The sequence below is a fragment of the Pseudomonas sp. S06B 330 genome (assembly GCF_002845275.2).
Classification (GTDB): domain Bacteria; phylum Pseudomonadota; class Gammaproteobacteria; order Pseudomonadales; family Pseudomonadaceae; genus Aquipseudomonas.
This window is the reverse complement of sequence record NZ_CP088149.1, coordinates 1,939,149-1,995,549: the sequence shown is the minus strand read 5'-3', so window position 1 is coordinate 1,995,549 and position 56,401 is coordinate 1,939,149. Positions and strand designations below refer to the sequence as shown.

Genomic DNA, 56,401 nt, shown 5'->3' with positions numbered 1-56,401 from the left:
ACCCTGGTGTTGTACCGCTATGCCTTCGACCTGAGCTGGAGCCCGCATCCGTGGTTACTGCTGCTGCCCGTGATCGGCGCCTTGCTGGTCGGTGGCGCTGGCGTCTACGGTACCCGCAGGGCACTCAATGCAAGCCCCCTGACCGTGCTGCGTGAGGGCTAAAACATCTTTTGTCGGCTGCGTTCGATGCGATATCGTTGCAACCTTGAGCATTTTTGCCCTACCTACTCTTTCCAAAGGACGACGCTTGGCCACAAACATCATCAGCAGAGAGGGTTATCTGGCACTCAAGAGCGAGCTGGATCACCTCTGGCGCACCTACCGCCCGGAGATTACCGCCAAGGTTGCCTGGGCGGCGTCACTGGGTGACCGCAGTGAGAATGCCGACTATCAGTACAACAAGAAGCTGCTTCGTGAGATCGACAGACGCGTACGTTACCTGCGCAAGCGCTTGGAAGATGTAAAAGTCGTCGACTATTCGCCTGAGCAGGAAGGCAAGGTGTTCTTTGGTGCCTGGGTGGAAATCGAGAACGACGACGGCGAGCTGAAGACATTCAGGATCGTCGGTTACGATGAGATCTATGGGCGAAATGACTACATCTCGATCGATTCGCCCATGGCCCGGGCGCTGCTGAAAAAAGCTGAAGGCGATGAGGTGGTGGTACAGACGCCTGGCGGCGAAGCCACCTGGTACATCAACCGCATCAGCTACTGCCCGCCGGGGTCAACCGAAGGCGCGTAACGCCTTTATCCGCGGGTGATCAAACCTTGCCGGGCAACGCGGGTGAGATGGCCGATGACTTCAGCGGCGTCTGCGGCGCTCGGCGACTGGATTACCGCCAGGTCGAAGCGATCGCTGGCGAACTGGCCAAGCGAGGCTCGGGTGTCGGCGAACTGGATCAGGAAAGCGGTGGCGCTGCCTTTGCGGCGCGGCCAGCCATCGAGATAGCGCAGGAGTGTGGGTTGGTGGCTTCCGCCCAGCAGAATGCGCGGCACGCGGGTGGCCTGGCTGGCTGGCAGGGGGGTCAAGCAGACACTGGTACGTGGACAACTCATGGAGTATTTCTCCGCCTCGCAGATCCCGCTGGGCTGCGGTGGGAGGCGTCACCGAACCAGCGTTTTAGCGGTATTCGGTGAACCCCTGGGAGTTCTCCTGCGCCCCGCAAGTAGCTGTTTAAATCGGCGCAAGTCAGCATCCTAGATAAGCTGCGGGCAGAATGTCAACCCGCTGCGAAGCGCTTGTGCTGACAAAAAATGGAAAATCGTACGGCGACCGCTACGCGGCCGATTGCAGCCAGGCCAGCGCCCATATCATTTGCGCCCCGCCACCTTACGCCCCTGCGGCTCCAGCGACTCACGCTCACGATCAAAGGCCAGAAAGTACTTGTTGACGCTGTTGACGTAGCTGACCGGCCCCATCCCCACCTGCTCCATGGCAATACGTTCGGTCTGAAAGAACCACTGATTGCCATTCAGGCCCCGGCGCCGGGCCTCGGCGCGCATGGCTTGAACGCGCTCGGGCCCGAGGTTGTAGGCCGCCAGGGTAAACGCCATACGCTCACGCTCGTTCAGCTGGTTGCTGGAGAAAAACTTGCGCCGGATCAGCGCCATGTATCGCGCACTGGCCCGCACATTGCCATCAACATTGCTGATATTGCTCACCCCCACCCGTTGCGCCGCGCTGGAGGTGATCTGCATCAACCCGTGGGTGCCTCCAGCGCCGCGCGCGGAAGGATTGAGCGAGGACTCCTTGAAGGCCACTGCGGCCAGGTTCAACCAATCGATATTCTGCTCGCTGGCATGACGCTGCAACACTGGACGCAAGGCCTCCAGGCGTTGGCGATCCTTGCGCGCCAACGGGTTGTGAACCCGGTACAGGCGTCGGTAAATGCGCTCGAAGGCAGCGTCCTGATTCACCGGTGGTCGATAACCCTGGAGAAAACGGTCGAGGCTGGCATGCAACATGACCGCATCACGGCGCACATACCAGCGCATGGCTTCCGGCGCCGCGACTTGCACCTTACGGTCAATGCGCAGCTTGGGCATGACCCGAGCCCAGCGCACGGCAATGGGTTGCTCAACGACGGTAAGATGAAAGATCCCGGCATGGACCATTTCCAGGACATCTTCTACCGCCAGGGTCGGGTCAACCCACTCGACTTTGATCGGTGGCAATTTGCGCAAGGCCAGCTTCTGGTTGATTTCATGCAACGTGTCGCCAGCGGCACTGGCGCTGGTCAGCACCACAGTGCGCCCGGACAATTGCTCGACCCGTTGAAAACTGCGCTCGCCCTTGCGCCCGACCAGAACCATGGGCACGTTGTCGACCACCGGATCGCTGGCCACCAGGCCACGGGTGGAGGTTGGATCGAGCAATTCACCCGGCGCCACCAAGTCGGCTTCACCGCGCTGTAAGGCCGCCAACAGTTGCTCTTTGGCCCGCGGGATAATTTTCAGACGAATTTCCTGGCCGTCACGGGCGCGAGCATTGAGGTAGTGTTCGAACGCTCGCAGGCGATGGTATTCAACACCGACCGGCTCGCCTTTGACCTCACCGGAACTGTTGCGACTCTGGTTCACCAGCACATTGAGCACACGGCTGCTGCGAATCTGCGCAAGGTCACGGGCCTGGGTCTTGGCTGCGGCTTGTTGCGGGCCTGGCAGCCGCGCGCTGGCCGGCCCGGCCTGAAGCAGCCCTAAGCTCAGCACGATCAACAAAAACAGCGCTCGCGTCATCCGTTCGAAGGCTCGCGGGTGTGGGGTTGGCGCCATAGTTTGCAGTCGTTCCGTGACAATTGACCGCAAAAGACCACGACAACGCGTTGAAGTTCTTGGATTTATCGATTTTCCCCGAGCTTTGCTATGCTGGCCGGCTTCCGGCCTGAGGTAGCACCATGCAACTCATCGACATCGGCGTCAATCTGACCAACCCAAGTTTTGCCGACAAACACGCGGCAATTCTCGAGCGTGCCGAGGCTGCCGGTGTGGTGCAAATGATGGTCACCGGCACCAGCCTTGAGGGCAGCGAGCAGGCACTTGAACTGTGTTTGTCGTTGGATGAAAGCGGCCAGCGGTTGTTCAGCACTGCCGGTGTTCACCCTCACGATGCCAGTAGCTGGAGCACCGAGAGCAGCCGCCACGTGCGTGCCTTGCTCGAGCAACCACGGGTGCGCGCGGTGGGTGAATGCGGCCTGGATTTCAACCGTGACTTTTCCCCCCGCCCCCAACAGGAAAAGGCCCTGGAAGAACAGCTGGCCCTGGCCGTCGAGTTGCAGATGCCAGTGTTTCTCCACGAGCGCGATGCCAGCGAGCGCCTGCTGGCGATCCTAAAGGATTACCGCGACCGCCTGCCCGCTGCCGTGGTGCACTGTTTTACTGGCGAACGCGCGGCGCTGTTCGGCTATCTGGACCTGGACCTGCACATCGGCATCACCGGCTGGATCTGCGATGAACGACGCGGTACCCACCTGCACCCGCTGGTCAGTAGCATCCCCCAAGGCCGGCTGATGCTGGAAAGCGATGCGCCCTACTTGCTGCCCCGCAGCCTGCGCCCCAAGCCGAAGAACGGCCGCAATGAGCCGGCCTACCTCACCGAGGTGCTGCGAGAAGTGGCCTTGCACCGGGGCGAAACGGCTGAGCAACTGGCTGCCCATTCCACCGCGTGCGCCCGCGCTTTCTTTGGCCTGCCGGTGATTGTTTGACGCATATCAAGGCGCACCGCTGATCGCTTCGGCACAATGATGGCACCTTGCCAACAATGTTTCCGCTCAATCAGAGAAGACCTTCCATGGGTGCCTGGCTTAGCAATATCTCCCTGAAATACAAGTTCTGGGCCGTCAATGCGGTGGCCTTTGTCACAACTCTGTTTCTGGTGCTCTACGCCGTGCACCTGGAACAGCAGGCCCGCGCTCAGGAAGCCCAAGCCAAGGCTCAGTCTGAAGCGCAATTGCTGGCAGCCTGGCCCGCCGGCCAAGCGTTGCCGCACAACCCGTTGTGGTTGCAATACATCCCAGGGCAAGTGCCCTCGTTTGCTGACGAAAATCTGGATGCCCTGGCCAATGCCCAAGGCTGGGTCGAACTGCGTGGTCTGGCGCTGACCGGCAGCGACCCGCTCACCGGCGCTCAGGTGATCAACCGCGAAGGCCAACAGCTGGCGATCCTGGCGCCCTCCCCCAGCCTGCTGCAGGTGTTTACCGACCGTTTCACCAACTACGCGGTCTGTGTGCTGATCCTGATGCTGGCCATGCTCTGTGCTTCGCAGTTGCTGATTCGCTTTCTACTCAGCCAGCTCAACACCCTCAAAGACGTCATGTTGCACGTGGAGAAGACCGGTGATCTCTCGGCCCGGGTGCCGTTGTCCTGCGGCGATGAAGTCGGCCAGATGGCCAGCGCCTTCAACGCCATGCAGACCACCTACCACCGTGTGGTCAATACCGTGGCGCGCACCGCTGCGCAGCTTGATTCCGGCGCCGCCCGCCTGGCCGCGAGCATGAATGACGTGCGCCATGGCATGCTGGGCCAGCAGAGCGAGACCGACCAGGCCGCCACGGCCATCAATGAGATGACCGCCACGGTCTATCACATCGCCCAGCATGCTGGCGCCACCCGCGATCTGTCGCAGAGCGCCGATACCCTGGCCGGTAGCGGCCAGCAAGTGGTCAGCCGCGTGCAAACCTCAATTTCCGGGTTGTCCAGTGGCGTGCAGCAGACCGCCGAGATGATTCGCCAATTGGCCGAAGACAGCCAGAAGATCAACGGCGTGGTCGGGGTGATCCACAGCATTGCCGAACAAACCAACCTGCTGGCCCTGAACGCTGCGATCGAAGCCGCCCGCGCCGGCGACCTCGGTCGTGGCTTTGCCGTGGTCGCCGATGAGGTGCGCAACTTGGCCAAGCGCGTGCAAGCCTCCACCGACGAGATCACCACCATGGTCTCGGCGCTGCAGGCTGGCACCCGCGACGCAGTGGATTTCATGCAGGAGAGTTCGTTCAAAGCCGACGACTGTGTGCAACAGGCCCAGGAGGCCGGTGCAGCCTTGGCCGAGATCACCAGCGCGGTGGCCCAGATGCGTGAAAGCAATACCCAGATTGCCGTCGCCGCCGAGCAACAAAGTCAGGTCGCCGAAGAAATGAACCGTGCGGTGGTGAGCATTCGTGACGTCACTGAAGAGACCGTGCAGCAGACTGTCAACTCGGCCACCACCAGCAGCGAACTGGCGACCCTGGCCGGTGAACTGAACAAGGCCATCGGCCAACTCAAGCTATAAGGCCGATAGCCGCCGCTCATTGGCCCCCTGACGGGGGCCGCACTATTCTTCAAACAGAACCTTGAGGAATTGCCCATGAGCAAACGCTTACCTAACCTGCCCGCCTGGCAATGGCGAGGCTACCACCACAATCACCGCAACCCGACCAACCTGGTGTTGCACCTGATTGCCGTGCCGCTGTTCATTCTCGGCGTCCTGCTGGTGCTGTCTGGGTTGTTCGCGCTGGACCTGGGGCAGTTGGCCGTCGGCGTCATCGCCCTGATCGCCGGCCTTGGCCTGCAACGCCAAGGCCATCGCCTGGAGACCGAACAACCAGAACCGTTCAATGACCGCAAAGATGCCATTGGCCGCTTACTGGTCGAGCAATTCATCACCTTTCCGCGCTTTGTCCTCAGTGGCGCCTGGTGGCGTGCCTGGCGAGACCGCCATCGCCACTAGGCGAAAACGGTCACCGTCTGTCGGCTGATGGCCAACAACTCGCCCGAGGCTGTCCATAGTGCAGATGCCGCGTGGCCATAACCATCACGGGCATGCTCGGTCTGCGCACAGTACTTGAACGAGTCATGGGGGGTCAGGCTGGGCACCGGCTGAATGAACTCGATGGTCCAGGTCAAGGTGCTGCCGGCTGCAGGCCTGTTCAGGTGCGACAGTAAGGTGGGCGGCCAGGCATCGACCAGAGCCAGCAGGTGTGCCTCACTCAGGGTCTCATCACCGCCTTCGTCACGCAGCCTGACCCAGCCACCCATGTTACGCGATGGGTTGTTACTGAAAGGAATGCCGCCAATGGCCCAGCGCAGCGACACATGGCGCATGAACTCAGGGGTTACACCTTTGATATAGGGCAGCTCGACGCTTGAGTCTTGCAAGCCCTTCATTTCTACCGACGGCAGCGCCGGAACATCGACCACCGAGTCACGCCCGCCACCAAAGCTGCCCTGCATCAGAGTCACCACCTGGCCATTTTGCACGGCGCGACCCAACAGCGAACTGACCGCCTTGCCTTCGCGCAACAGCTCCACTTCAAAGCTGATCGGCACCTCGGGCTCGGCTGGGCCGACGAAGGTGATTGCCAGCGAACGCACTGGGCGACCGGGCGAGGTCTTGGCGCGCATCGCTTCGTATAGCAACGCTGCCATCAATCCACCGAAACAAGCGCGCCCTTGGGCCCAACTGGCATCAATGGTGACCGCCTGGGGATGCAGGCGGACTGCCTTGAGCAATTGCGAGAAATTCATGCCGACCTCATCCATGGGAAAAGTCTGATCTTAACCAGCACAGGCCCCTGCGACAGCCCGCATTTCGGACATATCAGCGGCTTAACGCTGCGCCAGGAGCGCTTGCAAGCGCTCAAGGGTGGCATCGGCACGCTGTTCGGCGGCGTGCAGTTGCGCTTGCCAGTGCTCGACACACGGCGCCAGGTCGGGCTGTTGCTCAGCCTGCAGCAACCACTGCACACGATCATGCCAGTCACCCAGGTCGCCTTGGGCACGCTTGAGCGCACGCTGCAAACGCCGCCCGGCATGTTCCAGTTGAGGGTAAGCCTCCGCGCCATAACGCACCCGCTTGATCAGCAGGCGCAAGCGGTGACGGTCATGCGCCGGGTCGACCAGCGCTTGGCGCAGTCTTTGCCACTGTTTCTCCAGGCGCTGGTCAATGCGCTTGTGCAAGCGCCGGATCAAGCCTTCCCGTTCAGCGGCACGCAAGAAAATCGGAAAGGCATCGACAATCGCCAACAAGCGCCCAAGCTCGGCGCTCTCTGCAACGCTAGCGAAGGTTTGCCGACGATGAGCCAAGCGCTGTTGCGCAGCGTCCCGTTGCTGGCGTTCAAGCAACTGCGCAGCCAACACCTCACGGTCACGTAGCGGGGTTGTCAACGCACCTAGTGCTTTGGCCGCCCCTTCCAGTTGCTCGACCCCAGGCAGCTCACGCAGGGGGCGCAGCAAACTGCGCAAACGCCGGGTGGTGGTACGCAGGTCGTGCAGCGCCTCGCTGTCGGTATCCGCCGCCAGTCGCGCCTGACACGCGAGCAAACGCACCTGCAGTGTCAGGACCTGGACAATCACATGGTCGAGCATGACCGACATGGTGTTCTCCTGTGTCAGCGACCGGCGCGCGATTCACGAATGTAGAAGCGCGCTTTTTCTGCTTTGTTGCTGCACCCCTCGAACGCCTCGAACTGTTGCTGGGTCTTGGCCCCGGTCAACAACGACAGGGCCTTGGAATAACTGACCGTACCGGCGAAGCCTTCAGCCTTGGCCAGATCCAGCTCTTTCCAGGCCGAGTCCAGCTGGTTGGCGCAACTGTCGCGGTAGGCTGTCTTGCCAGCACAACCGGCCAGGAGCAGAGCAATCAGCGGCAAGGAAATCCAGGCTTTCATCGGTGAATCCTCAAAAAAATGTTCAAAGTGGCGTGTTCGACGACTACAAAGAAGAAAAGTGCCCTGCAAAGCGTAGCGCAGCGCGCATGACGATTGAAGCACAGACACGAATGGGCGCATTGTTAGACCCTCGATGGAGAACAACCTGGAGCCATCATGAGTAAACGCGTGGCATTGGTATTGGGCTCTGGCGGGGCCCGAGGGTATGCGCATATTGGCGTAATCGAAGAACTGGAGCGCCGCGGTTATGACATTGCCTGCGTGGCAGGCTGCTCCATGGGCGCGGTGATTGGCGGCATCTATGCGGCCGGCAAACTTGAGGAGTATCGCAACTGGATCGAGAGTCTGGACTACCTGGACGTGTTGCGCCTGGTGGATGTGAGCTTTCGCCTGGGGGCCATTCGGGGTGAAAAAGTCTTCGGGCAGATTCGCAAGATTGTTGGCGAAGTGAATATCGAAGAATTGCGAATCCCCTACACGGCGGTGGCTGCCGACCTCACCAACCAGCAGGAAATCTGGTTCCAGGAAGGGTGTCTGCACCAGGCCATGCGCGCCTCGGCAGCCATTCCCAGCCTGTTCACACCCGTGGTGCAGGGTAACCGCATGCTGGTCGACGGTGGTATTCTTAACCCATTGCCGATCATTCCGGTGGTCTCCAGCCATTGCGACTTGATCATTGCCGTGAACCTTAACTCGACCAACCAGAAGCAGTACCAACTGCCAGTGATCGAACGCCCGGCCGCCTTCAAGCTGCGCTTTGACAACCTGATTAGCTCGCTGGGTTCGCACTTGCCGTTCCGGCGCAAGCAAGCCGAACAACTGATGCGTATCGAGGCAGAGCTCACACCGCAAGCGGCGCAAATCCCCAACCCCTGGCTCAGTGATGCAGCCGACCCCGAGGCGCAGCAGCCGGCAGCCGCGCCGGAAAGTGCCGGTGCACCGAAATCAGCGACGGGATCGTTCATCATCGATAACGTTGGGCCGGCGTCACTGCTGGACCTGATCAACCAGAGCTTTGAGGTCATGCAGACCTCCCTCGCGCAATACAAGATTGCCGGTTACCCGCCGGATGTATTGATCAACGTACCCAAGCGGGTGTGTCGCTTTTTCGAGTTCTACAAAGCACCGGAACTGATTGCGTTGGGCAGGGAAATTGCTCGCGATACGTTGGATAACTATGAGGCCGAGCGGCGGTAGCCGCTGCCGTGAGGCTGCGATCGGGCGTGAAACGGCCGCAAAACCTGACCACCGCGATTTGTCAGCCCCAACGAGGTGCCCGCCTCACGACTGCTCCGCAGCCGATCGCAGCCTCGTGCCTCGGCAGCGGCTACATCCTGGTACTGCTTAACCCTGTTCCGGCCCCACCAGGCGATACCCTACCCCAGGCTCGGTGATGATGAACCGCGGCGCTGTCGGATCATCCCCCAGTTTTTGCCGCACGTGGGCAACCACGATGCGCAAGTAGTGACTGTCATCGACATGGGTCGGCCCCCAGATGTCTTTGAGCAGTTGCTGCTGAGTGATCACCCGTCCCGGATGCGCCGCCAATTGCGCCAGTAACGCATACTCCTTGCGGGTCAACGCAACCTCGGCACCGTCCAGGGTCACCTTGCGAAAGGCCAGGTCGACCGTCAACGGGCCGAAGCTCGGCGCCACATCGGTTGCCGTCGCCTGTGGCGCCTGGCGCAATAACGCCCGAACCCGAGCGAGAAACTCCTGAATGCCGAACGGCTTGGTCACGTAGTCGTTGGCACCGTTGTCCAGCGCCTCGACCTTCTGGATTTCGCTGGCGCGCACCGACAACACCAAGACCGGCACCGGGCTCCATTCGCGTAATTCACGCAGCACCTGCTGGCCGTCCATGTCCGGCAGGCCCAGATCCAGCACCACCAGATCCGGGCGGGCCAGCGCGGCCTGGGTCAAGCCCTCGGCGCCCGTCGCCGCCTCCACCACCTTGTAGCCCTGAGAGCTCAGGCTGATGCGCAGGAACTTGCGGATCTGGGGTTCGTCATCGATGACCAGCAGTGTGGCGATCTGGCTCATAGGGCTTCGCTTTCAGGCTCAGGCTGAGTGGGCAGCGGCAAGCATAATGTGATGCAGGTGCCGTGACCATCGATACCCTCACCGACCAGGATGTGCCCGCCGTGGGCACCGATCATACCCTGACAGATTGCCAGGCCCAGGCCTGTGCCCTGCCCGCCCCGATCGCCCCGGGCGGCGGTGTAGAACATGTCGAAGATCTTCTCGCGATCGGCTACGGGAATACCCGGCCCTTCGTCGCTGACCGCGAAACGCAATTGCTCGCCCTCAGCCACTACTTGCAGTTGCAGGCGCCCGTTGGCCGGGGAAAAGCGCGCAGCGTTCTCCACTACATTGACCAGCGCCTGCTCGATCAAGGCAGCATGCACGAACAGCAGCGGCAGGCCGTCCGGCACCTCGGTGCTCACCTGCAACGGCGCCAGCACCACGCGCAGGCGATTGAGCGCACTGCCAACGATGTCGGTTGGCGCCACCCAGTCTCGGGCCAGCTTCAGGCCCCCATGGCCCAGGCGGGTCATGTCCAGCAGATTCTGGATGTAACGGTCCAGACGTTCAGCCTCATTGCGCGTGCCTTCAAGCAATTCCTGGCGGTCAGCTTGCGCAATGGCCTCACCGAGGGCCAGCAGGCTGTCGATACTGCCGCGCATGGCGGTCAACGGGGTGCGCAGGTCATGGGACACCGAAGCCAGCAAGGCACTGCGCAGCTGCTCGGTTTCGCCGTGCAGACGCGCAGCTTCCAGCTGTTCAGCCAGGCGCGCTCGCGCCAGGGCCTGGGCCAACGGCTGGCTCAAGGCCTTAAGCAAACGTCGATGCTGCGGTGTGAGGCTCTGGCCCTGGCGCGGACGTACGCCAAGCAACGCCAGCGGTTGCTCTTCCACCGACAACGGCCACCACCACCAACGGCCATTGGGCAAGGTATCGCTGCCTAAACCTGCCGCCTGATCGTGCTGCCACGCCCAATCGGCGGCAGCCCGTTCGTTATCGCTGAACTGCACGCTGCCAGCGCTGACGACCTGCAGACGACCTTCGACATCACGCTCAAGCAGGCACACCTGCACATCGTTCCAGCCATCGAGGTGTTGCCCGGCAGCATTGAACACCGCCTGGCGATCGGTGGCGGCCGTCAGTTTGCGCGACAGATCCAGCAACTGGTTGGTCTGTTCCTGGGTTTCCCGCAGCGCCTGCAACTGGCGGCGCTGGCGTGCGGCCAAGTTGCCGGTAAGCGCCGCCATCAACAGAAAGAACAGCGAAGTCAGTACATCTTCTTCTCGCTGGATGCTGAAGGAGAAGTTTGGCGGGATAAACAGAAAATCATACGTCAGGAAGGACATTAGCGCGCAGGCCAGCGCTGGTCCCAGACTACTGCGTACGGCCACCAGCAACACGGCGGCAAGAAACACCAGCGAGATGTTGGGCAAGGCCAGGACCGCAGAAACGCCCCAGGCAATGCCGGTGGCCAGCAAGGTGGCGACCAGCGCCAGCAGGTAGTGGCGCCAGACCCAGACCTTTTTCGCCGCTGCGCTCGGTGGTTCAGGCCGGTCGTCACGGTCGAGCACGTTGATTTCCAGGCCATGGGCCTCACGCAACAAGCGCGCGGCCACTCCGGCCCCGAACAACCGCCGGCGCAGGCGATCACGTGACTGGCCAACCAACACCAGGTTGGCGCGACGCTCCAAGGCATGCTGAATCAGGGTCTTGGCCACTTCACCGGCACGCAGCAGCACCACTTCGCCGCCCAGTCGCTCTGCCAGCTGCTGGGCGGCCTGCAAGCGTTGGCGTGCGGTTTCGTCGCGCAGCCTGCCGTTGTCGACATGCACCAGGCTCCATGGCAGGTGCCGACGCTGAGCCACCCGGCAGGCATGGCGCACCAGGCGTTCGGCCTGGGCATCGCCATCCACACCGACCAACAGACGGCCACGCAAGGACGGTGCGTCCTGACCGAGCTGACGATAACCGTGCGCCAGGTCAGCATCGACCTGGGCCGCTGCCGTCTGCATGGCCAGTTCGCGCAACGCCGTGAGATTGGTCTGGCTGAAAAAAGCATCGATCGCCGCGCGGGCCTGCTCGGGCACATACACCTTGCCTTCGCGCAGACGCTCGAGTAGTTCGCGCGGTGGCAGGTCAATCAGCACCAGCTCGAAGGCTTCCTGCAGCACCCAGTCCGGCAGGGTTTCGCGCACCTGCACGCCGGTAATGCCACGCACCTGATCGTTGAGGCTCTCCAGGTGCTGGACGTTGACCGTGGTGTAGACATCGATACCGGCGGCCAACAGTTCCTGCACGTCCTGCCAGCGCTTGGCGTGGCGACTGCCGGGGGCGTTGCTGTGGGCCAACTCGTCGACCAGCGCCAGTTGCGGTGCGGCCTTGAGCAGACCATCGAGGTCCATTTCCTCCAGCTGCACACCGCGATACTCGGAGCGCAGCAGCGGTTGTTGCGTCAGGCCGGCGAGCAAGGCTTCGGTTTCAGCCCGGCCATGGGTCTCGACCACCGCCGCCAGCACCTGCACACCCGCGCGCAACTGGGCATGTGCGGCCTGGAGCATGGCGTAGGTCTTGCCCACACCTGGCGCTGCGCCGAGGAACACTTTGAGCTTGCCGCGCCCTTCGCGCGGCAGCCCAGCCAACAACGCATCAGCGCGTTCGGTATTGCTATCGCTCACTGCTGTTCCTTATTTCGAAACCGGGGCGAGCCGTTCGAGGGCTGCGTTCAACGTCAGTACATTGACCACCGGCGGACCGATCAATGGCTGCAGGGTGGACTGCTCTACCAGGGCTTGCAAGGCCTCTGTGCTGACGTGCCGCACCGCGGCTACCCGCGCCAGCTGATAGGCCACCGCGGCAGGCGACAAATGCGGGTCCAGGCCACTGCCGGAGGTGGTCAGCAAGTCCAGCGGCACTGCGCCCTGTGCCTCGATGTACTGCTGAGCGGCGCTGTCGTTGATGCGCCGGGCCAGCGCCGGGTTGCTCGGTGCCAGATTGCTGGCACCACTGGCGACGGTGGCGTAGTCGGCTGCCGAGGGCCGCGAGTGGAACCAGGCATCGCCCTTGAAATCCTGGGCAATCAGCAGCGAACCGCGTACTTGACCCTGCTCATCACGCAGCAAGCTGCCGTTGGCTTGCTCAGGGAAAGCCACTTGGGCCACCCCGGTGACCACCAGCGGGTACACCGCCCCCGTGATCAGGGTCATCAACAGAATCAGGCTCACGGCCGGACGTACATAAGAGGTCATGATCATCTCCTTGGTCTCAGACCAGGTGCAAAGCGGTGAGCAGCATGTCGATCAGTTTGATCCCCGCAAAGGGTACGATCAGCCCGCCCAGCCCATAGATCAGCAGGTTGCGGCGCAGCAGGTGCGCGGCGCTTGCCGCCTGCACCCGCACGCCACGCAGGGCCAGGGGGATCAGCGCAACGATGATCAACGCGTTAAAAACAATGGCCGAGACGATCGCGCTCTGCGGGCTGCTCAGGTGCATCAGATTGAGCACCTCCAGTTGCGGGTAGATCGCCGCGAACAGGGCGGGCAGGATGGCGAAGTACTTGGCCACGTCGTTGGCAATCGAGAAGGTGGTCAAGGCACCGCGGGTCACCAGCAATTCTTTGCCGACCTGGACCACATCCAGCAGCTTGGTCGGATCGCTGTCCAGATCAACCATGTTGGCGGCTTCACGGGCGGCCTGGGTACCATCGTTCATGGCCATACCGACATCGGCCTGGGCCAGCGCCGGCGCGTCGTTGGCGCCGTCACCACACATGGCGACCAGGCGTCCGTCGTTCTGCTCCTGACGAATACGTGCCAGCTTTTTCTCCGGCGTGGCTTCGGCAAGCACGTCATCGACCCCGGCTTCGGCGGCAATCGCCGCAGCGGTCAGAGGGTTGTCACCAGTGACCATCACCGTCCGGATGCCCAGCTTGCGCAACTCGGCAAAGCGTTCACGAATCCCCGGTTTGACCACATCCTTGAGGTGGATGGCGCCGAGCAAACGTTGATCAACACAGACCAGCAAGGGCGTACCGCCGCTCTGGGCAATCTTGTCCACTTCGCGAGCGAGTGCCGCCGGCATCTCCAGACGCTGCAGGCCAACGAAGGCCAGCACTGAATCGACCGCACCTTTACGAAAACGCCGCTGTTGGAAATCCACACCCGACAAGCGGGTCTCGGCACTGAAAGCTACCGGCGTGAGCTGATCGCTGGTGGGTTCGCTGAAGTCGTGCAACTGGCGCAGGTATTCGACAATCGATTTTCCCTCGGCGGTATCGTCTGCCAGCGAGGCGAGCAAGGCACCCTCCCCCAGCTCCTTGCTACTCACACCGGGCGCGGCATGCAAGGCACTGCAACGACGGTTGCCGAAGGTGATGGTGCCGGTCTTGTCGAGCATCAGCACATGCACGTCACCGGCGGCTTCCACGGCACGGCCGGAACGGGCAATCACGTTCAGACGCACCAGGCGATCCATACCGGCGATACCGATGGCTGACAGCAGACCACCGATAGTGGTCGGGATCAGCGTAACCAGCAGCGCCACCAGAAACACCAGCGGCAGGCTGCCACCGGCAAAATGGGCGAACGGCTGCAAGGTGACCACAACCACCAGGAAGATCATGCTCAGGCCGATCAGCAGAATATCCAGCGCGATCTCATTGGGCGTCTTCTGACGCTTGGCGCCTTCGACCAGGGCGATCATACGGTCCAGGGTCGACTCGCCGGGATTGCTGGTGATACGGATCAGCAACCAGTCAGAAACCAGCCGCGTGTTGCCGGTAACGGCGGACCGATCACCACCGGATTCACGAATCACCGGCGCGGATTCACCGGTGATTGCCGCTTCGTTCACGGCGGCAATACCTTCGATCACTTCGCCGTCACCGGGAATCATTTCACCGGCCACTACCTTGACCACATCGTCTTTGCGCAGGCGGGTGGCGGCGACCTCCTCGAAACTGCCCGAGGCCGTGCGACGCCGCGCACTCAAGCCTTGGCTACCCGCTTTCAGGCTGTCAGCACGGGCTTTGCCGCGGCCTTCGGCCAGGGCTTCGGCAAAGTTGGCAAACAACACGGTAAACCACAGCCACAGGGCAATCTGCACCGCCACCGAGGTCGGTACTTCGGCATCAGGCAGCAGGCACAGCAAGGTGGTGAAAATCGCCGTCAGCTCGACCACCAGCATCACCGGTGAGCGCTTGAGCTGGCGCGGATTGAGTTTAACGAACGCCTGCACCAAGGCCGGGCGCCACAATGCAGCGAAGCTGGTCCGTGCCGCCGGGGCCGGAGCGGCTTTCACTTCAGGAATCGGCATATTCATGATTAGCTCCTCAGAAACCCAGGCTCAGGTGTTCAGTAATCGGGCCCAAAGCCAGGGCCGGCAAGAAGGTCAGGCCACCGATCAAGAGAATGGTGACGACCAGCAAGGTGGCGAACAACGGGCCATGGGTAGGGAAACTGTTCTCGCCCACGGGTGCGGCTTTCTTCATTGCCAGACTGCCGGCCAAGGCCAGTACCGGCAGGATGTAGCCAAAGCGACCGATCAACATGCCTAGCCCCAGCATCAAATTGTGGAAAGTGGTGTTGGCCCCGAAGCCTGCGAAGGCCGAACCGTTGTTGGCACTGGCTGAGGTGTAGGCGTAGAGCACCTGGCTGAAGCCATGGGCGCCGGGATTGGTCACTGCCGCCGCCGGGCCTGGCAGGCTCGCCGCCAGGGCACCGAGCACCAGCACGCCGACGGGCATCACCAACAGGGTCGCGACCAACAGTTGCACCTCACGGGCTTGGAGTTTCTTGCCGAGATATTCCGGCGTACGCCCGATCATCAAGCCGGCCAGGAACACCGCGATCAGGACGTTGAGCAACATGCCGTAGAGCCCAGCGCCGACGCCGCCGAAGATCACCTCGCCGACCATCATATTGACCATGGCGACCATGCCACTGATGGGGTTGAGGCTGTCGTGCATGTTGTTCACCGAGCCGTTGGAGGCGGCGGTGGTGGTCACGGTCCAGAGCACACTGGCAGTGGTGCCAAAGCGGTTCTCTTTGCCTTCAAGCGGTGCTGTCTGGGCAACCTGCGGGTTGTGCAAGCTTGGATTGGCCTGGTACTCGGACCACAGCGCCGTACCGCCGCCGATCAGGAACAATGCCAGCATGCAGGCGATGATCGCGCGGCTCTGGCGCAGGTCTTTGACGTAGTGACCGAAGGTGAACACCAGCGCTGCCGGGATCAGAATGATCGAGGCCATTTCAAACAGGTTGCTCCAGGCCGTCGGGTTCTCGAACGGATGCGCCGAGTTGACGCCAAAGAAGCCGCCACCGTTGGTACCCAGTTGCTTGATCGCGATCTGACTGGCTGCGGGTCCCAGCGGGATCGTCTGGTCAGCACCTTGCAGGGTCAGGGCCTGGACATAGTGGCCGAAGGTTTGCGGCACGCCCTGCCAAACCAGCAACAACGCCAGCAGCAGGCACAGGGGCAACAAGCCGTAGAGGGTGGCGCGAGTCATGTCGACCCAGAAGTTGCCCAGGGTCTGCGCCGAGCGCCGGGCAATGCCGCGACACAGGGCAACCAGCACGGCAAGGCCGGTGGCGGCACTGACAAAGTTCTGCACCGTCAGGCCGATCATCTGGCTGAGGTAGCTGACCGAGGCTTCACCGCTGTAGGCCTGCCAGTTGGTGTTAGTGACAAAACTCACCGCCGTGTTGAACGCCAACGACCATTCCTGGCCCGGCAGGTGCTGCGGATTGAGCGGTAGATAGCCTTGCAACAGCAGCACCGCAAAAACCAGAACGAAGCCCGCCAGGTTGAAGGCGAGCAAGGCCAGGGCGTACTGCTTCCAGTTGTGCTCGGTATCGGTGCGGACCCCGGCCAGGTGGTAGCAACCACGCTCCACCGGCCCCAGAAGTGGCGACAGCCAAGTGCGCTGACCCTCCATCACCTTGTAATAGAAGCGCCCAAGCCAGGGAGCCGGAACCAACACCAGCGCGAAGAACGCCAGCAGCAACGCGTAATCGTAACTGTGCATGGTCGCTCCTATCCCCGGTCAGCGCGCAGCAGCGCGATCATCAGGTAGATCATCAACGCCACTGCCAGCAGCAGTGACACGCCGTCCAGAATGCTCATCGAAACTCTCCGTCCTTACGGCACTTCGCCGCTGACGGTTATTGTCCAGAGAGCCCCTGTAAAGCTGCGAGACCGAGACCCTGGGCGCACCATAAAGAATGCGTAAAGAACGCCTTCAATGCCCTGTCAGGTCCTGCCATTGCGACGGCTGCACGTAGCTGGCGACCCAGTCGACGACGTCCTCAGCTGCCATCGGCCGGGCGATGCCATAGCCCTGGGCAACATCACAGCCCAACCCCATCAGCAACTGGCCGTGCTCTACGCTCTCCAGGCCCTCAGCAATTACCTGGCGTCCAAACGCGCGGGCCAGGCCGATCACCGCGCGGGTCAGGGCGAGGTCGTCATGGTCATGAAGAATGTCGCGCACGAACGACTTGTCGATCTTGATGGTGCGGGTGGGCAAGCGCTTGAGGTAGCTCAGTGATGAGTAACCGGTGCCGAAATCATCCAGCGAGAACTGCACACCCAGCTGCTGGCAGGCTTCCAGGCATTGGCTGACGCGCTGGATATTTTCGATCGCCACTGACTCGACGATTTCCAGGTCGAGCATCTGCGGCGCTACCGCCGGATGACGCGCCAACAAGCGCTTGAGGCGCTCGACAAAATCGCTGCGCTGAACGTGGCGGGCGGCGATATTGACGCTCACCGGCCAGGCGTGCCCGGCCTGCTGCCAGCGCTGCATCTGAGCCATGGCCTGAGCGATCACCCACTCGCCGATGTCGACAATCAGGTCGGTTTTTTCCACCAGTGGCAGGAAATCGGCCGGCGCCACCAAGCCCTTGAGTGGGTGCTGCCAACGCAACAAGGCTTCGAAACCAAGCACCTGGCCACTGCGCATGTTGACCTTGGGCTGGTAATGCAGGCACAGCTCGCCCTTGATCAGGGCCTGACGTACCCGTGCCACGGTCTGATGGGTCGCTTTGACCTCACGGTCCAGCGACACGTCGAACAGATGATAGCGGTTGCGGCCACTCTGCTTGGCCACGTACAGCGCCTGATCGGCATGGCGCACCAAGGTGTCGGCATCTTCGTTGTCGAGAGGGAACAGGGTCACACCGATGCTGGCACTGACACTGACCTCACGATCACGAATCGAATACGGCGCGGCGATCGCCTTGAGCACGCGTTGCAGCGCCGCCTGCAACTCCTTGGGTTGCTGCACATGGCGCAAGATCAACACAAATTCGTCGCCCGAGAGCCGCGCCACCGCGTCGCCGACGCGCAAAATACCCTTCAAGCGATTGGCCACCTCCACCAGCAGTAGGTCGCCGCTAGCATGGCCGTAGCCGTCGTTGACGGCCTTGAAACCATCGAGGTCGAGCATGCACACCGCCAGGGCGATGTCTTCGCGCCGGGAAAACTCCAATGCCTGATTGAGTAAATCGGAAAGGTAGGCACGATTGGGCAAGCCGGTCAGTACGTCATGCCCCACTCGCCATTGCAGGGTATGCAGCAGTTGACGTTTCTCAGTCACGTCGAAGCGGATCGACACATACTTGCGCACCCGACCACTGGCCGGATCGATCAGCGGCACCATGGTGCTGTCGACCCAATACAACGAACCGTCCTTGGCCCGGTTACAGATTTCGCCCTTCCACACTTTGCCGGCAACCAGGGCACGCCACATACCGTCAAAAAAAGCCGGATCGTGCAAGCCGGAATTGAGAATGCGGTGATTGGCCCCAAGCAATTCGTCACGCCGGTAGCCGGAGATGCTGCAGAACTGCTCGTTGACGTAAGTGATCCGGCCACTGAGGTCGGTTTCAGAAAAAATCGCGGCCGCATCAACGGCCGTGCGGTAATTATCGTCCATGAAATTCTCGTACCCAAGGGTCAGCGATTGAAGCGCTCAACCAGGGCACGCAGGCCCAAAGAAATGTGTTCCAGTTCCGCGCCGCGGGTGGCGGCGGCATTGGCATTTTCTGCGGTGTGCTGCACCGTGCCGGCCACGCGGGTGATCTGCGCACAGACCTCCTCGGCCACCGACGACTGCTCCTGGGACGCTGCAGCCATTTGCTGGCTCATAGCGCTGATCCGCTCCACCGCGCCACGAATCCCCTGCAAGGCCTGCTGCGCCTCAAGCACACGGGCGACGCCGTGCTCAGCTTCGTCGATGCCCAGGCTGGCAATACTCACCGCTTCATCGGCACCCGCACGCAGGGTTTCGATAATGCCCTGGATCTGGACGGTCGAGTGCCGGGTCTTGCCGGCCAGCGCCCGCACCTCATCAGCGACCACGGCAAAACCACGGCCCTGCTCGCCGGCACGGGCGGCTTCGATGGCGGCATTGAGGGCCAACAGGTTGGTTTGCTCGGCGATGCTGCGAATCACATCGGCGGCCAGGGAGATGTCTTGGGTCTGGCCGGCCAAGTGGGTCACGGCCTGGTTGATCTGGCTGACGGTACTGGCCAATAGCTGGATTGCCTCGCGCATGGTGCCTGCCACTTCACTGCCCTGCCCGGCCAGTTGATTGGCGGTGTGCGCCTCACCGGCAGTTTCCTGCACGTGGCGCGCGACCTCGGCAATCGAAGCGGCCATCTCGGTCATGGCAGTGGCGGTCATATCGGTTTCGGCGCGCTGCTCGAGCAAGGCCGATTCGGTGGTGCGCGATAAACGGCTGGAATCGCGGGCCGCCTCATTCATTTGCACCGCCAGATCGCTCAGACGGGTCAGGGCCGTTTTCAGCCGCGCCTCTTCACTGATCAGGATCAACTGCAACTGCGCTGCCGGGCCCAGCGCGTCGCTGAAGGTCAGCGCCACAAGCGGGTCGGCGAAGGTGTTGCCCGAGCACCGGACTATCTGCGCCAACTGCCGCCCCAGACGTTGATGCGCCCACCCCCCAAGCAGACCGAACAGCCCCAGCGTAATACCATGGCCTGGCCAGCCAGGCAGCAGGTTCTGCGCGCCGATCGCGGCCACACCCGCCAGCAGTGGCACGCCCATCACCTGCGCCAACAGCGTCAGACGTCGACCAACCGCCACAGGCGGCTTACCCTCACGCAAGCGCGCATAGAGTGCTTCGGCGCGGCGTACCTGTTCACGGGTCGGCTTGACCCGCACCGACTCATAACCGATCAGGCGACCGTTTTCCAGAATCGGGGTTACGTAGGCACTGACCCAATAGAAGTTGCCGTTTTTGCAGCGGTTCTTGACGATCCCCATCCAGCTCTGGCCGGCCTTGAGGTACTGCCACATCTGCTGGAATACCGCAGTAGGCATGTCGGGGTGACGTACCAGGTTGTGCGGGCTACCGATCAGTTCGGCCTGACTGAAGCCACTCATGGCGGCAAATTCAGCGTTGCAATAGGTGATATTACTGGCAGTGTCGGTTGCAGAAATAAGCCGTTGATCCTCACCAAACGTCTGTTCGACTGAGGTGACCGGCATGTTGAGACGCACGATGAAACTCCCTTTACTGCGGTCTGTCGCGTGGCGCAAACCATTCATCCGGAACTGAGAAAGCCCGTCAATAGGGCTTTTGCACAGGTGACCGGGCAATGAAATTGGGTTGAAACTTGCTGAAGCTTGACTTGTCCAGCCCATTCACGGGATGAATTACATCACATTTTGCAACTAAATGTGATGGAATGTGGCGTTGTGCTATTCCCCTGGTTACCGTTAAGTTCTTGATTCTAAATGGGAATCAAGCAATGAATCATTCAAGTTTGGGTTCGGCCATCAAGCGCTACCGCAAGGTCGCCGGGCTTACTCAGGCTGAACTTGGCGAACGGTCCGGGTTTGACCCCAAGACCATCAGCCGCTTCGAAACCGGCACCTATACCCCTAGCGTGGACACCCTGCTGCTCTTTGCCGAAATTCTGGGCATCCAATTGAAAGCCTTTTTCACTGCGCAAGACGACGAAGACGAACAGCGTGCTTACCTGTTCGGCGTTATCCATAACGCCCCGCCCCACGCCTTGGGCGATCTGATCGCCGCCGTTGATCGGGCCCTGTCCAAGCGCTAGCCCTCCTTTACCCGCCGGCAGGCCTTGCCTGCCTGGCGTCATCCTCGTACTGCACCACAACTGGTAAGACCGGTAAAACCAATTCTTCACCTTTCAGCCGAAAAGCGCTTGCAAAGCTTAAAAATACGCGCCTACACTGGCCCGGCACTGGACATACCGGTAAGACCACAATAATTAAGTCCTCCGCTCTTTCGCCGCCTGCGGCATCGAAGCAAGGACACCGATCAGAGATCCCTCCCATGCTCAAATGGTGCTCGCGTTCGATCTTCCTCCAAGTAGTGCTCGGCCTGGTGCTTGGCGTCGCCTGTGGCCTCAGCTTCCCCGAAGTCTCTCTGCAGCTCAAACCCCTCGGCGACGGTTTTATCAAACTGATCAAGATGCTCATCGGGCTGATTGTGTTCTGTGTTGTGGTCAGCGGCATTTCCGGTGCGGGTGACCTGAAGAAGGTCGGACGGATCGGCCTTAAATCGGTGATCTACTTCGAAATCCTGACCACCATCGCGCTGGTCATCGGTCTGGTGTTTGCCTTTACCTCCGGGATCGGCAGCGGCGCCAACATTCACCTTGATCAACTGTCCACTGCCGAAGCTGGCAACCTGGCCGAACGTGGCCAGCACATCCACGGCACCGCCGCGTTCCTCATGGACCTGATCCCGACCTCAGTGGTCGGCGCCTTCGCTGACAACAACATCCTCCAGGTGCTGCTGTTCTCGGTGCTGTTCGGCAGTGCGCTGAACCTTGTTGGTGAAGCGGCTTCCGGCATTTCACGGCTGATCAATGAACTGAGCCATGTGATCTTCCGCATCATGGGCATGATCGTGCGCTTGGCGCCGCTGGGTGTGTTCGGTGCCATCGCCTTCACCACCAGCAAATATGGCCTGGAATCGCTGCAGCACCTGGGCGGCCTGGTTGCGCTGTTCTATCTGACCTGCATGGGTTTCGTACTGTTGATCCTGGGCACCGTGATGCGCCTGTCGGGTCTGCGCATCTTGCCGTTCATCAAATACCTGCGCGAAGAGCTGACCATTGTCCTGGGTACTGCGTCTTCCGATGCTGTCCTGCCGCAGATCATGCGCAAACTCGAGCACCTGGGTATCGGTAATTCCACCGTCGGCCTGGTGATCCCTACCGGCTACTCCTTTAACCTCGACGGTTTTTCGATTTACCTGACCCTGGCCATTGTCTTCATCGCCAATGCCACCGGCACCCCACTGGCAATGACCGACCTGCTGACAATCCTTCTGGTGTCGCTGATCACCTCCAAAGGCGCCCATGGCATTCCGGGGTCGGCCCTGGTGATCCTGGCCGCCACCCTGACCGCGATTCCGGCAATTCCGGTGGTTGGCCTGGTACTGGTACTGGCGGTGGACTGGTTCATGGGCATCGGCCGGGCATTGACTAACCTGATCGGCAACTGCGTGGCCACCGTCGCCATCGGCCGCTGGGAAGGTGATATCGACATGGAGCGGGCCAACAATGTGCTGGCCGGCAAACAGGGCTTCGGCTTTGCCCAGCGCAAAATGCCCAACGCCCATCAACAAGAGTTCTGAGAAAAGCGGCCGGCACTCACCCTGCCGGCCACAGGAGCAAACCATGCAAGTGTTCTCATGGAGTGAACAGTGATTACTTCATCGACCGTAGTGAACTCAGTGGTGGAAAAACTCCGCCAGGCCCTGGCCCGCGGCCAGTGGCGTTCCGGCGACATGCTCCCCGGCCAGCGCGAGCTGGCCGAGCAATTGGGCATCAGCCGCCCCAGCCTGCGTGAAGCGGTAACCGTCCTGGAAACCCTTGGCCTGGTGCGCTCAATGCCGGGCAAAGGTGTGCTGGTGCTCGATGCCGACCTGGCTGAAAGCCCCCAGACACAAACCGGGGTGGCGGAGGCCAGCCTGGAAGACGTCCTGCAACTGCGTTACACCCTGGAGCCGTTTATCGTCGGCCTGGTGGCCCAGTCGATCAGCAGCAAGGAAATCGGCCAACTGCGCCTGACCCTGATGGACATGCGCGAAGCCCTTGAGGCCGAGGACAGCGAAGCCGGGGTCAACGCCTACATCGCCTTCCACGAAGAGCTGTTCACCCTCACCGCCAATCCGATTTTCCAGAGTGTGGTCCAGCAAACCAGCAACGCCCTCAAACAAAGCGCGGCGGTGTTGCGCAACTCCCCCGAGCACCTGGCGGCGCGGCTGGAAGAAAACGAAGCGGTGGTTCGCGCCATCCGCAACAAGAACAGCGCCCAAGCCAGTGCGCAGATGCGCCACCACATCCTTCAGGAAGGCCGGCGCATGGGTATCGAACTGAACATCCCGGAAGAGCATCCGGCCAACTGACCCCAGGAGAGCATTGATGAACGCCAGCGCCCAAGCCCCTGTGACCCCCTTGCCCTTGTTACTGGCCCATGGCGAAGTACGCCTGTCGGCCGAGCAGATCTACCCGCGCCTGTTCGATGCCATTCTCGAACAGCGTCTGGCGCCGGGCAGCGCCCTGCCTGAGCAGGCGCTGGGCGAGGCGTTTGGCGTCAGCCGCACGGTGATTCGTCGGGTCCTTGGCCGCCTGTGCGACCAGCAAGTGATCGTTCAGCGCCCGAGTCACACCGCGCGCCTGGCCGCCCCCGACCCACAACAGGCGCGGCAGATCCTCAGCGCCCGGCGACTGGCCGAAACCACCCTGATTACCTTGGCGGCGCACCGTTCGCGCCCGGCGAAGATTCGTCAGTTGCGCGAACTGGTCGCCCGCGAACGCCAGCACCACGAGCAGGGTCAACGCTGTACGGCCATTCGTCTGGGCGGCGAATTTCACCTGAAACTGGCGGAAATCGCCAACAACGCCCCGCTGACGCGTTTTCTCAATGGCCTGGTGCCGCAAACCTCATTGATCATTGCCCAGTATGAGGCCCGTCCGTGCAGCCATTGCGCCTGGCAAGAACACGCAGCGATCATCGATGCGCTGGAGCAAGGTGACGGCGCGCGCGCGCTGGCGCTAATGCACGAGCACCTGGACCATATCGAGGCCAAGCTGAATCTGGAGGGCTGAGGCAGGCGCGGCGTTGCCCCGCGATTGAGGCCTGTGAAGCCAGCACAACCGGTGGCGCCGGGATGGCGACCGCTGCGCGCTCGATCACGGGCAAGGCCCGCTCCCACAAGGTTCGCGCAAGGCCGCTGGAGCGGCGCCGTGACGACTCGAATTAGTGTCACTGTCTCCGCGCCCTCTCCCACCTATACTTAACCCACCGAGGTCTTAAACCCACCCAGCATCCCGCCACAAGGGGGTAGCGCTTGTGAGCCGCCGTTCCCCTCTGATTCTCCTGCTCGTGCTGCTTGTACTGGGTGGTTGCGCCTCACGTCAGAAGCCCGCCGAACCGCCCCCGGTGCCACTGAACCCTGCCACCTGGGAGCAGATTGATCGGGAGATCATCGACGCCTCGCTGGCCTGTACCAGCTCAGTCAATGACTACGCCCGGCGTTCCATGCGCGTATGGAAAGACCGCGTGCAGCAGTACACCGAAAGCGACTTTATCCCCTGGTTCACCGGTTATTGGACCCAGCAATGGCTGACCATGAAGGTGGCTTGGTACAAGATGAACAGCGGCGAAGGCAAGGAGCCGCCGCAGAAGCGTCTGGCGCTTTACCTGCAGGAGCAGTATCACCGCCAGGTACTCGATCAGGTCGCCAAGGAGATTGACCCGGAAAGCATTCGCGACCGCGCCATGGAGCTGTATATCCAGTTGCTCGGCCAGCAACTGCAACAGATTACCCAGCGCTACCGGGCGCCGCCGGAACAATTCAACCTACGCCTGACCCGTATCAAGGCGATCAATCTAGGGCCGCCGGCGGCACGCGATGCCTCGCTCTACCAATTGCTCTACAGCAAGCCATTGGCCGAGCAGCCGGCCTATGCCGCGTTGATTGGGCGCATGCACAGCTCAGTGCGTGCGGGCACTCAACGTTCCGACATCGGCCTGTCATCAGTGGCGCAGGACGCCAGTGAGAAGCTCGGTGCGACGCTGGCGCCACGGGGCATTGCCAGTGCGGTGGCCACCGCCGTGGGCCGTGTCGCCGGCACCCTGATTTCAGTGGTCGCCACCGGCTACGGTGTCGTGACCCACAATCAGCAACAACCGGCGATGATCGAGCAGTTGCGGGTAATCCTCAATGTGGCACTCAACGAGGAATGGCGTGAGCTGATGGAGAACCGCAAGACCGGCGCCATGGCCGGGGTGTATTACCTGTCCGGCGAAATCGAGGAAGGCCTGATCGGGTCACGACAGGTGCAGGAGCAACCGCAAAGCGGCTCCCTGCGTATCGTCCTGCCGACGCAGTAAAAACCGTTTCAGGCTGCAACACGGCTGTCGTCTACAGCCTGAGCCGATGTCGGCAAACCGAAAATCCGATCGAACAACCCGTTGTAGATGAAGGTGTAGCAAGGAATCAGAATGATGAAAGCCAGGTCCACCAGGAAGGCTTCGACCAGGCTCATGTCCAGCCACCAGGCAATCAGCGGAATCAGGAAGACCACCAGGGTCAGTTGAAAACCAATGGCATGGGCCACCCGCCGGGCAATGCTGCGCCCACGCTTGGTCTGGCGGCTTTCCCAGTACTCGAACAGGGTGTTGTAGATGAAGTTCCAGGCCATGGCGATGGTGGTGATCATCACCGCCAACGGCCCGGTATTGCTCGGCGCCGTGTCCGACAAATAGGCCAGGCCCAGGGTCGACATGCACAGGCCGATCAGTTCATAAGCGGTCACGTAGACCAGTTTGCGTTTGACACCTTGCACCGTACTACCTCGAATTCATTCGCCAAATCGCCGCCCGTTCGGGCCGCTGAGGCAGGCAAGAATGCGTCAATTTTCTTGACAGAAAAAGTCAGCTGCTATCAGATTTACTGACAGGAGATTGCCCATTTGAATTTTTCCAGCGACAACATCGAACTGTTTCTCGCCGTGCTCGACTGCGGTTCATTCTCGGCCGCCGCCCGCGCCTTGGGCCGGGTACCTTCGGCAGTGAGCATGGCGGTCGGCAACCTTGAGGCGGAGCTTGGCTACGCGCTGTTCGAGCGTACGCACCGGGAAACCCGGCCCACCGCCCTGGCCCAGGCGCTGGCGCCCCATGCGCGAATGATCGCTGCACAATTGGCGCAATTGCAGGTGCATGCACTGGAATTGTCGCAAGGGCTGGAAAGCACTCTGGCCATCAGCGTGGTGCCGGACATCGACCACCGCCCGCTGCTGGCGGCAATCAAGACCATCAGCGAGCGCTATCCGCTGCTGGAGGTCGAAGTGCTCAGCGCCCCCCAGGAAGAAGCCCTGCAATTGCTGCACAGCGGCCGCGTCAGCCTGTGCCTGGCGTTCGCCGGGTTGGCGGTCGACCCGCAACAACGCTTCCAGAACATCGGCATGGAATCGCTGGTAGCGACGATTTCCCCGCAACACCCTGCCCTGCAGCGCCAACCCAGGCAGATTGCTTACCTTGAAGACCTGGCCAATGTCCGCCAGATCCTGGTGGCCAGTCGCGACCTGCCGATCACCGATACCCGTGCCTTGATTGGCAAGGCGCATTGGCGCACCGACAGCCTGAGCATGGCCGTGGACATGGTTGAGGCCGGCTTGGGCTGGGGTGATTTCCCCTTATCGCGAGTGGCGCCGCTGTTGGCCGCCGGTCGCCTGCTGCGCCTCGACTTCAAGAACACCCACAATGAGCTACAACTGCCGGTACATGCCTTCTGGCGCCACAGCCAGCCGCTGCACAAGGCGGCGCAGGAGTTGGTGGGGTTGCTTTAGGAACCTGACAGCCCCTGCGGCATTTTGCCTATCAATATTTCGCGGCCGCGGCCGATAGCCGTCTGGATAGGTACGAGCATTGGCCAAAAGCACCGCTCGGCACTCCTCCTTACTGGCACAAAGGTCTCGGAACATGAACCTGAAATTTCGCCACAAGATCCTGCTGTGCGCCTGCGGCGTCGTGGTTCTGGCATTTGCTTTGTTCACCCTCTACAACGATTACCTGCAACGCAACACCATCCGCCAGAACATCGAATCGTCGGTCAAGCAAGCCGGTGCGCAAACGGCCAGCAGCGTGCAGAACTGGATGAGCGGTCGCATCCTGGTACTGGAGAACCTCGCGCAGAACGTCGCCCACCAAGGCGCCAATGCCGACTTCCCTGGCCTGGTCGATCAGCCTTCGTTCACCAACAACTTCCAGTTCACTTACGTCGGTCAGGCCAACGGGGTGTTCACTCAGCGTCCGGACGCGAAAATGCCGGACGGCTACGACCCTCGTCAGCGCCCGTGGTACAGCGCCGCTGTCGCCGCCAACCAGACCATGCTGACGCCGCCGTATATGGCCGCCGTCGGTGGCCTGGTGGTGACCATTGCCATGCCGGTCAAGAGCAAGGCCAACGGTGAACTGCTCGGCGTCGTCGGTGGCGACCTCAGCCTGGGCACCCTGGTCGACATCATCAATGCCGTGGACTTCGGCGGCATCGGCCATGCCTTCCTGGTTGATCGCAATGGCCAGGTGATCGTCAGCCCGAACAAAGATCAGGTGATGAAGAACCTCAAAGACATCTACCCAGGCAGCAGCCTGCAGGTGGCCCCGGGGACTCATGACGTGACCTTGGCGGGTCAGGAGCGGATCATCTCGTTCGCGCCGGTCAGCGGCTTGCCCTCGGCTGACTGGTACATCGGTCTGTCTATCGACAAAGACAAGGCCTACGCCGGCCTTAGCCAGTTCCGCACCTCGGCGATCATCGCCATGCTCATCGCCGTCGCCGCCATTGCCGGCCTGCTCGGCTTGCTGATTCCGGTGCTGATGCGTCCGCTGACCACCATGGGCCGCGCCATGCAGGACATCGCCCAGGGCGAAGGCGACCTGACCCGCCGTCTGGTCGTGGAAAACAAGGATGAGTTTGGTGAATTGGCCGGTGCCTTCAACCAGTTCGTTGAGCGTATTCATGCCTCGATTGCTGAGGTGTCTTCGGCCACCCGTCAGGTACATGACCTGTCTGAGCGGGTGATGAGCGCGTCCAACGCCTCGATCATCGGTTCCGAAGAACAAAGCATGCGTACCAACAGCGTGGCTGCTGCGATCAACGAGTTGGGGGCAGCCACCCAGGAAATCGCCCGCAATGCCGCCGATGCCTCGCAGCACGCCAGCGGCGCCAGCGAACAGGCCCATGACGGCCGTCAGGTGGTAGAAGAAACCATCTCGGCGATGACCTCGCTGTCGCAGAAAATCAGCGAATCCTGCGAACAGATCGAAACCCTCAACGCCAGCACCGATGACATCGGGCAGATCCTCGACGTGATCAAGGGCATCTCCCAGCAGACCAACCTGCTGGCGCTGAACGCCGCCATTGAAGCCGCCCGTGCCGGTGAAGCCGGTCGTGGTTTTGCGGTGGTTGCCGACGAAGTGCGCAACCTGGCGCACCGTACCCAGGAGTCGGCTGAAGAGATCCACAAAATGATCACCACCCTGCAGGTCGGCTCACGCGAGGCGGTGCACAACATGAACGCCAGCCAGGTGTCGAGCGAAGAAAGCGTGATGGTTGCCAATCAGGCTGGTGAGCGCCTGAGCAGCGTTACCCAGCGCATCGGCGAGATCGACGGCATGAACCAGTCGGTAGCAGCGGCAACCGAAGAGCAGACCGCCGTAGTCGAGAGCCTCAACCTGGACATCACTCAGATCAACGTCCTCAACCAGCAAGGCGTGGCCAACCTCAATGACACCCTGCGTCATTGCGATGCCTTGGCCCAACAGGCCGGTCGCCTCAAGCAACTGGTCGACAGCTTCAAGATCTGACCGTAAGCCTTGGCGAGGGCAGACAGTGCCCTCGCCAAGCGCCGACGTTACGCCACCACCGCGCGCTTGATCCTGCCCATACGCAGCCAGCCGATCAGCACCGCCAGCATGACCACAAAGCCCAGGTAGCCGAAGAACGGATAGACTTGGCCGACCAGACTGATAAAACCGATCAAGCTACAGACAAACGCCGCCACCCCCGCTGCCACCGAGCCCAGGCGAAAGTTGCGGGTACCTGCCGGCAACAACCGCGCTACGAACGAATAGAGCATGCCCACCGCCGTATTGACGATCATGCCGAAGATAATCACGCACATGATCACGCCCAACACGGGCGACACTTCACTGGCAATCGACAGCATCGGCATCGGCAAGTCGGCCACCGTATCCAGACGTGAGAGCAGGCCGGCACTCATGATCAACATCAAGCCACCCAGCCCCGCCCCGCCGAGAATGCCGCCCCAGATCGCAGTTTTCTCCCCGCGCGCCGCCCCTCCGAGAATCGCCAGCATCGGCGCCCCGGCAACAACGTTGTACGAGACATACAGAAAGGCCCCCAGCAACCAGTGACGGGCGCCGGCCTCCTGCTGACTGGCGACTTGGTCAAGGGCGGCGAAACTCAAGTCGCGGGTGAACACTGCGTACAACGCAATGGCAATCGCCGCCAGGATCAGGAACGGCGTGACCGCACCGATCAGCACAATCACCTTGTTGACATCCAGGCACACCACCGCCACTACCAGCAGAGTCACCAGCACGCTACCGGTCAGCGCCGGAATCCCGAACTGCTGCTCGAGCAACGCACCGCCACCGGCCAGCATCACCACCGTCACGCCGAACATGAAGAAGGTGATCAACAGGTCAACAAACAAGCCCAGATAGCGCCCACAAATGGCGTAGACCACATCCTTGTGCGACGTGGCGTGCAGGCGGCTGCCCAGCCCCGCCAGGGCCATACCGAGAAAGGTGAACAGCGCGGCACTGACCAGCGTGCCGAGCAACCCCCAGAGGCCAAAGTTGACGAAGAACAGCATCAACTCCCGCCCCGAGGCGAAACCTGCGCCGACGATAACGCCGATAAAGGCGCCTGCAATTTTCAGCTGTTCTTTCATCTCAAACCCTCTGGCTTCTATGGCCCGTTGCAGGACCTTGTTGTTGTTACCCAGTACCGCGTAGGGGGACCTTAGCCGTGATCGATCCAGGCCTGTACTTCGATCTCCACATCCACGCCCAGCGCAAGCCCGGCGGTCACTGTCGAGCGCACCGGATAACCGTTGGCGAAGAAGGTTTTGTAGACCTCATTGAAGCCGGCGAAATGCGCCATGTCCGACAGCCACACCGTGGCTTTGACCACCTGGTCGAAGCCGACACCGCATTCGGCCAGGGTCTCGCCGATACGCTCGAGGGTTGCCTGGGTCTGGGTCTGAATGTCACCGCGTACCACGTCGCCGTCGCGGCTCATCGGGACCTGCCCGGAGAGGAACAAAAAGCCGCCGACCTTGACGGCTTTGGAGAACGGAAACGGCAGGTGGCTGGGAATACGTTGAATAGTCGAGCTCATGACAATGTCCTTTGCAGGGTTAACGAAAACGCGCCGGTGACAAGCGTTGCGGCTCGACACCCTCGCGGAGTAAGGAGGCAGGCAGTGCTTGATCCAGCAACAACGCACAGGCGAGCTGCGAGACCCCCGCCGCCGACTGGATGCCATAGCCACCTTGCGCCGCCAACCAGAAAAACGCCGGATTGTGCGGATCCCGGCCGATCACCAGATCGCCATCGGCGACGAAAGAACGCAGCCCGGCCCAGGTGTGGCTGGGGCGGCGTATCGTCAGGGTGGTCAATGCTTCGATGTTGTAGATCCCGATCGCTACGTCGAGCTCTTCTGGCACGACATCCTGAGGCGCAACCGGATCGGCATTGGCCGGTGAGCCAAGCAACTGCCCGGCATCGGGTTTGAAATAGAAACTCTCGTCTACCCCGATTACTGCCGGCCATTGCGCGAACGCCTGGTCTTGTGGCCCCTCGAAGGTGAAGGCACTGCGTCGGCACGGCTGCAGGCCGACGGGCTGCACGCTACAGAGCGTCGCAACCTGATCAGCCCAGGCGCCGGCGGCGTTGACCAACTGCCGCGCCTGGACGACGCTGCCATCAGCCAGGTGAAGCTGCCAAAGGCCGTCGGCAAAACTCGCCTCAAGCACTTCGGCATTGCAGCGCAGGGTGCCGCCAGCCTGGCGAAAACCCCGTAAGAAGCCTTGGTGCAAGGCATGCACATCGAGGTCCATGGCACCTGGCTCGTGGATCGCGCCGGCCAACACCTCCTCTCGCAGACTCGGTACCAACGCTAACGCCGCCTGGGAATCGAGCAGGCGCACTTCGGTGCCGTTGGCCAGGTTCTGCGCGTAACTGCTGGCCAGCAACGCCTGTTGTTCACGGGTGGCAACATACAGGCAGCCACGCGGCTCCAGTAACCGATGCTCACAGAACCCCACTGGAGGCGACTCATAGAAGGCCCGGCTGGCCCGGGTCAAAGCCTGTATCTGCGGGGTGCCGTAGGCCTCCATGAACATCGCCGCCGAACGCCCGGTGGCGTGGTAGCCGGGCTGGGCTTCGCGCTCCAGCAGCAACACGCTTTGCTGGTCGGCCAGCCGGTAACCGAGGGATGCACCGGCGATACCGGCACCAATAATCACGCTGTCGAACGTCTGCGTCATAACCTTGCCAATGGTTGATGGAGAATTGTGAATTATCACTTATGAGAATTCTAATATATGAGAATTTAGAAATACGCAAGCGGCCACGGTAAGATGCGTACCCGTGATGCCTGACCGAGATCGTTGATGAGTGACCGCTCCCCTGTTGTCGCCCCCCCTGACGCGCTGCCCCTGATCGATCGCATCGAAGTCGGCGCGCGCCTGCGCACCGTACGCAAGCGTCAGCAACTGACCCTAAAGCAGTTGTCAGAACGCTCCGGGGTACCGGTCTCGACCTTGTCGAAAATGGAACTGGCACAGGTATCGGTGAGCTACGAGAAACTGGCGGCGGCAGCGCGCGCGCTGAATGTCGATATCGCTCAGTTGTTTCGTTCTTCCGGGGTTGGCGATGCGCCGGCGCCCACCACGGTCGTGGTCAATTCGCTGCCCTCCGCGCCAGGCTACAGCACAGGGACCTATGACTATCACCCGATTGCCGGGGAGTTTCCCGAGCGCCTGATGACGCCGATGTATGCGCGGATCATTGCGCGCGAGCGTCAGCAGTTCGATGACTTCATTCGTCATCCGGGGCAGGAATTTGCCTTGGTGCTCAGTGGCCGGGTGCGGATTGAATTCGAGACCGGTGAGACGGTGAGTATTGGCTCGCAGGAGACGGCTTATTTCAACAGCAATGTCGGCCACATCTACCTGTCAGAAAGTGAAGATGGCGGCGCTGCCCACGTGATGGTGGTGATGACTGATCGGTGACACCCTTCGGGTTCATCAGTGTGGTGGGATGGCGGCTGCTGCGCAGCCGATCGCAGCCTGGCGGCAGCGGCTACGAACCACGGTTATAACCTAATAACGAACTAGTCTATTTGGCTATAAAAAACACCTTTATGCTGACGGCCATCCGATCACGGGCACGTTGGACGTTTAGGTAATTTATGGATGTAGGTTCTTTCGGCTTCACCATTGCAGGCCTGGTCGTAGGTTTCATCGTCGGCATGACCGGCGTGGGCGGCGGTTCATTGATGACCCCCATCCTGCTGTGGTTCGGCATCAGCCCGGCGACCGCGGTGGGCACTGACCTGCTGTACGCTGCCATTACCAAAGCCAGTGGTGTCTGGGTTCACGGCAAGAACAAAAACATCGACTGGAAAATCACCGGCTGGCTGACTCTGGGCAGCGTCCCTGCCGCTGCCCTGACCCTGTGGTTTCTCAGCTCGCTGGATGCCGACACCCAAGCCGCCAACGCCGTGATCAAGCAAGGCCTGGCCGTGGTGTTGATACTCACTGCCCTCGCCATCCTGTTCAAAAGCAAACTACAAGCCTTCGCCAGCAAACACGCGGGCGACCGCTATCACTTGAGCGGTAGTGCACTCAATGTGCTGACCGTGATCACCGGCATCGTGCTAGGGGTCATGGTCTCGCTGACGTCCATCGGTGCCGGCGCCCTGGGCACGGTGGCGCTGTTTCTGCTCTATCCCTATCTGGTTACCCGCCGCCTGGTCGGTACCGAGATCGCTCACGCCGTGCCGCTGACCCTCGTTGCTGGTCTTGGTCATGCGAGCATGGGCAACATGGACTGGTCGCTGCTGGGTTACCTGCTGCTGGGCTCACTGCCGGGGATCTACCTGGGTAGCCACCTGACCGGACGCATTTCCGACAGTGTCCTGCGCCCATGTCTGGCGGCCATGCTGCTGATGATCGGTTACAAGCTGGCGTTCTGAAACCATCAAAAATACGCATCCTGAGCCCTGGCGTTTCTGATGCGCAGGTGACGCGCCGTTTCCATCTGCGCGGCCGACTGCAACGAGCAGGCCTGCTCGCTATAGCGATAACCGCCTGCCATAGGCTGAGCAACCACTACCCCGCCTTTGGCCAGCAAAGCCAGCCGTGTACCAGGCGGCTGATCGGATAAGGCACAATCCTCGGGGCCAAGATGAAAGGATGCATACACCAGGGACTCGTGTAGTACGGTGCGAAGCTTGGCATTCACCACATCTGAAAAACCCAGAAGAATCACCGCTGTGTACAGCACACCGATGACGCAAGACGCCCGAAGCCAGTGGCGTCTGTGCCAGTCGGAACCTGGGATGTAAAGATTCCAGCATATTGCAGTGATCCGATTGCGCCGTACCTGTTGCTTGAACCCAGGTGCGGTCATCCCATAGACCAGTGCGCCGATGAACATCACCAGCGGCATCAGAAGGCTGGTGGCCAAATACCAGATGTAAACCAGATAGATGAATGTCAGCGTTTTCTGAGCCCCGGGGAATTGCCCTGGCTCGAGCCGGGTCTGGGCGAGGATGAAAGCATCTGTCTCTGCACTGGCCACCAGACCCGCCGCTACCGTCAGCAGCGCAGCCAGCACCGTTAACCAACCTTTGTGCCGTGCATAACGCTCTACCAATCGAAGCAGGCGAACGACAAGTACGATGGAGCCAAGGCTCAAGAGCGCAAACAGCCACCTCGCCAAGGTTTTATCGGGCGAATTGCCTGCCCAATACAGCATCAGCATGAGCTGCAAGATCACCGCACAGGTCAGAATAATTGCCGCCAGATACTCGTCGAGCCGCCAATCCCTCACGCTGAAATTCAGCTTCCAGCGAAAGTGCCGGTTCTGGGTCCTGACAAACAATGAACGATGGGTAAAACGATCCACACAATAGACGCCCGCTGCGAACAACACATAGAGCGCGACATATCCCCACATCAGCCTTGGTTCTCCTTTCCTGGATGCGTACAACGGCACGGCATTCGAGCGCAATATCCTAGCCGAAAGCCGCAAGGCTGAACGGGCATCAGGGAAAATCAGAGAAATCCTTCACGACGCTGAGCGTCTTAACTGGGAAAGTTCATTCTTGCCCCGCGACCGCATCACACCTCAGCCCGACGGGCCAGGATAAACGGCTGCAGCTCAGTCATGGGTAACGGACGGCTGTACCAATAGCCCTGACCGACCGTACAGCCCTGCGCGAGCAGATAGTCGAGCTGGGCACGCGTCTCGATGCCTTCGGCGATCACTTGAATACCCAAGCTGTCAGCCAACATCAGATAGCCTTTGACGATGGCCTGGTCAATCGCGCTGTTGGGCACTTCACGAATGAACACCTGGTCAATCTTGAGTGTGTCGAATGGCAACGCACGCAAGGTGCTGGGTGATGAATAGCCGGTACCAAAATCGTCGATCGACACCCGAATGCCCAGGCTTTGCAACTGCGCGATGTTCAGGCGTGCCTGCTCGATATCCTTGAGCGCGGCGGTTTCCGTCACTTCGATCTCCAGACGATTGGCCGCCAACCCACTGTCTCGAACAATAGCCGTGAGCTTATCGACAAAGTCTCCCTGCATAAACGAAAAGCCACTCATGTTTACCGCCACAGGCACATCCAGCAGACCGGCCTCAATCAACGCACGGTTGTCTGCGCAGGCGCGTGTCACCACCCAGGTGTTGAGCGCCGACATCAAGCCGTTCTGCTCGGCCAAGGGGATAAACACCTCCGGTGAGACCTGCCCATACGGCCCATCGTGCCAGCGCAACAAGGCTTCCAGGCCGGTGATTCGCTGCGGCGCGTTCAGTTCGAACTGAGGCTGGTAATACAGCTGCAACTGCTCCCTGCTGATGGCCAGACGCAAACGCTCAAGACGTTGCTGTTCACGCTGCTGGGCGATGCGCATCACCGGATTGAAGCAGGCGATGCGATTACCACCGGCTTTCTTTGCCTGGTACATCGCGAAGTCAGCATCGATGATCAGTTGGTCCGGTGCGGGCGAATCACATTCGGTGCAGTTGGCGCAGGTGCTGACGCCAAGGCTGGCGCGCACGTTCAGGCTTATACCGTCAATCGACAGCGGCGCTTGCAGGCACTCGAACAGCCGTGTGGCCAGGTCGATGCCCGTCTGCTCGGCAGCAATTTGCCGAGCCACCACGACAAACTCGTCGCCACCAACTCTGGCCAGCAGATCCTCGCTGCACAGTTGCTGGCGAAAGCGCTCGGCAATCGCTACCAACACCTGGTCACCCATGTAATGACCGTGGTTATCGTTGATGACCTTCAAGCCGTCCAGGTCGATGAACACCAGCGCCAATTGCTGTGCCTGCGCAGCGGCCAGGGCAACGTGCTCCTGCAGGCGAGCATGCAAGGTCCGGCGATTCATGCAGTTGGTCAAGGTGTCATGACTGGCCAGGTGATTAAGGCGCTGGCGCAATTGCAACTGTTCGCTGATGTCATAGCACACGCCAATCAGCAATTGCCGCCCCCCCAGCAGCAATTCACCGACGCTGACGTGCAGGTCGAACAACGAAGCGTCCTTGCGCTTACCCTGCAACTCGCGAACCATGCCATTGAGCTTGCGCCCGACGCCAGCACGGTAGGACGCCAGGCACTGGTCATGACGGGCCGCGTAGGCTTCGGGCATTAGGCGCGAAATGTTCGCCCCAGCCAACTCGGCAAAACCATACCCGAACAGCTTTTGCGCCGCTGCATTAATGGCCTGGACCTGCCCCCACTCATCAGTAATGACAATGGCATCAGCGGCGGCCTCGAAAATCGCGTAAGGAATACTCGTCAGCTCGGGCTCGGCGTTGGCCGCGAGCTTGTCAAAATCCTCTCGGGTCATGGTTGCGACCTAACGGTTGAACCTATCCACCAGCGCGTACATCTCGTGCGCGGTATGCTCCAAGTCGCGACCCAGCGTGGCAGAGCTGGCCGCAATGTCGACGTTCTGTTCCGAGACTTGGGCAATGGTGGTGATTTGCCGGCTGATATCCTCGGCGACATGCGCCTGTTGCTCGGAGGCGGCGGCCATTTGCTCGGTCATTTGATGGATCCGCTCCACCGCCACGCCAATTCCCTCGAGGGCGTCTTGCGTAGCGATCACCTGCTCGACGCCGATGTGGGCCTCGTCACTGCCTTGACGGGCAACCTCCACCGCCTGGTTGGCCGCACCATGCAGCGTTTGAATAATGCTCTGGATGGTTTCGGTCGACTCCTGGGTCTTGAACGCCAGTGCCCGCACTTCATCGGCGACCACGGCAAAACCACGACCCTGCTCCCCGGCCCTGGCCGCTTCGATGGCAGCATTGAGCGCCAGCAGGTTAGTCTGGTCGGCTATCTGCCGAATCATGTTCGAAGCGATCTGAATCGACTGGGTTTCATCGGCAAAGTTTTCTACCGATTGGCTGATCTGGTTCACGGTGTCCTGCAACTTTTCAATCACCAAGCGGGTTTTGCCCACTTCCTCTGACCCTACCTGAGTCAGCTGGTTGACACCCTCGGCTTCGCGGGCGGTATCGTGAATATGGGTCGACACCTCGGAAATCGACGAGGCCATCTGGGTCATGGCCGTGGCGGCCATATCCGTCTCGTCACGCTGACGTTGCAGTGAAAGTTCGGACTCCTGCGCCAGTTTGCCGCTCTGGGTAGCCATGATTTCGGTTTGGTTGGCGTAATCGCCAGAGCGGCTTAACGCCGTGCGGACTTTGGCCTGCTCGCTGATCAGCGCCATCATCAACTGCGCCACGGCGCCCTGCTCGTCGGTATAGGTGCGGGCGATCAACTCGCTGTCGAAACTCTCTGGTGCCGCACGCTTGGCCTCCACAAACTTATGCTGCAGACGCCATTGAGCGGCTATCTGCATGCCGACAAACCCGCAGGCCACCACGGCAATCGCCGGCCAAGCATCAAGGAACATCACCGCTGCCAGGCCCGGCACGCCCAGGGCAAGCGGCGCTAAACCATGCTCGAGCGCGACCTTGGACAGACGCTTGAGGCCCCAACTGCGCTTACCCGCACGCATACGTTCATACATCGCAGATGCGCGCTCAATATCGGCCCGTTGTGGTTTGACTCGAACCGATTCGTAGCCCACCACTGTGGCACCTTCTAGAATCGGCGTGACATAGGCACTGACCCAATAGTGATCACCGTTTTGACAGCGGTTTTTGACGATGCCCATCCAGCTTTTGCCGTCCTTCAAGTAGGACCACATATGAGCGAAGACCGCCTCCGGCATATCCGGGTGACGGACGATATTGTGCGGGCTGCCGATCAACTCTTCGCGACTGAAACCGCTGATGGCTACCAGTTCATCGTTGCAGTAGGTCAGGTTGCCGTGCAGGTCAGTGGCGGAAATCAGCCGCTGCTCGTTCTGGAAAATGACTTCCTGCTGGGTGACCGGCAGATTGCTTCTCATGCTCTGGTATCCGTTTATGCTGGGGATCAATACAGGTGTAATTACCCTCATTGTATGTATGGCGATTGGCCATACCCCATCAATTGAGGCGCCGCTGCTATAGCGAGATGGAATAGCTGGGTTATTGGGTATCGCTGGGGTGATTGGCCATTGCCAGGCACTCGCGGAACAATCGGGTCGCCGGGTCGAGGGTACGATTGGCCGCATAGAAACAGCCAATGCGCCCGAAACTCAGCGGCTTGCCCAGATCGAAAGCCTTGAGCTTGCCGCCGTGAGCCAGTTGCTGGGTGGTTTGCAGGGGAAAGAAACCGATGGTTTGCTGGTCTTGCATCAACTCATAGTTGGTCAATGCCGAAATCGACTCGATGACATTGACCGGCGGGCCGAGGTCCAGGTCTTCGAATAAACGGTCAACGGTACGGCGTAACAGACCACTGCGCGGTGGCAGGATCCACGGAAACGAATGCAGATCGGCGAGACTGACCGGCCGACCGCTTGCATGCATCGGATGCTCTGCGCCAGCGACAATGCACAATCCTTCGTCACACAGGACATCGACCTTTAACCGCGGCTCGTATTCATGCCAGCGCCATTCATCCGGAATACGTCCGACAATGATGTCCAGCTCGCCCGCCAGCAGACTGGAAAACAGTTGATCCATATGACCGACGCGCACCGTTACCAGTACCCCCGGTGCGCGTTCCTTGAGCAGGCGCAGGGTATGCGGCAGGAGCAAGGCTGAAGAAGACGTCAAGGAGCCGACCATCACCTGGCCGGTGGTACCGCTGTGGTAGGCATTGACTTCATCGGTCAGGCTACGCAACTCGGTGAGCATCGCATGGGCCCTACGCACCACCACCCCGCCCAGCTCGGTGGCGTGCACACCACGGTTGCCGCGTACCAGCAAAGCCGCGCCGAGGAAGGCTTCGAGTTCCTGAATGATCTTGGTGACTGCCGGCTGGGTGAGGTTCAAGGCCTGCGCGGCACCCACCAGCGAGCCGCTGCGCAGTACTTGGTCAAAGACCACCAATTGATAGAGTTTGAGTTTGCGGGCAACAGATACAACGGTTGATTTCATGGGTAACACCTGGCAACTACCGCGTGTTCGCCAACCTGCAGCGGCGCACACTCGACGCACGAACGACTCCTTATTGTTTTATAAACTTTCACATCGAAACTTTTTCAGTAAAGGGTGAAAGTTATTCATTCCTTTAAGTTCAATATAAAGGGCATCCAGCACAATTAACTTGATACAGATCATCACTTCAGGCTTGATTTATTGGCCTCACTCAAACACAAAAACGGCGCTGGTATCAAAAATAGAACACTGCATCTCAGTCATCCTCTCACTGCCTGCGCTACTCAACATGCAAAATACGCCTTTGGCAATGATGGGATGTATCCAATGAAGAACATGCAAAGAAGTAAAGTCTGTTTGGCCTCTAGCGTGCTAACGGCATTGCTTTTGCTCAATACGGCTCATGCCCAGGCGTACCAGGCCAGCGACGCTGAAAAAGCCCTCAAAATTGTTAACCTTGGTGCCCTGGAAGCCGACGTCAAAGCCCGCATGGACAAAGGCGCTTTTGGTTACATTCGCGGCGGCGCCGAAGATGAAAACAATATGCGCAGCAATACGCAGGACTTCGACAAGAAGTACATCATGCCGCGTATCATGCAGGGTATCGAGCGTACGGAAATCGACCTGTCCACCGAATTGCTCGGCATTAAACTGAAAACGCCAATCATCCAGGCGCCGATGGCGGCCCAGGGGTTGGCGCATAAGGACGGTGAAATTGCTACCGCCAAGGGCATGGCCAAGGCCGGTTCGATATTCTCGCTGAGTACTTATGGGAACAAGACCATTGAGGAAGTAGCAACCGCCTCTAAAAACAATCCATTCTTCTTTCAGCTCTATATGAGCAAGAACGAGAAATTTAACGAATTCACGTTGCACAAAGCCAAGCAATTTGGTGCCAAGGCAATCATCCTGACGGTGGATTCCCCAGTGGGCGGCCACCGCGAAGATGACATTCGTAACAACTTCCAGTTTCCATTGGGCTTTGCCAACCTGGAGTTGTTCGCCAAACAAAACAGCGACGGATCCAAGACCGGCAAGGGTTCTGGCATCAGCGAAATCTATGCCCAGGCCAAGCAGGCATTCACCCCGGCCGATATTGCTTACGTGAAAAAACTGTCGGGGCTGCCGGTCATTGTCAAAGGTGTGCAGTCTCCCGAAGACGCCGACATGGCGATCAAGGCTGGCGCTGCGGCGATCTGGGTGTCCAACCATGGTGGTCGCCAACTCGACAGCGGCCCTTCGTCCTTCGACGTACTGCCTAGCATCGCCAAGGCCGTGAACAAGCGTGTGCCGATCATCTTCGATAGCGGTGTACGCCGTGGCTCGCATGTCTTCAAGGCCCTGGCCAGCGGCGCTGACATCGTCGCGGTAGGCCGCCCGATCCTCTATGGCCTGCACCTTGGCGGTTCTGAAGGGGTGAACTCGGTGATCGAACACCTGAACAAGGAACTGACCATCAACATGATGCTTGGTGGCGCGAAAAATATCGAAGCGGTGAAGAACACCAAACTGTACACCGACAAGGATTTCGCAGGATGATCGGCGAAAGCTGATTGGAGCGATACCTACGAACGCCCATTCTGGATGGAATGGGCGTTTTTCATGTTGGCTCGACGAGGGATCTCTCGTCGTTTAAACCTGGTCCAGGCGGTCGGCTTGCGGGCGAAGGCCTGACACTCTTGGTAGACTAGGACACCCTTGTTTTTAAGACGGATCTGGACGGTGTAGCTGACCGTTCCGTCGGCCTTCTTTCGTGCTCTGATCGTTGCCATGGATTCCGGTGGTACAAATTAGGTTACCGGTGGTACATCGCACCACCGAGGCACAAAAAACGCCCGAAAACGCCCCAAAATGGTACAGAAACGCGTACGTGAAAATGCCCCTAGAATCCGCTGCAAGCCCAGTAAACCCGCACCCTGAGCCGTCTCGCCGCTTCAGCGTTGCCCCCATGATGGACTGGACGGACCGCCACTGCCGGTTCTTCCTGCGCCTGCTCTCCAGCAACGCCCTGCTCTACACCGAAATGGTCACCACCGGCGCCCTGCTCCACGGCGACGCCGAACGCTTCCTGCGCCACGACGAGGCCGAGCATCCACTGGCCTTGCAACTGGGTGGCAGCGTGCCGGCGGATCTGGCCGCGTGTGCCAAGCTGGCTCAGAACGCCGGCTACGATGAGGTCAATCTCAACGTCGGCTGCCCAAGCGACCGGGTGCAGAACAATATGATCGGCGCCTGCCTGATGGGCCACCCAGCGCTGGTCGGTGATTGCGTCAAGGCTATGCAAGATGCTGTGCAGATTCCGGTGACGGTCAAGCACCGTATCGGTATCAATGGCCGCGACAGCTATGCCCAGTTGTGCGATTTCGTCGGCCAGGTCCGTGATGCCGGCTGCCGCAGTTTCACCGTGCATGCACGCATTGCCATTCTGGAAGGCTTGTCGCCGAAGGAAAACCGCGAGATTCCACCGCTACGCTATGACGTGGCGGCGCAGTTGAAGAGCGATTTCCCCGAGTTGGAGATTGTCCTCAATGGTGGCATCAAAACCCTCGCGGAGTGTCAGGAACACCTGCAGACCTTCGATGGGGTGATGCTGGGACGCGAGGCGTACCACAATCCCTATGTGCTGGCCGAGGTCGACCAGCAACTGTTCGGCAGCACCGCACCCGTCATCAGCCGCAGTGAGGCGCTGGCCAAGTTGCGGCCGTATATCGCCGCGCACCTGGCCGCAGGCGGTGTCATGCACCACGTAACCCGACATATCCTCGGCCTCGGCCAGGGGTTCCCGGGGGCGCGTAAATTCCGGCAGTTGCTCTCGGTGGACATCCACAAGAGTAACGATCCGCTGGCCCTGCTCGATCAGGCCGGGGAGCTGCTGCAAGGGCGCTAGCGTCGGAACCTGTGCGCACTTGGACACTCGAAGAGGTATCCCGTTGCCCCGCCTGCCAGTCAGCCCTTGAGCGGCTGGCAACGCTCGGGTAATGTCGATCTATTGCACAGGACAGAGCACGCCCATGACTTCCAAGCTGGAACAACTCAAGCAGTTCACCACTGTGGTTGCCGACACTGGTGATATCGATGCCATCAGCCGCCTGAAACCGGTCGATGCCACCACCAATCCGTCGCTGCTGCTCAAGGCGGCAGCCATGCCCGGTTATGCCGACTTGCTCCAGCAGTCGGTCGAACACAGCAAGGGTGATGTCGGCCTGGCCTGTGACACCTTCGCCGTAGCGGTTGGCGCTGGCATCCTCAAGGTGATTCCAGGGCGTATTTCTACCGAGGTTGATGCCCGGCTGTCCTTTGATCAACCTGCGCTGCTGGCCAAGGCCCGGCAATTGATCGGGTTGTACGAAAAAGCCGGCATCGGCCGCGACCGCGTGCTGATCAAGCTGGCCTCGACCTGGGAAGGGATCCGCGCCGCCGAAGTCCTGGAGAAGGAAGGCATCCAGACCAACCTGACCCTGCTGTTCTCCTTCGCTCAGGCCCAGGCCTGTGCCGATGCCGGAGTGTTCCTGATTTCGCCGTTTGTAGGCCGGATCTACGACTGGTACAAAAAATCCACTGGCACAGACTACGTCGGCGCCGAAGACCCGGGCGTGCAATCGGTCACACGGATCTACAACTACTACAAGGCCAACGGCTACAACACCGTGGTCATGGGGGCGAGCTTCCGCAACATTGGCCAGATCGAGCAACTGGCTGGCTGCGACCGTCTGACCATTAGCCCCGAGCTGCTGCAGCAACTGAGCGATGACCAAGGCGAACTGCCGCGTATCCTCAAGCCGGGCAACCCGGGCGAAGCCCGTCAAACGTTGACCGAAGCGCAATTCCGCTGGGCCTCCAATGAAGATGCCATGGCCACCGAGAAACTGGCTGAAGGTATTCGTCAGTTTGCCCGGGATCAGGAGAAGCTTGAGGCGTTGCTGGCAGCAAAGGCTTGATACCAAACTACGTTTACCTCTTCACTGAGGAATGTAGCCGCTGCCGCCAGGCTGCGATCGGCTGCGAAGCAGCCGCCATCCAGTCACCTTGAACAGCCTGACGGGCGGCCGTTTCACGCCCGATCGCAGCCTGGCGGCAGCGGCCACGAATCGATAGCGCTCGCCATAGGGGCGCAACTGCCTTCACTATGCCGCTCTTCACCGCCACCCACAGCTTCGACTGTGTTTTCAGAGATGTTGATGCCTGAATCCCCCGCATTACCAGCCGTACTGGCCGGCCCCCTACTGCGCCGCCTTGAACCTACCCGAATAGTGTTCTGGCTGGTCGGTTCGCAAGCGCTGCAACCGACCTTGTCACTGAGCTGCCCGGACATTACGCCCACCCTTGATTGCCAGGTTGTCGCCATTGGCCGTCATGCCTTCGTGCACCTGATCGACATTCATCTCGACACCCCGCTGCCCTGCGATGTGCAGATCGACTACGACCTGATTCTGCGCACTGCCGAGGGTGAGCAAGGCATTGCACAATGGGCCCCGCACCTGCTCTACGACGGCGCCCGGCTGCCCAACTTCGTTGTGCATTCCCGCCTGCAGCAATTGCTTCACGGGTCGTGTCGCAAGCCACATCACCCTGCCGCTGACGGGTTGCTGTGTGCTGACCAACTGTTGATCGGCTGCCCTGATCCCACGGCGCGCCCGGCTCTGTTGTTGATGAATGGCGACCAGGTATACGCCGACGATGTGGCCGGGCCGATGCTACGGGCAATCCATGCGCTGATCGAGCGTCTGGGGCTGTATGACGAACACCTGCAAGGTGCGGTGGTCGATGACAGCGCCGCGCTCTACCAGCACCCCGCCAGCTACTACCACCGCGCTGACCTGCTGCCGGCACTGGAGAGCAACGAAACCCTGCGCGAGCGCTTCTTCGGCGGTGCGCGCAAGCCAATCTTCACCAGCAGCAATGCCGATAATCACCTGGTGACGTTTGCCGAGGTGATGGCCATGTACCTGCTGGTCTGGTCGCCCGTGCCCTGGACCTTGATCGATCCACAGATGCCATCTGGGCTGACTGTCCAGCAGCAAGCGCGCTACCAGCAGGAATACAAGACCATCCGCGCGTTCACCAGTGGTCTGAGCGGCGTTGCGCGAGTGCTGGCGCACCTGCCGAGCCTGATGATCTTTGATGACCATGACATCACCGATGACTGGAACTTGTCTGCACAATGGGAAGAAACCGCCTACGGGCACCCTTTTTCCAAACGCATCATCGGCAATGCCCTGCTTGCATACCTGCTGTGCCAGGGCTGGGGTAACGACCCGGACGCCTGCAATGCGCTGATTGGCAAGTGCCAGGCGCTGAACCAGAGCGCCGTGGATGACCAACACCTGGATGCAGCGCTACAGGACACCCTGATCGAAGAGGTGCTGCGTTTTCAGGGTTGGCAATTCGTGCTGCCGAGCAACCCGCCACTGCTGGTGCTCGACACCCGTACCCGGCGCTGGCGCAGCGAAAGCAACCTGAAAAGACCCTCGGGCCTGCTCGACTGGGAAGCCCTGAGCGAACTGCAACAGGCCCTGCTCGATCACCCCTCGGCCGTCATCGTCTCGCCGGCACCGATCTTCGGGGTCAAATTGATCGAAACGGTGCAGCGGGTGTTCAGTTGGCTGGGATATCCGTTGCTGGTCGATGCCGAAAACTGGATGGCTCACCGTGGGGCGGCTCAGGTCATCCTGAACATCTTCCGTCACTCACGCACGCCAGGGCATTACGTGATTCTCTCCGGCGACGTGCATTACTCGTTCGTCTACGAAGTGTTGATCCGCCATCGACAGCGCAGCCCGCACTTATGGCAAATCACCAGCAGCGGGATCAAGAACGAGTTTCCGCGGCGCCTGCTGGACGTATTCGACCGCCTCAATCGCTGGCTTTATTCGCCGCGCTCCCCCCTGAACTGGTTGACCAAGCGCCGCCAGATGGAAGTGATTCCGCGCACGCCCAGCCACAGCAAGGCCGGCGAGCGCCTATGGAACAGCGCCGGCCTGGGCCAAGTGTTTTTCAATGAGCAAGGCCAGCCACAGCGGATTTTCCAGCTCAACGCCAACGGCGCGGAACCGACGGAATTTCCACCCAGAGTGAGCGATTAAATTAGCAGAAGCAGGCGCCCCACGGCGCCTGTGCGCAGGTCAGGTACGCTCGAGGGCGTTGACCAGGTCGTGGAAGGCTTCACGGTTGGAGTCGTTCAGGCCCATGAGAATTTTGTGCGCCTCCAGTACTTTGGACCGCACAATATCTTCGCTCTGGTCCTGAGAAGGCAAGTCGGTCAGACACTCGGGACACGGAATCGGCCGATCAACGATGTTGAACACCTGATCGAAGCCCATCGACTGCAGCAGCCGCGAAATATCCGGGTTGACGGTCACCACGGTCGGCAGCAGGCCGACTTTCTGCCGCGACAGGATCGAGAGTTTGGCCAGCAAGCCCAAGGTGGTGCTGTCGATGCTTTCGGTTTCAGTCAGATCGATGACGATCGCCGAGAAATTCAGCGCCGTGAAGATCTTCTCAATCGTCGCATCCAGCGCTGAACACAAGGTCAGGCGCACTTCGCCGACAAACTTCAGAACGAAGGTGCCGCTCTGTTCGGCGAACTGGATTCTTCCCGTACTCATTGAAGGTTCCTGCTCAACACCAATAGGGCGATATCATCCGGCATCTCCCCAAGCGTAGCTAATCCGAATCGTTGGCGCAGCCCATCCAGGCTACCACCCGCAGCCTTGACGATTTCCGGCAAGGCCGCCTCTTTATCTTTGAGTGTGTCCCCTGGCAAAAGGTCCAGAATGCCATCAGAGAGCAAGGTCAGGCTGAACTGCTCGGGCAATTCCAGGACATAGTCCTGGTATGTCGCCTCTTCAAACAGTCCGACCGGTAACCCGCGTCCTTCCAGATAGCGGCTCTGGCCCGGGGTATAGAGCACAGGTAGTGGCAAGTGGCCGCCAATGCTGTAGGTCATCAGCCCGGTGTCTTCATCAATCACCCCGCCCACCATGGTCACATGCTTGCCCAGCTTGCAGTTGATCAGGCCGCGGTTGATGTGCCCAAGGACTTCTGAAGGCTTGAAGTCGCGCAGCCTTGAATTGCGCTTGAATTCGAACAACAGCCGGGTGGTCATGAACTTCAACAGCACAGTGACAAACGCCGAAGAGGCACCGTGACCGGACACGTCTGCCAGGTAAAAGGCAATGCGTCGCTCGTCGACCCGGAAATAGTCGGTAAAGTCACCCGACAGATACAGCGATGGAATGATCTGGTGCTCAAATGACAGCTCACCGGCCACCCAGGGGCTTTCCGGCAGCATGTTCATCTGCACTTGGCGCCCGGCGGTCTGGTCTTCCTGCAACAGGTGCAGACTGGCCTCCAGTTCGCGGTTGGCGGTTTCGAGCTTTTCCCGGTAGCGCTGGTTTTCCACCAGCAGGCGCGCCCTGTCCAGGGCTCGGCGGACCGAATGCTCCAGCACCGCAAGGTCTTCCAGGGGCTTGATCAAGTAATCGGCAGCACCCAGGCGTAACGCTTCCACCGCATCGTTCATCACCCCGGCACCGGAAACGACAATCACCGGCAACTCAGGCGCGCGCTCGGTGACCTGGCGGATCAACTCCAGCCCGCCCATTTGCGGCATGCGCAGATCGCAGATCACAAGATCAGGCTGTTCCTGTTCGAAGACCTGGAGGCCCTGCTGGCCATTACTCGCTTGCAGGACACTGAAACCACTGTCTTCAAGGTAAGCGGCAAGACTCGCACGTACGACATCGTCGTCATCGATTATCAGCAGCGTTGCACTGGTTTTCTGCATGTGGGCAAACGGCGCCAGAATTAGGTTGGCGTAAGTGGCTCGACAAGGCATGAGCACACGTACTGGATTCGCTTCTAGCCACTCGGCCATCCGTTGTAGGACAAGACAGGTTGTCCGGCAACGAGCAGAGGTGCCCTGTAAGGCGCAGACGGTACTCCCATCCGCCGGGGGTTTCAAGGGTACGCCGATGCTCGCAGTGTCTCTTTGCACGGTAAAGAGCCGGGAGTTATAAAAACCCCTTGATGTGCAACTCAATGAAAGGATGCAGCCATGAAAAAAGGCGGCTCCAAGGCCGCCTTTTCGTTGCTGCAATGATTTAAAAGTCGTCGACGACTTCGCCATCCTTGACCTTGTACTCGCGGTTTTGCAGGTACGCATTGCGAATGAAGGTGTATTTGTCGCCGCGAATCAGCTTTTCTGCCGACAGCAGGCTGGCACGGGTATCGACGACATCCACGGCAATCGCGCTGTTGCGAGTCGGCACATGGTCAATGTAGCGGTAGGGTTCGGTATAGGTGTCCGGGTACTTGGCGACGGCGTCACGCACCGTACTTGGGCCCAGCAACGGCAGCATCACGTACGGACCACTGCCTACGCCCCAGTAACCCAGGGTCTGACCGAAGTCTTCATCGTTACGCTGCAGGCCCATCTTGGTGCCAACATCAAAGAAACCGCCCAGACCAAAGGTGGTGTTGACGATCAGGCGCGCGGTATCGACTCCGGCGGCATGCGGCTTGAGCTGCAGGATGTTGTTGGCCAGGTTGGTCACATCACCCAGGTTGAGGAAGATATTGTGAATGCCGTCTTCCAGAAACTGCGGGGTGACCGCCTGATAACCCTTGGCCAATGGCTTAAGCGCGTAAGTGTCGACAGTGTCGTTGAAGGTAAAGATCGGCCGGTTGATGCTCTCCCATGGATCTTCCTCGGTCGCCGCCTGGGCTGCGACCAAAGGCGCCAGCAGCAGGCTGGCACAGACACAGGCCCGGGTCATCCGATTGATCACGCCTGTACCGCTCCTACGCATAGAGTTACTCCTCGACAGTCACTGCGCCGAACGCGATGCGTCCTACGCTAAAAAAGGAACAAGTATAAAAGGGTCTTTCTCTGATAAACAGCCTGACACAACAGAGGTCATGATTTTGTGAACAAATGTGATCGATTGGCGTAACCGCAGCGTAACAAAGCCAGCGTAGCCTTCAGGCTATTTCAGGGACGCTGCCATGCCAGACTCGCCTGCCATTACTGCTTTGCTCTTCGGTCTGCGTGGCTGCCTGGTCGAAACAGAGACTAACCTCGCGCCCCCCCGGCCTACCCCCGGCGCCTTGCAGACACTCGCCTGGCTACAACAGCAACAGGTACCCTGCGCCTGGCTGGATGAGTTGTCGGGCGCCGACGCCGAGCACTTGGCCGCAGCGCTGCCCGCCTGGCTCAAAGCCCACCGTGTTGCCACACCATGGCCTGCACCCGATGCCTGCTGGCAAGCGTTGATGGCGCTCAACACTGTAAAACTGGAGGGTTGCGTATTGGTCAGCGCAGAACCACGGTTGCTGCAATCTGGCCTCAACGCCGGCCTATGGACAATCGGCCTAGCCACCGGCGGTGTGCGCCACGAAACAGACAGCCCCCAGGAGCAGGAGCGCAAGCGCGGCAAGGCGACTCTGCAACTGTTTGCCCTCGGCGTGCATTCAGTGATCGATCACCTTGAAGCGCTGGGTGACTGCCTGGCCGATATCAGCCAGCGTCGCCTAAAGGGTGAAAAACCCTGACACAGGGCTGTTGATCCGGGTCATGCAAAGCGGCGCTCAGTGGATTACTCTAGTAGGCAAGGAATGGACCTTTCACCCGTTAGCGGGGTCCATGACTGTGCCTATTCATAGAGGGAGATCACCCATGCCTGCCCGCGAACTGCAAGAGCAACTCAATACCTTGCGCGAGCAACTGGAGCAAAATCCGCCGCTTTCACTGGAAGAGCGTGAACACCTGCAGGAATTGATGCAGCAGATCGATGCACAGATAAAACTGGAAGCAGCAACTCAGGACAACAACCTGGTCGACGGCGTCAATCTGGCCGTGGAACGCTTCGAAGTCGATCACCCGGGCCTGACCGCCACCTTGCGCAATATCGTTCAGAGCCTGCAAAGCATGGGCATCTGACCCGGCGAGCAGCAACAAAAAGCCCCGTCATCGAACGGGGCTTTTTCATTACTGGCGAACCAGACGCAAGTTCGGCAGTGTCACCGTCTCCGTGCTGCGGTACGGGTTGATGTCCAGCCCGCCGCGACGCACATAACGCGCATAGACCGTCAAAAACTCTGGATTGAGCAGACGCTTGAGGTCCAGGTAGATACGCTCGACGCACTGCTCATGGAAATCCGCGTGCTGACGGAAGCTGATCAGGTAGGTCAACAAGCTGGCGTGATCCAGCGCCGCGCCCCGGTAATGCACAGTGACACTGCCCCAGTCCGGCTGGCCGGTGACCGGACAGTTGGATTTGAGCAAGTGACTGTGCAGGGTCTCTTCGACGATGCGGCTGCTGTCACAACCGAGTAACTCCGGCTGCGGCTGCTCGTAGTTGCTGATGCTGACATCCAGGTCATCAATGCACACACCCGGCAAGGCCACAACGCCCTGCCCTTCAACGTCTGCCAGGCTGCGGATCTGCACGGCCACCGGCTTACCGGCTGCAGCCGAGAGGTCTTTTGCCAAGCACGCTTCAAGCGCTGCCGGCGTTTCGAACACGGTCTGGTTCAGCGAGTTCAGGTACAGCTTGAACGACTTCGACTCGATGATGTTCGGCGAGTCGGCGGGAATGGCAAATTCACCAATGGCGACCACCGGCTTGCCCGACGGCAGTAGCCAGGACAACTCAAAGCAGTTCCAGAAGTCCACACCTTGCCAAGGCAGGGTCTGGGCGCTGACGCCCAGCTCAGCCCATTTGGCCGCCCGTGGGATCGGGAACAACAGCGATGGTGTGTAGGTGGCGATGTATTCGCTGGACTTGCCCAGCGGAGAATGTTCGGCGGCGGGATGCATGGCTCAAACCTGAAGGACGAAATGCGCCTAGTTTATCGGGTTTGGGCCATGCGTTGGGTATTGACCTGTTACTGGCCGATAGTCAGCTTGCCGACCATGCCAGCCTGATAGTGACCGGGGACGTTACAGGCGAACTCGATGGGCGTCGCCTGGGTGAAGGTCCAAGTCAGCTCACCGCGCTTGCCAGGCTCGACCATGACGGTATTGGGATCGTCATGCTTCATGCTGCCACCGTGCTGCATGCCGCCATGGCCCATAGCCGCATGATCCATCTGACCCTGCATAGCGAGCATTTCCTTTTGGTGTTTAGCATGCATGACTGCGTCGCCCAGGCTGAACTCATGGACCACCGCGCCCTTGTTGATCAGCACGAAGCGCACCGTTTCGCCGGCTTTGACTTCCAAGCTGCGTGGCTCGTAGTACATGTCGCCCATGACGATTTCCACGGTACGGTCAGCCTCGGCCGCAGACGCAGGGGCGCCGAAGGCGTACGAATGCGCGGGCGACGCCAGTGCTGGCAAGCTGAACAGCGCCAAGGCGCCGGCAATAATCAGGTGTTTCATAAAATGCCCACTCCGGGGTTGCGACAACGTAGGCTGCACTGTAGAAAACCGGCGCTGGCAGCTACCTGACAAAAACATTACAACTTTGTCAGCTTAGCCACCGCCCACGTCCGCCACGGTATAACTGCCATTCACTGTCCAAGAGCCACCCGATGAAACTGCTGATCGTCGAAGACCAGACCAAAACCGGCCAATACCTGTGCCAGGGCCTGAGTGAAGCCGGCTTCGCCACAGAGCTTGCCACCGACGGCAATACCGGCCAGCACTTGGCACTGACGGGCGATTACGACTTGCTGATCCTCGATGTAATGCTGCCCGGCCGCGATGGCTGGCAGATCCTGCAAGCGGTACGTGCCGCAGGCCTGGATATTCCGGTGCTGTTTCTAACTGCCCGCGATGCCGTAGAAGATCGCGTGCATGGCCTGGAGCTGGGCGCCGATGATTACCTGGTCAAACCCTTTGCCTTTTCTGAACTGCTGGCGCGGGTGCGCAGCCTGCTGCGTCGCGGCAGCAGCCCGACCCAGGAAACCAGCCTGGGCCTGGCCGACTTGCGCCTGGACCTGATCCGCCGCCGCGTTGAACGCGGCGGCCAGCGCATCGACCTGACTGCCAAGGAGTTTGCCTTGCTGGAGCTATTGCTACGGCGCCAGGGCGAAGTGCTGCCCAAGTCGCTGATTGCTTCTCAGGTCTGGGACATGAACTTTGACAGCGACACTAACGTCATCGAAGTGGCGATCCGCCGCCTGCGCCTGAAAATCGACGACAGCCATGATCACAAGCTAATCCACACCGTGCGTGGTATGGGCTATGTCCTGGAAGAGCGGGTCTCGTGATGCGCCAAGTGTCTCTGAGCAGCCGTCTGGCATTGCTGTTCGCAGCGTGCACGGCGGTGGTGTCATTGACCGCGGGGATTCTGTTCAGCCGCGCCAGCGAAAGCCACTTCATCGAGCTGGATCAACAGTTGCTCGAAAGTCGCCTGTCGCTGCTGCGGCAAATGCTCGACGGCGTCCACGATCCAGCCAGCCTCACCTTGCGTTTGCCGGCCCTGCAAACCGAACTGAGCCATCAGACAGACCTCGCCGTGCGCCTGCGCGGCAGTGATGGCCGGGTGTGGTTTGAAAGCCAGCCCGGCCTGCCCAAGGCCCCCCAAGCACCTGGCCTGAGCACCCAGCACAGCAGCGATACCGACTACCGCGCCCTCTGCGTCAATCTCGAACAGCGCGATCCGAACTCAGCGCAACTGACCCTGTTTCTCGACATCACCCACCACCAGCACTTTCTCCAGCGCATGCAGCAACTGATCTGGCTGACCGTCGGTCTCTCGGCCCTGGCCACTGCCCTGCTGGGCGCCTGGGCAGCACGCAGTGCTCTGCAGCCGTTGCGCCAAATGGGCGAGGTAGCGTCAAAAGTATCGGCACGTTCTTTGACCACCCGCCTGCCCGAAGGCCAGATGCCAGTGGAGCTGGCGGAACTGGCGCAAAACGTCAACGCGATGCTCGAGCGCCTGGATGATGCCTTCCAACGGTTGTCAGCGTTCTCCGCCGATATCGCTCACGAACTACGCACGCCGCTGTCGAATCTGCTGACCCACACGCAAGTCACCCTCACCCGGCCGCGCGAACTGGACGCGTATCGCGAGGCCTTGCACAGCAACCTGGAAGAACTGCAGTGGATGGCGCAACTGGTCAACGACATGCTCTACCTGGCCAAGGCCGACCATGGTCTGTTAATGCCCAGTCGCCAGCGCCTGGCGCTGGAAGATGAAGCCGATGCCTTGCTTGAGTACTACGCGCCCTTGGCCGAAGACGCCAGGGTCGCCCTGCATCGGGACGGCCGGGCCAGCCTGGAAGGCGACCGCCACATGCTGCGTCGGGCACTGTCCAACTTACTCGACAATGCCTTGCGCTTTACCCCGGCGCAGGGCGAGATTCGCTTGAGTATCGAAGTGCTGGGGGAGCAGATCCGCTTGCAGGTTGCCAATACGGGCGAGCCTATTGATCCAGTATTGCTTCCACGGCTGTTCGACCGCTTTTACCGCGCCGATCCGGCACGCCGTGAAGGCAGCAGCGAGCATGCAGGGTTGGGATTAGCGATTACCCGCTCGATTGTCCAAGCCCATGGCGGGACAATTCGCGCGGAATCAGGCGGGGGTTGGACGCGTTTTGTGATTGAGTTGCCGACGGTGTAAATCCTATCGCCGGCATGGCCGGCTCCCACAGGTTTGGTGTATGGCCTTGTGGGAGCCGACCCTGTCGGCGATCAGCCGCGAGGCGGCCGCAATACCCTCACTCGTAACGCAAGGCGTACGCCGGTTCAACCTGCGAAGCGCGCCACGCCGGGTACAGCGTCGCCAGGAAACTCATCACCAGGCCGGCACTGCAGATCAGCGCCACATCCCCCCATTGCAGCTCCGACGGCAGACTGCTGATGAAGTACACATCAGAGGTGAAGATGTGTTGCCCGCTGACCCGCTCGAGCCAGCCGACGATCTGGCTGACATTGAGCGCAGCAATAACCCCCAGCACACCACCGATCAAGGTGCCGACAACACCGATCAAGGTCCCCTGAACCATGAAGGTCCCCATGATCTGCGCCGGAGTCGCGCCAATGGTGCGCAGGATGGCAATGTCTGCGCCCTTGTCATTGACCACCATGATCAGCGTGGCAATGATGTTGAACGCCGCCACAGCGATGATCATCAACAGCAACAGACCAATCATGGTCTTTTCCATCTTCATCGCGCTGAACAGGCTACCCTGAGTGTGCGACCAGTCATCAGCGCGGTAGGCATCGCCCAGGCTTGCAGCAATGGCCTTGGACACCTGCGGTGCGGCGTACAGATCTTTGAGCTTGAGACGCACGCCCTGAACCTGGTTCGGCTGCCAGCGCTGCATCTGCGCAGCATCGGCCACGTGGATGTAGGCCATCGAGCCATCAAGCTCGGCACCCACCTTGAACACCCCGACCACATTCAGACGTTGCATGCGCGGCGTGATGCCACCTGGCGCACTGCTCACTTCCGGCACGATCAGGGTCAGTTTGTCACCGACATTCAAGCGAAACCGCCGGGCGCTGATCTCACCGAGCACCACGCCGTATTCGCCAGGCTTAAGCGCCTGCAGGCTGCCCTGGACAATGTGCTGACCGACGATCGAGACCTTGCCCTCCTGGGCCGGATCAATGCCGCTGACCTGGATCGGCTGCATCGCGCCCTTGTAGGACAGCATGCCTTCCATCTCGGTCAGTGGCGCGGCGGCGATTACCTGCGGGTTTTTCAGCGCAGCGTCAGCGATGGGCTGCCACTCCGCCAAAGGCTGAACACCAAGAATACTGGCATGGGGCACCATACCAAGGATCCGCGCGCTCATTTCGCGCTGGAAGCCGTTCATCACCGACAACACCACGATCATTGCCAGCACACCCAGGGACAGGCCGATCATCGACGTCATGGAAATGAACGAGATGAAATGGTTACGGCGCTTGGCGCGGGTGTAGCGCGCGCCGATGAAAATAGACAAGGGTCTGAACATGAACGGAAGCACCCAGGTAAAGAAAAGGAACACGCTGCCCGCCACTGCTGGCGGGCACGCGGCACAACCAGGTCAGATCGCGACCAGGTGCCCGTCGTCGAGGCGCAGCACACGGTCCATCTGCCGCGCCAGGTTGAGGTCATGGGTGACCACCAGGAACGCTGTTTGCGAGGAGCTGCTCAGTTCCTGCATCAGGTCCTGGATGCCTTGGGCGGTATGGTGATCGAGGTTGCCGGTTGGCTCATCGAGCATCACCAGCCCCGGACGGTTGACCAAGGCCCGAGCAATCGCCACCCGCTGGCGTTCACCGCCGGACAGCTCGGCGGGCTTGTGGCTCAGGCGATGGCCCAGGCCAACCCGCTTGAGCAGTGCCTCGGCGCGCTCGCGCGCCTCCGGGATGGCGGTGCGGCCGATCAGCAACGGCATGCACACGTTCTCCAGGGCGGTGAACTCCGGCAATAAGTGGTGGAACTGATAGACAAAGCCCAATGCACGGTTGCGCAGCAGGCCACGAGCGCGCTCACCCAGAGCCGACAGTTCTTCACCGGCCAGCCACACGCTGCCCTCGGTGGGGGTATCGAGGCCACCAAGCAGGTTGAGCAAAGTACTCTTGCCCGAACCTGAACTGCCAACGATGGCCACCCGTTCACCGGGGTGCAATTCCAGCTGCAAGCCGGACAACACCTGCACCGACTCCGGGCCTTCCTCGTAGGACTTGCCCAGGTTGCGGCAACTCAGCACTGCTTTATCACTCATGCCCAACTCACTCATAACGTAGCGCCTCCGCAGGCTGGGTGCGTGCCGCACGCCAGGCCGGATACAAGGTGGCGAGGAAACTCAGGACCAATGCCGCACCACAGACCATCCACACATCTTCAGCCATGACCTGGGACGGCAGGTAGTCGATGAAGTAGACGTCGGCATTGAGAAACTTGTGTCCGATCAGGGTCTCAAGCCCGGCGATGGCGGCGCTTACATTCAGCGCCGCGGCGATACCGACCACGCCACCGATCAAGGTGCCGACCACGCCGATCACCGTGCCCTGGACCATAAAGATGGCCATGATCTGCCCCGGCGTCGAACCCAAGGTCCGCAAGATGGCGATATCGCCCTTCTTGTCGTTGACCACCATCACCAGGGTAGAAATGATGTTGAACGCCGCCACCGCCACGATCAGCAGCAACAGCAGGCCGATCATGGCCTTCTCCATGCGGATCGCCTGGTACAGGTTGCCATGGGTGCGGGTCCAGTCGCGGGCGTAATACTCTTGTTCACCCAGGTTCTGCGCGATATCCCAAGCGGTACGCGGGGCCTGGAACAGGTCGGCGAACTTCAGGCGCACGCCCTGAACCTGATCAGCCTTCCAGCGATGCAGGCGTGACAGGTCCGACAGGTTGGTCAGGCCCAAGTAGCCGTCGATTTCACCGGCACCTACGTGGAATATGCCGACCACCGTGAAGCGTTTCATGCGCGGGAACATGCCCGCCGGGGTCACCGTGACCTCCGGGGCGACGAAGGTCAGCTTGTCGCCGATACCGACACCCAGCTTGGCCGCCGCCTTGTCACCGATCATGATGCCGAAGTCACCCGGCGCCAGAGCGTCGAGCTTACCTTCACGGATGAAGTTATCGATGATCGACACTTGCCGTTCCTGGGCCGGGTCGATGCCATTGAGCAGCACCTTCTGCACCTTGCCCTCGTGGGTCAACAACCCCTGCATCTGGGTAAAGGGTGCCACCGCAACGACCTGCGGGTTCTGCTTTACTTGCTTGGCAAGGGCGGGCCAATCGTTGATCGGCTGGCCGGTTTCCAAGGTGGCATGGGGCACCATGCCCAATACCCGGGTGCGCATTTCGTGATCGAAGCCGTTCATCACCGACAACACCACGATCATCACCACCACGCCCAGGGCGAGGCCGATCATCGAGGTCAGGGAAATGAACGAGACGAAGTGATTGCGACGTTTGGCACGGGTGTAACGCGTACCGATAAATACGAAGAGAGGTCTGAACATGTCGGGGCTTGTTCGGATGAAAGAGGAACGTCCTTGTGGCGGGGCATGAATAGCAGCTTTACACTCAGACCACCGCCGCTACCATGGGTTCGCCATGTCGACATTAGATGAAGAAGATCGCCGCGAATACTACCGTATCGAGGACCGGATCGCACTGGAAATTAACCCGTTGAGTGCTGCTGAAGCCCTTGGCGCAGACTTGTTGCAAGATGATTCACCGCTTTTCAACCTGCTCAGCGAACTGCACCTGAGCGAATTCGAGTCCCAGCACCTGCTGCGCCAGCTCAGCGACAAGGACCGTACCCTGGCCGCCTTCCTCAAGGCGCAGAACAAACGCATCGACCTGTTGAGTGCTGTCGTTGCGCAAACCCTGCTGGGGCAACTCAGCGCGCCACAAGCTGTGGTGCTGTCCGAAGGGGGCATTGAGTTCAACCAGGCACAACCGATTGCTGCGGGCAACCGTGTGGCGGTGAAGATGGTCCTGATGCCCCAGGCCTTGGGCTTGCTGTTGCGCGCCAGAATCACCCACTGCGACCAACAGGCCGACGGCCAGTACGAAATCGGCACCGAGTTCGTTGACATGACCGACGCCCAGCGCCAATTGCTGGCGCGTTACATCCTTCAACGACAGGCGCAACAACGACGCCAGGCGCTGGACCAGAACACCCCGAGCGCATCCTGAGTTTCACTTTTTCTTGAAGGAACAAACGTGACCCAGATTTACGGCCACCGTGGCGCCAAGGGCGAAGCCCCCGAAAACACCCTGACCAGCTTCCAGCAGTGCCTCAAGCATGGCGTGCGCCACTGCGAACTGGACCTGCACCTGTCGGCCGACAACGAGCTGATGGTCATCCACGACACCACCCTCAAACGCACCACGGGCCGTCGCGGCAAAGTTGCCGAGCACGCGTCCGCCGACCTTGCGACCTACGATGCACGCAAGGGGGGCCCGGGCTGGGTAT

The 56,401-nt window shown here is 60.5% G+C and carries 53 protein-coding genes and 5 pseudogenes (2 of these 58 only partly in view); 26 read left to right on the top strand and 32 right to left on the bottom strand.

Annotation, left to right across the window (positions count from 1 at the left end):
* Together CX511_RS09245 and greB are read left to right on the top strand one after the other, a co-directional pair.
* Nucleotides 1-162, top strand: the 3' end of a protein-coding gene (locus CX511_RS09245; RefSeq protein ID WP_101293253.1) for an ABC transporter permease. Its footprint begins 2,349 nt before the window's first position; only the last 162 of its 2,511 coding nucleotides appear in the window; its start codon lies beyond the left edge, outside the window; the stop codon is at nt 160-162.
* An 85-nt stretch (nt 163-247) separates the two neighbouring features.
* The gene (gene greB / locus CX511_RS09240; RefSeq protein ID WP_045189859.1) at nt 248-742 is read left to right on the top strand and encodes a transcription elongation factor GreB; all 495 of its coding nucleotides are present in this window, start codon (nt 248-250) and stop codon (nt 740-742) included.
* A gap of 5 nt (nt 743-747) precedes the next feature.
* Here the strand turns inward: greB and CX511_RS09235 are convergent, their stop codons facing one another.
* A complete protein-coding gene (locus CX511_RS09235; protein WP_045189858.1) occupies nt 748-1,056 on the bottom strand; it encodes a hypothetical protein in 309 nt (102 codons plus the stop codon).
* Between the two features lie 255 nt (nt 1,057-1,311).
* Nucleotides 1,312-2,736 carry an MltF family protein gene (locus tag CX511_RS09230; protein ID WP_101293291.1) on the bottom strand — a complete coding sequence of 475 codons (1,425 nt, stop codon included), beginning with the start codon at nt 2,734-2,736 and terminating at the stop codon, nt 1,312-1,314.
* A 158-nt stretch (nt 2,737-2,894) separates the two neighbouring features.
* On the opposite strand from CX511_RS09230, the gene CX511_RS09225 reads away from it, so the two are divergent.
* The 3 genes from CX511_RS09225 (at nt 2,895) to CX511_RS09215 (ending at nt 5,704) form a co-directional block, all read left to right on the top strand.
* Nucleotides 2,895-3,701, top strand: coding sequence for a TatD family hydrolase (locus tag CX511_RS09225; protein ID WP_045189856.1), 807 nt, complete (start codon nt 2,895-2,897; stop codon nt 3,699-3,701).
* A gap of 86 nt (nt 3,702-3,787) precedes the next feature.
* The gene (locus tag CX511_RS09220; protein WP_101293254.1) at nt 3,788-5,266 is read left to right on the top strand and encodes a methyl-accepting chemotaxis protein; all 1,479 of its coding nucleotides are present in this window, start codon (nt 3,788-3,790) and stop codon (nt 5,264-5,266) included.
* Between the two features lie 75 nt (nt 5,267-5,341).
* Entirely contained in the window at nt 5,342-5,704 is a 363-nt protein-coding gene (locus tag CX511_RS09215) for an Mpo1-like protein (protein WP_045189852.1), read from the top strand.
* Here the strand turns inward: CX511_RS09215 and CX511_RS09210 are convergent.
* The 3 genes from CX511_RS09210 to CX511_RS09200 form a co-directional block, all read right to left on the bottom strand.
* Complete coding sequence (locus tag CX511_RS09210) at nt 5,701-6,501, bottom strand: acyl-CoA thioesterase (RefSeq protein ID WP_045189851.1); 801 nt, start codon at nt 6,499-6,501, stop codon at nt 5,701-5,703. The genes CX511_RS09215 and CX511_RS09210 overlap by 4 nt on opposite strands.
* A gap of 81 nt (nt 6,502-6,582) precedes the next feature.
* Nucleotides 6,583-7,350 (bottom strand): CHAD domain-containing protein, encoded by a 768-nt coding sequence (locus CX511_RS09205; RefSeq protein ID WP_101293255.1) that lies wholly within the window; start codon nt 7,348-7,350, stop codon nt 6,583-6,585.
* A 14-nt stretch (nt 7,351-7,364) separates the two neighbouring features.
* The gene (locus CX511_RS09200) at nt 7,365-7,643 is read right to left on the bottom strand and encodes a hypothetical protein (RefSeq protein WP_101293256.1); all 279 of its coding nucleotides are present in this window, start codon (nt 7,641-7,643) and stop codon (nt 7,365-7,367) included.
* Nucleotides 7,644-7,799: 156 nt separating this feature from the next.
* Between CX511_RS09200 and CX511_RS09195 the strand changes: the two genes are divergently transcribed.
* Entirely contained in the window at nt 7,800-8,840 is a 1,041-nt protein-coding gene (locus tag CX511_RS09195) for a patatin-like phospholipase family protein (protein WP_045189845.1), read from the top strand.
* A gap of 147 nt (nt 8,841-8,987) precedes the next feature.
* On the opposite strand, the gene CX511_RS09190 is transcribed toward CX511_RS09195, so the two are convergent.
* From CX511_RS09190 to CX511_RS25620, 9 genes and pseudogenes are all read right to left on the bottom strand, one after another.
* On the bottom strand, nt 8,988-9,686 hold the full coding sequence (locus CX511_RS09190) for a response regulator (RefSeq protein ID WP_101293257.1): 699 nt from the start codon (nt 9,684-9,686) through the stop codon (nt 8,988-8,990).
* Nucleotides 9,683-12,343 (bottom strand): DUF4118 domain-containing protein, encoded by a 2,661-nt coding sequence (locus CX511_RS09185; RefSeq protein ID WP_045189841.1) that lies wholly within the window; start codon nt 12,341-12,343, stop codon nt 9,683-9,685. Before CX511_RS09185 ends, CX511_RS09190 begins: the two co-directional genes overlap by 4 nt.
* A 9-nt stretch (nt 12,344-12,352) precedes the next feature.
* Nucleotides 12,353-12,913, bottom strand: a complete 561-nt coding sequence (kdpC, locus tag CX511_RS09180) for a potassium-transporting ATPase subunit KdpC (protein WP_101293258.1) — start codon at nt 12,911-12,913, stop codon at nt 12,353-12,355.
* A gap of 16 nt (nt 12,914-12,929) precedes the next feature.
* Nucleotides 12,930-14,984, bottom strand: a complete 2,055-nt coding sequence (kdpB, locus tag CX511_RS09175) for a potassium-transporting ATPase subunit KdpB (RefSeq protein ID WP_101293259.1) — start codon at nt 14,982-14,984, stop codon at nt 12,930-12,932.
* A gap of 10 nt (nt 14,985-14,994) precedes the next feature.
* Nucleotides 14,995-16,689 (bottom strand): potassium-transporting ATPase subunit KdpA, encoded by a 1,695-nt coding sequence (gene kdpA, locus CX511_RS09170; RefSeq protein ID WP_045189836.1) that lies wholly within the window; start codon nt 16,687-16,689, stop codon nt 14,995-14,997.
* A gap of 8 nt (nt 16,690-16,697) precedes the next feature.
* Nucleotides 16,698-16,787 (bottom strand): K(+)-transporting ATPase subunit F, encoded by a 90-nt coding sequence (kdpF, locus tag CX511_RS09165; protein WP_045189835.1) that lies wholly within the window; start codon nt 16,785-16,787, stop codon nt 16,698-16,700.
* A gap of 115 nt (nt 16,788-16,902) precedes the next feature.
* On the bottom strand, nt 16,903-18,600 hold the full coding sequence (locus CX511_RS09160; RefSeq protein ID WP_045189833.1) for a putative bifunctional diguanylate cyclase/phosphodiesterase: 1,698 nt from the start codon (nt 18,598-18,600) through the stop codon (nt 16,903-16,905).
* Between the two features lie 20 nt (nt 18,601-18,620).
* Nucleotides 18,621-19,730, bottom strand: a complete 1,110-nt coding sequence (locus CX511_RS09155) for a methyl-accepting chemotaxis protein (protein WP_373432783.1) — start codon at nt 19,728-19,730, stop codon at nt 18,621-18,623.
* A 174-nt stretch (nt 19,731-19,904) separates the two neighbouring features.
* A pseudogene (locus CX511_RS25620) lies at nt 19,905-20,069 on the bottom strand (PAS domain-containing protein); the annotation flags it as partial.
* 368 nt (nt 20,070-20,437) lie between these two features.
* On the opposite strand from CX511_RS25620, the gene CX511_RS09150 reads away from it, so the two are divergent.
* From CX511_RS09150 to CX511_RS09130, 5 genes are all read left to right on the top strand, one after another.
* On the top strand, nt 20,438-20,752 hold the full coding sequence (locus CX511_RS09150) for a helix-turn-helix domain-containing protein (RefSeq protein WP_045189832.1): 315 nt from the start codon (nt 20,438-20,440) through the stop codon (nt 20,750-20,752).
* Between the two features lie 239 nt (nt 20,753-20,991).
* On the top strand, nt 20,992-22,302 hold the full coding sequence (locus tag CX511_RS09145; RefSeq protein ID WP_045189830.1) for a C4-dicarboxylate transporter DctA: 1,311 nt from the start codon (nt 20,992-20,994) through the stop codon (nt 22,300-22,302).
* A gap of 69 nt (nt 22,303-22,371) precedes the next feature.
* Entirely contained in the window at nt 22,372-23,076 is a 705-nt protein-coding gene (locus CX511_RS09140; protein ID WP_045189829.1) for a FadR/GntR family transcriptional regulator, read from the top strand.
* Nucleotides 23,077-23,092: 16 nt separating this feature from the next.
* Nucleotides 23,093-23,779, top strand: a complete 687-nt coding sequence (locus CX511_RS09135; RefSeq protein WP_045189827.1) for a GntR family transcriptional regulator — start codon at nt 23,093-23,095, stop codon at nt 23,777-23,779.
* A gap of 244 nt (nt 23,780-24,023) precedes the next feature.
* The gene (locus CX511_RS09130) at nt 24,024-25,067 is read left to right on the top strand and encodes a hypothetical protein (protein ID WP_045189826.1); all 1,044 of its coding nucleotides are present in this window, start codon (nt 24,024-24,026) and stop codon (nt 25,065-25,067) included.
* Nucleotides 25,068-25,075: 8 nt separating this feature from the next.
* Here CX511_RS09130 and CX511_RS09125 read toward each other — a convergent pair whose 3' ends face one another.
* Nucleotides 25,076-25,522, bottom strand: a complete 447-nt coding sequence (locus tag CX511_RS09125) for a PACE efflux transporter (RefSeq protein WP_045189824.1) — start codon at nt 25,520-25,522, stop codon at nt 25,076-25,078.
* 126 nt (nt 25,523-25,648) lie between these two features.
* Between CX511_RS09125 and CX511_RS09120 the strand changes: the two genes are divergently transcribed.
* The 3 genes and pseudogenes from CX511_RS09120 (at nt 25,649) to CX511_RS25610 (ending at nt 28,544) form a co-directional block, all read left to right on the top strand.
* Nucleotides 25,649-26,524, top strand: a complete 876-nt coding sequence (locus CX511_RS09120; RefSeq protein WP_101293260.1) for a LysR family transcriptional regulator — start codon at nt 25,649-25,651, stop codon at nt 26,522-26,524.
* A gap of 133 nt (nt 26,525-26,657) precedes the next feature.
* Nucleotides 26,658-27,689 (top strand): annotated as a pseudogene (locus CX511_RS25615) (HAMP domain-containing protein); the annotation flags it as partial.
* A gap of 69 nt (nt 27,690-27,758) precedes the next feature.
* Complete coding sequence (locus CX511_RS25610) at nt 27,759-28,544, top strand: methyl-accepting chemotaxis protein (RefSeq protein WP_373432782.1); 786 nt, start codon at nt 27,759-27,761, stop codon at nt 28,542-28,544.
* A 47-nt stretch (nt 28,545-28,591) separates the two neighbouring features.
* On the opposite strand, the gene CX511_RS09110 is transcribed toward CX511_RS25610, so the two are convergent.
* From CX511_RS09110 to CX511_RS09100, 3 genes are all read right to left on the bottom strand, one after another.
* Entirely contained in the window at nt 28,592-29,656 is a 1,065-nt protein-coding gene (locus tag CX511_RS09110; protein ID WP_101293262.1) for a YkvI family membrane protein, read from the bottom strand.
* A gap of 71 nt (nt 29,657-29,727) precedes the next feature.
* Nucleotides 29,728-30,105, bottom strand: coding sequence for a RidA family protein (locus tag CX511_RS09105; RefSeq protein ID WP_101293263.1), 378 nt, complete (start codon nt 30,103-30,105; stop codon nt 29,728-29,730).
* A gap of 19 nt (nt 30,106-30,124) precedes the next feature.
* A complete protein-coding gene (locus CX511_RS09100) occupies nt 30,125-31,255 on the bottom strand; it encodes an NAD(P)/FAD-dependent oxidoreductase (RefSeq protein ID WP_101293264.1) in 1,131 nt (376 codons plus the stop codon).
* Nucleotides 31,256-31,381: 126 nt separating this feature from the next.
* On the opposite strand from CX511_RS09100, the gene CX511_RS09095 reads away from it, so the two are divergent.
* Both CX511_RS09095 and CX511_RS09090 read left to right on the top strand, forming a co-directional pair.
* Nucleotides 31,382-32,002, top strand: a complete 621-nt coding sequence (locus CX511_RS09095; RefSeq protein WP_045189814.1) for a helix-turn-helix domain-containing protein — start codon at nt 31,382-31,384, stop codon at nt 32,000-32,002.
* 179 nt (nt 32,003-32,181) lie between these two features.
* On the top strand, nt 32,182-32,967 hold the full coding sequence (locus tag CX511_RS09090) for a sulfite exporter TauE/SafE family protein (protein ID WP_045189812.1): 786 nt from the start codon (nt 32,182-32,184) through the stop codon (nt 32,965-32,967).
* 5 nt (nt 32,968-32,972) lie between these two features.
* Here CX511_RS09090 and CX511_RS09085 read toward each other — a convergent pair whose 3' ends face one another.
* The 5 genes and pseudogenes from CX511_RS09085 to CX511_RS09070 form a co-directional block, all read right to left on the bottom strand.
* Nucleotides 32,973-33,953: a hypothetical protein gene (locus tag CX511_RS09085; RefSeq protein ID WP_045189810.1), complete on the bottom strand. Its 981-nt coding sequence runs from the start codon at nt 33,951-33,953 to the stop codon at nt 32,973-32,975.
* Nucleotides 33,954-34,117: 164 nt separating this feature from the next.
* Nucleotides 34,118-35,860 (bottom strand): putative bifunctional diguanylate cyclase/phosphodiesterase, encoded by a 1,743-nt coding sequence (locus tag CX511_RS09080; protein WP_045189808.1) that lies wholly within the window; start codon nt 35,858-35,860, stop codon nt 34,118-34,120.
* 9 nt (nt 35,861-35,869) lie between these two features.
* Nucleotides 35,870-36,364: pseudogene (locus tag CX511_RS25605) on the bottom strand (methyl-accepting chemotaxis protein); the annotation flags it as partial.
* 813 nt (nt 36,365-37,177) lie between these two features.
* Nucleotides 37,178-37,435: pseudogene (locus CX511_RS25600) on the bottom strand (PAS domain S-box protein); the annotation flags it as partial.
* Between the two features lie 121 nt (nt 37,436-37,556).
* Entirely contained in the window at nt 37,557-38,513 is a 957-nt protein-coding gene (locus CX511_RS09070; RefSeq protein WP_045189805.1) for a LysR family transcriptional regulator, read from the bottom strand.
* Nucleotides 38,514-38,849: 336 nt separating this feature from the next.
* Between CX511_RS09070 and CX511_RS09065 the strand changes: the two genes are divergently transcribed.
* On the top strand, nt 38,850-40,052 hold the full coding sequence (locus tag CX511_RS09065) for a lactate oxidase (protein WP_101293292.1): 1,203 nt from the start codon (nt 38,850-38,852) through the stop codon (nt 40,050-40,052).
* Nucleotides 40,053-40,135: 83 nt separating this feature from the next.
* Here CX511_RS09065 and CX511_RS09060 read toward each other — a convergent pair.
* Nucleotides 40,136-40,285, bottom strand: a pseudogene (locus CX511_RS09060) (site-specific integrase); the annotation flags it as partial.
* A 104-nt stretch (nt 40,286-40,389) separates the two neighbouring features.
* On the opposite strand from CX511_RS09060, the gene dusA reads away from it, so the two are divergent.
* The 3 genes from dusA to CX511_RS09045 all read left to right on the top strand — a co-directional run bounded on the left by dusA (nt 40,390) and on the right by CX511_RS09045 (nt 44,596).
* A complete protein-coding gene (dusA, locus tag CX511_RS09055; RefSeq protein ID WP_101293293.1) occupies nt 40,390-41,400 on the top strand; it encodes a tRNA dihydrouridine(20/20a) synthase DusA in 1,011 nt (336 codons plus the stop codon).
* Between the two features lie 124 nt (nt 41,401-41,524).
* Nucleotides 41,525-42,451, top strand: coding sequence for a transaldolase (tal, locus tag CX511_RS09050; RefSeq protein WP_045186667.1), 927 nt, complete (start codon nt 41,525-41,527; stop codon nt 42,449-42,451).
* Between the two features lie 240 nt (nt 42,452-42,691).
* Nucleotides 42,692-44,596, top strand: a complete 1,905-nt coding sequence (locus CX511_RS09045; RefSeq protein ID WP_101293294.1) for an alkaline phosphatase D family protein — start codon at nt 42,692-42,694, stop codon at nt 44,594-44,596.
* A gap of 39 nt (nt 44,597-44,635) precedes the next feature.
* Here the strand turns inward: CX511_RS09045 and rssC are convergent, their stop codons facing one another.
* The 3 genes from rssC to CX511_RS09030 form a co-directional block, all read right to left on the bottom strand.
* Nucleotides 44,636-45,118, bottom strand: coding sequence for an anti-sigma factor antagonist RssC (gene rssC / locus CX511_RS09040; RefSeq protein WP_045186669.1), 483 nt, complete (start codon nt 45,116-45,118; stop codon nt 44,636-44,638).
* Nucleotides 45,115-46,299: a two-component system response regulator RssB gene (gene rssB, locus CX511_RS09035; RefSeq protein ID WP_045186671.1), complete on the bottom strand. Its 1,185-nt coding sequence runs from the start codon at nt 46,297-46,299 to the stop codon at nt 45,115-45,117. The genes rssC and rssB overlap by 4 nt, the downstream gene beginning before the upstream one ends.
* 316 nt (nt 46,300-46,615) lie before the next feature.
* Entirely contained in the window at nt 46,616-47,323 is a 708-nt protein-coding gene (locus CX511_RS09030; RefSeq protein ID WP_045186673.1) for an MlaA family lipoprotein, read from the bottom strand.
* A 196-nt stretch (nt 47,324-47,519) separates the two neighbouring features.
* Here CX511_RS09030 and pcrP point away from each other — a divergent pair, with 196 nt between their 5' ends.
* Together pcrP and CX511_RS09020 are read left to right on the top strand one after the other, a co-directional pair.
* Nucleotides 47,520-48,065: an HAD superfamily inactivated hydrolase PcrP gene (gene pcrP / locus CX511_RS09025; RefSeq protein ID WP_101293266.1), complete on the top strand. Its 546-nt coding sequence runs from the start codon at nt 47,520-47,522 to the stop codon at nt 48,063-48,065.
* Nucleotides 48,066-48,189: 124 nt separating this feature from the next.
* Nucleotides 48,190-48,453: a DUF4404 family protein gene (locus CX511_RS09020; protein WP_045186678.1), complete on the top strand. Its 264-nt coding sequence runs from the start codon at nt 48,190-48,192 to the stop codon at nt 48,451-48,453.
* A gap of 48 nt (nt 48,454-48,501) precedes the next feature.
* Here CX511_RS09020 and queF read toward each other — a convergent pair whose 3' ends face one another.
* Nucleotides 48,502-49,332: an NADPH-dependent 7-cyano-7-deazaguanine reductase QueF gene (gene queF / locus CX511_RS09015; RefSeq protein WP_101293267.1), complete on the bottom strand. Its 831-nt coding sequence runs from the start codon at nt 49,330-49,332 to the stop codon at nt 48,502-48,504.
* Between the two features lie 68 nt (nt 49,333-49,400).
* Complete coding sequence (locus CX511_RS09010; protein ID WP_045186684.1) at nt 49,401-49,895, bottom strand: cupredoxin domain-containing protein; 495 nt, start codon at nt 49,893-49,895, stop codon at nt 49,401-49,403.
* Nucleotides 49,896-50,047: 152 nt separating this feature from the next.
* On the opposite strand from CX511_RS09010, the gene CX511_RS09005 reads away from it, so the two are divergent.
* Entirely contained in the window at nt 50,048-50,728 is a 681-nt protein-coding gene (locus CX511_RS09005) for a heavy metal response regulator transcription factor (protein ID WP_101293268.1), read from the top strand.
* A complete protein-coding gene (locus CX511_RS09000) occupies nt 50,728-52,083 on the top strand; it encodes a heavy metal sensor histidine kinase (protein ID WP_177409696.1) in 1,356 nt (451 codons plus the stop codon). The genes CX511_RS09005 and CX511_RS09000 overlap by 1 nt, the downstream gene beginning before the upstream one ends.
* A gap of 97 nt (nt 52,084-52,180) precedes the next feature.
* Here CX511_RS09000 and CX511_RS08995 read toward each other — a convergent pair whose 3' ends face one another.
* From CX511_RS08995 to CX511_RS08985, 3 genes are all read right to left on the bottom strand, one after another.
* Nucleotides 52,181-53,425: a lipoprotein-releasing ABC transporter permease subunit gene (locus CX511_RS08995; protein ID WP_045186927.1), complete on the bottom strand. Its 1,245-nt coding sequence runs from the start codon at nt 53,423-53,425 to the stop codon at nt 52,181-52,183.
* A 72-nt stretch (nt 53,426-53,497) separates the two neighbouring features.
* Nucleotides 53,498-54,181 (bottom strand): lipoprotein-releasing ABC transporter ATP-binding protein LolD, encoded by a 684-nt coding sequence (gene lolD / locus CX511_RS08990; protein WP_177327806.1) that lies wholly within the window; start codon nt 54,179-54,181, stop codon nt 53,498-53,500.
* A gap of 7 nt (nt 54,182-54,188) precedes the next feature.
* Nucleotides 54,189-55,439 carry a lipoprotein-releasing ABC transporter permease subunit gene (locus tag CX511_RS08985; protein ID WP_045186696.1) on the bottom strand — a complete coding sequence of 417 codons (1,251 nt, stop codon included), beginning with the start codon at nt 55,437-55,439 and terminating at the stop codon, nt 54,189-54,191.
* A gap of 94 nt (nt 55,440-55,533) precedes the next feature.
* Here CX511_RS08985 and CX511_RS08980 point away from each other — a divergent pair, with 94 nt between their 5' ends.
* The gene (locus CX511_RS08980; protein WP_045186701.1) at nt 55,534-56,121 is read left to right on the top strand and encodes a PilZ domain-containing protein; all 588 of its coding nucleotides are present in this window, start codon (nt 55,534-55,536) and stop codon (nt 56,119-56,121) included.
* A gap of 27 nt (nt 56,122-56,148) precedes the next feature.
* Nucleotides 56,149-56,401, top strand: the start of a protein-coding gene (locus CX511_RS08975; RefSeq protein WP_045186704.1) for a glycerophosphodiester phosphodiesterase. 470 nt of this gene lie beyond the right edge of the window; the window shows 253 of its 723 coding nt (coding positions 1-253); it begins with the start codon at nt 56,149-56,151; the stop codon falls past the right edge of the window.

Excerpts from the sequence above, each read along its gene's own strand:
- CX511_RS09235 (WP_045189858.1), bottom strand. The coding sequence starts at position 1,056 with ATGAGTTGTCCACGTACCAGTGTCTGCTTGACCCCCCTGCCAGCCAGC.
- CX511_RS09230 (WP_101293291.1), bottom strand. The coding sequence starts at position 2,736 with ATGACGCGAGCGCTGTTTTTGTTGATCGTGCTGAGCTTAGGGCTGCTT.
- CX511_RS09225 (WP_045189856.1), top strand. The coding sequence starts at position 2,895 with ATGCAACTCATCGACATCGGCGTCAATCTGACCAACCCAAGTTTTGCC.
- CX511_RS09220 (WP_101293254.1), top strand. The coding sequence starts at position 3,788 with ATGGGTGCCTGGCTTAGCAATATCTCCCTGAAATACAAGTTCTGGGCC.
- CX511_RS09215 (WP_045189852.1), top strand. The coding sequence starts at position 5,342 with ATGAGCAAACGCTTACCTAACCTGCCCGCCTGGCAATGGCGAGGCTAC.
- CX511_RS09210 (WP_045189851.1), bottom strand. The coding sequence starts at position 6,501 with ATGAATTTCTCGCAATTGCTCAAGGCAGTCCGCCTGCATCCCCAGGCG.
- CX511_RS09205 (WP_101293255.1), bottom strand. The coding sequence starts at position 7,350 with ATGTCGGTCATGCTCGACCATGTGATTGTCCAGGTCCTGACACTGCAG.
- CX511_RS09200 (WP_101293256.1), bottom strand. The coding sequence starts at position 7,643 with ATGAAAGCCTGGATTTCCTTGCCGCTGATTGCTCTGCTCCTGGCCGGT.
- CX511_RS09195 (WP_045189845.1), top strand. The coding sequence starts at position 7,800 with ATGAGTAAACGCGTGGCATTGGTATTGGGCTCTGGCGGGGCCCGAGGG.
- CX511_RS09190 (WP_101293257.1), bottom strand. The coding sequence starts at position 9,686 with ATGAGCCAGATCGCCACACTGCTGGTCATCGATGACGAACCCCAGATC.
- kdpC (WP_101293258.1), bottom strand. The coding sequence starts at position 12,913 with ATGACCTCTTATGTACGTCCGGCCGTGAGCCTGATTCTGTTGATGACC.
- kdpB (WP_101293259.1), bottom strand. The coding sequence starts at position 14,984 with ATGAATATGCCGATTCCTGAAGTGAAAGCCGCTCCGGCCCCGGCGGCA.
- kdpA (WP_045189836.1), bottom strand. The coding sequence starts at position 16,689 with ATGCACAGTTACGATTACGCGTTGCTGCTGGCGTTCTTCGCGCTGGTG.
- kdpF (WP_045189835.1), bottom strand. The coding sequence starts at position 16,787 with ATGAGCATTCTGGACGGCGTGTCACTGCTGCTGGCAGTGGCGTTGATG.
- CX511_RS09160 (WP_045189833.1), bottom strand. The coding sequence starts at position 18,600 with ATGGACGATAATTACCGCACGGCCGTTGATGCGGCCGCGATTTTTTCT.
- CX511_RS09155 (WP_373432783.1), bottom strand. The coding sequence starts at position 19,730 with ATGGGCGTGCCACTGCTGGCGGGTGTGGCCGCGATCGGCGCGCAGAAC.
- CX511_RS09150 (WP_045189832.1), top strand. The coding sequence starts at position 20,438 with ATGAATCATTCAAGTTTGGGTTCGGCCATCAAGCGCTACCGCAAGGTC.
- CX511_RS09145 (WP_045189830.1), top strand. The coding sequence starts at position 20,992 with ATGCTCAAATGGTGCTCGCGTTCGATCTTCCTCCAAGTAGTGCTCGGC.
- CX511_RS09135 (WP_045189827.1), top strand. The coding sequence starts at position 23,093 with ATGAACGCCAGCGCCCAAGCCCCTGTGACCCCCTTGCCCTTGTTACTG.
- CX511_RS25610 (WP_373432782.1), top strand. The coding sequence starts at position 27,759 with ATGAGCGCGTCCAACGCCTCGATCATCGGTTCCGAAGAACAAAGCATG.
- CX511_RS09110 (WP_101293262.1), bottom strand. The coding sequence starts at position 29,656 with ATGAAAGAACAGCTGAAAATTGCAGGCGCCTTTATCGGCGTTATCGTC.
- CX511_RS09105 (WP_101293263.1), bottom strand. The coding sequence starts at position 30,105 with ATGAGCTCGACTATTCAACGTATTCCCAGCCACCTGCCGTTTCCGTTC.
- CX511_RS09100 (WP_101293264.1), bottom strand. The coding sequence starts at position 31,255 with ATGACGCAGACGTTCGACAGCGTGATTATTGGTGCCGGTATCGCCGGT.
- CX511_RS09095 (WP_045189814.1), top strand. The coding sequence starts at position 31,382 with ATGAGTGACCGCTCCCCTGTTGTCGCCCCCCCTGACGCGCTGCCCCTG.
- CX511_RS09090 (WP_045189812.1), top strand. The coding sequence starts at position 32,182 with ATGGATGTAGGTTCTTTCGGCTTCACCATTGCAGGCCTGGTCGTAGGT.
- CX511_RS09085 (WP_045189810.1), bottom strand. The coding sequence starts at position 33,953 with ATGTGGGGATATGTCGCGCTCTATGTGTTGTTCGCAGCGGGCGTCTAT.
- CX511_RS09080 (WP_045189808.1), bottom strand. The coding sequence starts at position 35,860 with ATGACCCGAGAGGATTTTGACAAGCTCGCGGCCAACGCCGAGCCCGAG.
- CX511_RS09070 (WP_045189805.1), bottom strand. The coding sequence starts at position 38,513 with ATGAAATCAACCGTTGTATCTGTTGCCCGCAAACTCAAACTCTATCAA.
- CX511_RS09065 (WP_101293292.1), top strand. The coding sequence starts at position 38,850 with ATGCAAAGAAGTAAAGTCTGTTTGGCCTCTAGCGTGCTAACGGCATTG.
- dusA (WP_101293293.1), top strand. The coding sequence starts at position 40,390 with ATGCCCCTAGAATCCGCTGCAAGCCCAGTAAACCCGCACCCTGAGCCG.
- tal (WP_045186667.1), top strand. The coding sequence starts at position 41,525 with ATGACTTCCAAGCTGGAACAACTCAAGCAGTTCACCACTGTGGTTGCC.
- CX511_RS09045 (WP_101293294.1), top strand. The coding sequence starts at position 42,692 with ATGCCTGAATCCCCCGCATTACCAGCCGTACTGGCCGGCCCCCTACTG.
- rssC (WP_045186669.1), bottom strand. The coding sequence starts at position 45,118 with ATGAGTACGGGAAGAATCCAGTTCGCCGAACAGAGCGGCACCTTCGTT.
- rssB (WP_045186671.1), bottom strand. The coding sequence starts at position 46,299 with ATGCAGAAAACCAGTGCAACGCTGCTGATAATCGATGACGACGATGTC.
- CX511_RS09030 (WP_045186673.1), bottom strand. The coding sequence starts at position 47,323 with ATGCGTAGGAGCGGTACAGGCGTGATCAATCGGATGACCCGGGCCTGT.
- pcrP (WP_101293266.1), top strand. The coding sequence starts at position 47,520 with ATGCCAGACTCGCCTGCCATTACTGCTTTGCTCTTCGGTCTGCGTGGC.
- CX511_RS09020 (WP_045186678.1), top strand. The coding sequence starts at position 48,190 with ATGCCTGCCCGCGAACTGCAAGAGCAACTCAATACCTTGCGCGAGCAA.
- queF (WP_101293267.1), bottom strand. The coding sequence starts at position 49,332 with ATGCATCCCGCCGCCGAACATTCTCCGCTGGGCAAGTCCAGCGAATAC.
- CX511_RS09010 (WP_045186684.1), bottom strand. The coding sequence starts at position 49,895 with ATGAAACACCTGATTATTGCCGGCGCCTTGGCGCTGTTCAGCTTGCCA.
- CX511_RS09005 (WP_101293268.1), top strand. The coding sequence starts at position 50,048 with ATGAAACTGCTGATCGTCGAAGACCAGACCAAAACCGGCCAATACCTG.
- CX511_RS09000 (WP_177409696.1), top strand. The coding sequence starts at position 50,728 with ATGCGCCAAGTGTCTCTGAGCAGCCGTCTGGCATTGCTGTTCGCAGCG.
- CX511_RS08995 (WP_045186927.1), bottom strand. The coding sequence starts at position 53,425 with ATGTTCAGACCCTTGTCTATTTTCATCGGCGCGCGCTACACCCGCGCC.
- lolD (WP_177327806.1), bottom strand. The coding sequence starts at position 54,181 with ATGAGTGATAAAGCAGTGCTGAGTTGCCGCAACCTGGGCAAGTCCTAC.
- CX511_RS08985 (WP_045186696.1), bottom strand. The coding sequence starts at position 55,439 with ATGTTCAGACCTCTCTTCGTATTTATCGGTACGCGTTACACCCGTGCC.
- CX511_RS08980 (WP_045186701.1), top strand. The coding sequence starts at position 55,534 with ATGTCGACATTAGATGAAGAAGATCGCCGCGAATACTACCGTATCGAG.